The 57,671-nt window shown below is 44.2% G+C and carries 45 protein-coding genes and 1 pseudogene (2 of these 46 cut by a window edge); 3 read left to right on the top strand and 43 right to left on the bottom strand.

Going from position 1 to position 57,671, the window contains the following annotated elements; genetic code table 11:
* On the top strand, positions 1-1,631 hold the 3' portion of the coding sequence (gene tkt, locus HXT58_RS02095; RefSeq protein WP_415706255.1) for a transketolase. It extends 469 nt beyond the left edge of the window; the window shows 1,631 of its 2,100 coding nt (coding positions 470-2,100); the start codon falls outside the window, past its left edge; it ends in the stop codon at positions 1,629-1,631.
* Positions 1,632-1,835: 204 nt separating this feature from the next.
* On the top strand, positions 1,836-2,939 hold the full coding sequence (tal, locus tag HXT58_RS02090; RefSeq protein ID WP_004119072.1) for a transaldolase: 1,104 nt from the start codon (positions 1,836-1,838) through the stop codon (positions 2,937-2,939).
* A gap of 181 nt (positions 2,940-3,120) precedes the next feature.
* Here tal and HXT58_RS02085 read toward each other — a convergent pair whose 3' ends face one another.
* The 24 genes from HXT58_RS02085 to HXT58_RS01970 form a co-directional block, all read right to left on the bottom strand.
* Positions 3,121-4,107: a hypothetical protein gene (locus HXT58_RS02085; protein WP_415706253.1), complete on the bottom strand. Its 987-nt coding sequence runs from the start codon at positions 4,105-4,107 to the stop codon at positions 3,121-3,123.
* Entirely contained in the window at positions 4,108-4,275 is a 168-nt protein-coding gene (locus tag HXT58_RS02080; protein ID WP_415706251.1) for a hypothetical protein, read from the bottom strand.
* 390 nt (positions 4,276-4,665) lie between these two features.
* Positions 4,666-6,093 (bottom strand): ATP-binding protein, encoded by a 1,428-nt coding sequence (locus HXT58_RS02075; protein ID WP_415706249.1) that lies wholly within the window; start codon positions 6,091-6,093, stop codon positions 4,666-4,668.
* Positions 6,094-6,771: 678 nt separating this feature from the next.
* Positions 6,772-7,296, bottom strand: coding sequence for a hypothetical protein (locus tag HXT58_RS02070; protein ID WP_415706247.1), 525 nt, complete (start codon positions 7,294-7,296; stop codon positions 6,772-6,774).
* A 37-nt stretch (positions 7,297-7,333) separates the two neighbouring features.
* On the bottom strand, positions 7,334-7,927 hold the full coding sequence (locus HXT58_RS02065) for a hypothetical protein (RefSeq protein ID WP_112928682.1): 594 nt from the start codon (positions 7,925-7,927) through the stop codon (positions 7,334-7,336).
* Between the two features lie 84 nt (positions 7,928-8,011).
* Entirely contained in the window at positions 8,012-8,530 is a 519-nt protein-coding gene (locus HXT58_RS02060; protein ID WP_415706245.1) for a hypothetical protein, read from the bottom strand.
* A gap of 131 nt (positions 8,531-8,661) precedes the next feature.
* Positions 8,662-9,186, bottom strand: coding sequence for a hypothetical protein (locus tag HXT58_RS02055; RefSeq protein ID WP_415706244.1), 525 nt, complete (start codon positions 9,184-9,186; stop codon positions 8,662-8,664).
* 291 nt (positions 9,187-9,477) lie between these two features.
* On the bottom strand, positions 9,478-10,314 hold the full coding sequence (locus HXT58_RS02050) for an HAD family hydrolase (protein WP_415706242.1): 837 nt from the start codon (positions 10,312-10,314) through the stop codon (positions 9,478-9,480).
* 139 nt (positions 10,315-10,453) lie between these two features.
* Positions 10,454-10,702, bottom strand: coding sequence for a preprotein translocase subunit SecG (gene secG, locus HXT58_RS02045; RefSeq protein ID WP_004119067.1), 249 nt, complete (start codon positions 10,700-10,702; stop codon positions 10,454-10,456).
* A 61-nt stretch (positions 10,703-10,763) separates the two neighbouring features.
* Positions 10,764-11,570, bottom strand: coding sequence for a triose-phosphate isomerase (tpiA, locus tag HXT58_RS02040; RefSeq protein ID WP_415706240.1), 807 nt, complete (start codon positions 11,568-11,570; stop codon positions 10,764-10,766).
* 163 nt (positions 11,571-11,733) lie between these two features.
* A complete protein-coding gene (locus tag HXT58_RS02035) occupies positions 11,734-12,939 on the bottom strand; it encodes a phosphoglycerate kinase (RefSeq protein WP_415706238.1) in 1,206 nt (401 codons plus the stop codon).
* 758 nt (positions 12,940-13,697) lie between these two features.
* Positions 13,698-14,645, bottom strand: a complete 948-nt coding sequence (whiA, locus tag HXT58_RS02030) for a DNA-binding protein WhiA (protein WP_004119060.1) — start codon at positions 14,643-14,645, stop codon at positions 13,698-13,700.
* Between the two features lie 256 nt (positions 14,646-14,901).
* Positions 14,902-15,750, bottom strand: coding sequence for an RNase adapter RapZ (rapZ, locus tag HXT58_RS02025; RefSeq protein ID WP_116442868.1), 849 nt, complete (start codon positions 15,748-15,750; stop codon positions 14,902-14,904).
* 107 nt (positions 15,751-15,857) lie between these two features.
* Positions 15,858-17,051, bottom strand: a complete 1,194-nt coding sequence (locus tag HXT58_RS02020; protein WP_415706237.1) for a shikimate dehydrogenase family protein — start codon at positions 17,049-17,051, stop codon at positions 15,858-15,860.
* A gap of 22 nt (positions 17,052-17,073) precedes the next feature.
* The gene (locus HXT58_RS02015; protein WP_421775650.1) at positions 17,074-19,485 is read right to left on the bottom strand and encodes a primosomal protein N'; all 2,412 of its coding nucleotides are present in this window, start codon (positions 19,483-19,485) and stop codon (positions 17,074-17,076) included.
* A gap of 72 nt (positions 19,486-19,557) precedes the next feature.
* Positions 19,558-20,775, bottom strand: a complete 1,218-nt coding sequence (metK, locus tag HXT58_RS02010) for a methionine adenosyltransferase (RefSeq protein ID WP_415706233.1) — start codon at positions 20,773-20,775, stop codon at positions 19,558-19,560.
* A gap of 139 nt (positions 20,776-20,914) precedes the next feature.
* A complete protein-coding gene (rpoZ, locus tag HXT58_RS02005; RefSeq protein ID WP_004106383.1) occupies positions 20,915-21,199 on the bottom strand; it encodes a DNA-directed RNA polymerase subunit omega in 285 nt (94 codons plus the stop codon).
* Between the two features lie 82 nt (positions 21,200-21,281).
* Positions 21,282-21,890, bottom strand: a complete 609-nt coding sequence (gmk, locus tag HXT58_RS02000) for a guanylate kinase (RefSeq protein WP_004106385.1) — start codon at positions 21,888-21,890, stop codon at positions 21,282-21,284.
* A gap of 15 nt (positions 21,891-21,905) precedes the next feature.
* Positions 21,906-22,817 (bottom strand): orotidine-5'-phosphate decarboxylase, encoded by a 912-nt coding sequence (gene pyrF / locus HXT58_RS01995; RefSeq protein WP_004106386.1) that lies wholly within the window; start codon positions 22,815-22,817, stop codon positions 21,906-21,908.
* A gap of 3 nt (positions 22,818-22,820) precedes the next feature.
* The gene (gene carB / locus HXT58_RS01990) at positions 22,821-26,216 is read right to left on the bottom strand and encodes a carbamoyl-phosphate synthase large subunit (RefSeq protein ID WP_004119051.1); all 3,396 of its coding nucleotides are present in this window, start codon (positions 26,214-26,216) and stop codon (positions 22,821-22,823) included.
* A gap of 51 nt (positions 26,217-26,267) precedes the next feature.
* Positions 26,268-27,479, bottom strand: coding sequence for a glutamine-hydrolyzing carbamoyl-phosphate synthase small subunit (gene carA / locus HXT58_RS01985; RefSeq protein WP_064340539.1), 1,212 nt, complete (start codon positions 27,477-27,479; stop codon positions 26,268-26,270).
* 86 nt (positions 27,480-27,565) lie between these two features.
* On the bottom strand, positions 27,566-28,051 hold the full coding sequence (gene nusB / locus HXT58_RS01980; RefSeq protein WP_064340544.1) for a transcription antitermination factor NusB: 486 nt from the start codon (positions 28,049-28,051) through the stop codon (positions 27,566-27,568).
* 167 nt (positions 28,052-28,218) lie between these two features.
* A complete protein-coding gene (gene efp / locus HXT58_RS01975) occupies positions 28,219-28,782 on the bottom strand; it encodes an elongation factor P (protein WP_004111770.1) in 564 nt (187 codons plus the stop codon).
* A gap of 92 nt (positions 28,783-28,874) precedes the next feature.
* Positions 28,875-30,071, bottom strand: coding sequence for a zinc-ribbon domain-containing protein (locus HXT58_RS01970; protein ID WP_004106400.1), 1,197 nt, complete (start codon positions 30,069-30,071; stop codon positions 28,875-28,877).
* A gap of 117 nt (positions 30,072-30,188) precedes the next feature.
* On the opposite strand from HXT58_RS01970, the gene HXT58_RS01965 reads away from it, so the two are divergent.
* Positions 30,189-30,578, top strand: a complete 390-nt coding sequence (locus HXT58_RS01965) for a YccF domain-containing protein (protein WP_004106402.1) — start codon at positions 30,189-30,191, stop codon at positions 30,576-30,578.
* Here the strand turns inward: HXT58_RS01965 and pyrE are convergent.
* From pyrE to holA, 19 genes and pseudogenes are all read right to left on the bottom strand, one after another.
* A complete protein-coding gene (pyrE, locus tag HXT58_RS01960) occupies positions 30,554-31,246 on the bottom strand; it encodes an orotate phosphoribosyltransferase (RefSeq protein WP_004106403.1) in 693 nt (230 codons plus the stop codon). The genes HXT58_RS01965 and pyrE overlap by 25 nt on opposite strands.
* Before the next feature lie 73 nt (positions 31,247-31,319).
* Positions 31,320-32,345, bottom strand: a complete 1,026-nt coding sequence (locus HXT58_RS01955; protein ID WP_116442756.1) for a dihydroorotate dehydrogenase — start codon at positions 32,343-32,345, stop codon at positions 31,320-31,322.
* 5 nt (positions 32,346-32,350) lie between these two features.
* The gene (locus HXT58_RS01950; protein ID WP_004106407.1) at positions 32,351-33,247 is read right to left on the bottom strand and encodes a dihydroorotate dehydrogenase electron transfer subunit; all 897 of its coding nucleotides are present in this window, start codon (positions 33,245-33,247) and stop codon (positions 32,351-32,353) included.
* A gap of 94 nt (positions 33,248-33,341) precedes the next feature.
* Positions 33,342-34,385 (bottom strand): orotidine-5'-phosphate decarboxylase, encoded by a 1,044-nt coding sequence (gene pyrF / locus HXT58_RS01945; protein WP_410294626.1) that lies wholly within the window; start codon positions 34,383-34,385, stop codon positions 33,342-33,344.
* Positions 34,386-34,419: 34 nt separating this feature from the next.
* Positions 34,420-35,832 carry a dihydroorotase gene (locus tag HXT58_RS01940; RefSeq protein WP_415696161.1) on the bottom strand — a complete coding sequence of 471 codons (1,413 nt, stop codon included), beginning with the start codon at positions 35,830-35,832 and terminating at the stop codon, positions 34,420-34,422.
* Positions 35,833-35,887: 55 nt separating this feature from the next.
* On the bottom strand, positions 35,888-37,123 hold the full coding sequence (pyrB, locus tag HXT58_RS01935; RefSeq protein ID WP_415706230.1) for an aspartate carbamoyltransferase: 1,236 nt from the start codon (positions 37,121-37,123) through the stop codon (positions 35,888-35,890).
* A gap of 141 nt (positions 37,124-37,264) precedes the next feature.
* Positions 37,265-37,597 carry a type II toxin-antitoxin system RelE/ParE family toxin gene (locus HXT58_RS01930; protein ID WP_308583203.1) on the bottom strand — a complete coding sequence of 111 codons (333 nt, stop codon included), beginning with the start codon at positions 37,595-37,597 and terminating at the stop codon, positions 37,265-37,267.
* The gene (locus HXT58_RS01925) at positions 37,597-37,830 is read right to left on the bottom strand and encodes a hypothetical protein (RefSeq protein WP_308583204.1); all 234 of its coding nucleotides are present in this window, start codon (positions 37,828-37,830) and stop codon (positions 37,597-37,599) included. The genes HXT58_RS01930 and HXT58_RS01925 overlap by 1 nt, the downstream gene beginning before the upstream one ends.
* An 81-nt stretch (positions 37,831-37,911) precedes the next feature.
* The gene (locus tag HXT58_RS01920) at positions 37,912-41,100 is read right to left on the bottom strand and encodes a bifunctional [glutamine synthetase] adenylyltransferase/[glutamine synthetase]-adenylyl-L-tyrosine phosphorylase (protein WP_415696160.1); all 3,189 of its coding nucleotides are present in this window, start codon (positions 41,098-41,100) and stop codon (positions 37,912-37,914) included.
* Positions 41,101-41,311: 211 nt separating this feature from the next.
* Positions 41,312-48,296, bottom strand: a pseudogene (locus tag HXT58_RS01915) (peptidase).
* A 502-nt stretch (positions 48,297-48,798) separates the two neighbouring features.
* On the bottom strand, positions 48,799-49,653 hold the full coding sequence (gene metF / locus HXT58_RS01910; RefSeq protein WP_421775649.1) for a methylenetetrahydrofolate reductase [NAD(P)H]: 855 nt from the start codon (positions 49,651-49,653) through the stop codon (positions 48,799-48,801).
* A 3-nt stretch (positions 49,654-49,656) separates the two neighbouring features.
* Positions 49,657-52,035 carry a 5-methyltetrahydropteroyltriglutamate--homocysteine S-methyltransferase gene (gene metE / locus HXT58_RS01905; protein ID WP_421775648.1) on the bottom strand — a complete coding sequence of 793 codons (2,379 nt, stop codon included), beginning with the start codon at positions 52,033-52,035 and terminating at the stop codon, positions 49,657-49,659.
* Between the two features lie 118 nt (positions 52,036-52,153).
* Positions 52,154-52,711, bottom strand: coding sequence for a SixA phosphatase family protein (locus HXT58_RS01900; RefSeq protein ID WP_004119025.1), 558 nt, complete (start codon positions 52,709-52,711; stop codon positions 52,154-52,156).
* A 9-nt stretch (positions 52,712-52,720) separates the two neighbouring features.
* Entirely contained in the window at positions 52,721-53,872 is a 1,152-nt protein-coding gene (locus HXT58_RS01895; RefSeq protein ID WP_101886072.1) for a tRNA (adenine-N1)-methyltransferase, read from the bottom strand.
* 44 nt (positions 53,873-53,916) lie between these two features.
* A complete protein-coding gene (tsaD, locus tag HXT58_RS01890) occupies positions 53,917-54,960 on the bottom strand; it encodes a tRNA (adenosine(37)-N6)-threonylcarbamoyltransferase complex transferase subunit TsaD (protein WP_004106430.1) in 1,044 nt (347 codons plus the stop codon).
* Positions 54,961-54,981: 21 nt separating this feature from the next.
* Complete coding sequence (gene rimI, locus HXT58_RS01885) at positions 54,982-55,512, bottom strand: ribosomal protein S18-alanine N-acetyltransferase (protein WP_415706052.1); 531 nt, start codon at positions 55,510-55,512, stop codon at positions 54,982-54,984.
* A gap of 25 nt (positions 55,513-55,537) precedes the next feature.
* Entirely contained in the window at positions 55,538-56,365 is an 828-nt protein-coding gene (tsaB, locus tag HXT58_RS01880) for a tRNA (adenosine(37)-N6)-threonylcarbamoyltransferase complex dimerization subunit type 1 TsaB (protein WP_415706050.1), read from the bottom strand.
* Between the two features lie 89 nt (positions 56,366-56,454).
* Positions 56,455-57,027 carry a tRNA (adenosine(37)-N6)-threonylcarbamoyltransferase complex ATPase subunit type 1 TsaE gene (gene tsaE, locus HXT58_RS01875; RefSeq protein ID WP_415706048.1) on the bottom strand — a complete coding sequence of 191 codons (573 nt, stop codon included), beginning with the start codon at positions 57,025-57,027 and terminating at the stop codon, positions 56,455-56,457.
* Positions 57,028-57,124: 97 nt separating this feature from the next.
* Positions 57,125-57,671: the 3' portion of a DNA polymerase III subunit delta gene (gene holA, locus HXT58_RS01870; protein ID WP_112928706.1), read on the bottom strand. 461 nt of this gene lie beyond the right edge of the window; 547 of the gene's 1,008 nt are visible here — the last part of the coding sequence; its start codon lies beyond the right edge, outside the window — the gene reads right to left on this strand; the stop codon is at positions 57,125-57,127.

Here is a 57,671-nt window from a genome sequence, read left to right as displayed (position 1 = left end):
ACAAGGTTTGGGTTATCTGCGGCGAAGGCGACGTTGAGGAAGGCGTTTCTTCTGAAGCTGCTTCCTTGGCTGGAAACCAGAAGCTTGGCAATTTGACTGTAATCTTCGATGCAAACCATATTCAGATTGAAGGCGACACTAAGCTCACCTTCTCTGAGGATATTCTTGCTCGTTACCGCGCATACGGTTGGTACACCGATGAAGTTAGCTTCATCCAGCCAGACGGCTCCTACAAGGAAGACGTTCAGGCTTTGGCTGCAGCTATTGAAAAGGCTCAGGAAGTTACCGATAAGCCTCACTTCATTAAGGTTAATACTTTGATTGCTTGGCCAACCCCAGGCAAGACTAACAACGAAGCTTCCCACGGCTCTAAGCTTGGCGAAGAAGCTGTGAAGGGCTTGAAGGAACTTTGCGGTTTCGACCCAGAAGTTCAATTCCCAATCGACGAAGAAGCTTTGGCTCACGCTCGCAAGGTTGCAGAGCGCGGCTTGGCTGCTCACAAGGCTTGGGATGAAGCTCTTGCAAAGTGGGCTGCCGCCAACCCAGATAAGGCTGCTCTCTACGAGCGCATTAAGGCTGGTAAGCTTCCTGAAGGCTTCGACAAGGCTATTGACGACTTGGTTGCTGGCTTCGAAGTTGGTTCTAAGGTCGCTACCCGTAAGGCTTCCGGCGCAGTTCTTAACGCAATTGCTGCCGTTATGCCAGAACTTTGGGGTGGTTCCGCTGATTTGGGCGGCTCCAACAACACCAACATTAAGGGTACTGACTCCTTCGGTCCATCCGAGGATGCAACTCGCACTTGGCCAAATGTTTCCGAGTACGGTCGTCAGCTTCACTTCGGTGTGCGTGAGTTCGCAATGGGTGCTATTACCAACGGTATTTTGCTTGGTTCTGACACTCGCCCATTCAACGGCACCTTCTTCCAGTTCTCTGACTACGAGCGCCCAGCAGTTCGCTTGGCTGCTTTGATGGAGATTCCAAACCTCTACGTTTGGACCCACGACTCCGTAGCTTTGGGCGAAGATGGTCCAACTCACCAGCCAATCGAACACTTGACTGCTTTCCGCGCTATTCCTCAGCTTGAGGTTGTACGCCCTGCAGATGAGTACGAAACTGCTGAAGCTTACCGTTACTTCTTCGAGAAGAAGAACAGCTACCCAACTGCCATGATTTTGACCCGCCAGGGCGTTCCAACCCTCGCTGAGACTGCTGAAAAGGCTCGCGAAGGCGTAAAGCACGGCGCTTACGTTTTGGTTGATTGCGAAGGCACTCCAGACGTAATCATCATGGCAACCGGTTCCGAAGTTCAGTGGGCTGTTGCTGGTGCCAAGACTTTGGCAGCTGAAGGCATTAAGGCTCGCGTTCTTTCCATGCCATCTCTCGAATGGTTCGAAGAGCAGGACGAAGAGTACAAGGAAGAAATCTTGCCAAAGTCCGTCAAGGCTCGCGTTTCCATCGAAGCTGGCTTGGCATTGCCTTGGTACAAGTATCTTGGCGATTGCGGCAAGGCTGTTTCTATCGAACAGTACGGCTTACAGGGTGACGGCGGTCAGAACATGATCGACTTGGGCATTACTGCTGAGCACGTAGTAGAAGCTGCTAAGGCTTCTATCGAAGAAGCTCGCGCTTAAGTAAATAAGCGAAATAAAGCTTGATGTATCAAAAGAAAATTGATATGTCACAAAACTAGAAGTGCTGACGAAACACTTCGCAAGAAACAGCGACGGCGTGTTGATGCCGAGCTACCGTTGGTTCGACATCAACCGCTGTTTCTTGTAAAAACGCCAAACTACCGACGTGCCCCAATTGGTGGAGCACAGTGTTAAGGAGATAACATGACTGAAGCAACGCAGCGCACCAGCGATTCCGGCGTTTCTATTTGGTTGGACGATTTGTCCCGTACCCGCATTGAGTCCGGCTCTTTGCAGGATTTGATTGCTAATAAGAATGTTGTTGGCGTTACCACCAACCCATCCATCTTCCAGAAGGCTTTGAGCCAGGTTGGCCCATACGATGCACAGCTTAAGGAACTCGGCAAGGTCGACGTTGAAACCGCTATCCGCGAGTTGACCACCACCGACGTTCGTAACGCAACCGATATCTTCCGCGAGATCGCTGAAAAGACCGACTTCGTTGACGGTCGCGTCTCCATCGAAGTTGATCCACGCTTGGCTCACGATACTGCTAACACTGAGAAGCAGGCTGAAGAGCTTTGGGCAAAGGTTGATCGTCCAAACGTTATGATCAAGATTCCAGCAACTTTGGAAGGTCTTCCAGCTATCACCGCTACCCTTGCTAAGGGTATTTCTGTGAATGTAACCTTGATCTTCTCCCTCGAGCGCTACGAGCAGGTTATCGACGCCTTCATCGAAGGTATCGCTCAGGCTGCCGCTAACGGCCACGACTTGAAGCACATTGGTTCCGTAGCTTCCTTCTTCGTCTCCCGCGTTGATACCGCTGTTGACAAGCTCCTCGAAGCTAACGGCTCTGCTGAAGCTAAGGCTCTTGAAGGCAAGGCTGCTGTTGCTAACGCTCGTTTGGCTTACGAACTCTTCGAGAAGAAGTTCGCAGCTGACCCACGTTGGGCTGAGCTTGAAGCCAAGGGTGCTAAGAAGCAGCGTCCACTTTGGGCTTCTACTGGCACCAAGAACGCAGCTTACTCCGATTGCAAGTATGTTGACGAGTTGGTTGCTGAGCATGTTGTTAACACCATGCCAGAAAAGACTTTGAACGCTCTTGCTGACCATGGCAACGGTGCTGCTTCCATTAAGGGCACTTACGAAGAGAGCCACGCTGTTATGAACAAGCTCGCTGAGCTTGGCATCAACATCAAGGACGTTACCGACAAGCTTGAGGCTGACGGTGTTGCCGCCTTCATCAAGTCTTGGGATTCCGTGATTGCTGACGTGCAGTCCGGCATCGATCGCGTAAACGCCTGATTTGATTAATCAGTAATAAACAAATATAAACCGCACATGTTCGTGGATTAATTCACACATGTGCGGTTTTTGTTTAACTTACAAAGTGTTCAAGCAGCTAATAACTTAATTATACAGTCACTTAATTAATACAGCTTAATCACTTAATAGACTATAGCTTCTTAGTACAGTTTAATATAACTTAATCATTGTCGTCATCGCTATACGACGAATCGCTGCTATCGTCCGATGAAGAACTATCGTCGTCCGATGAAGAGTCATAATCGTCAGAAGAGGAATCGTCGTCGGAGGAAGAATCATCGAAAGGATTCGGCAAATCTGAACCTATCTCACTTTGACTTTGCTCAGAAGTATCAACAGTATAAGTATGATCATTTCCATCTTTATCGGATATCGTGAAATGATAAACGCCAGAATAAACAAGCAAAGTGCACGAATCATCATATAATGAACAATTTGTAATAGTAAAGTTTTCACAGTTAACTTTTATATTTCCAATACTAGAAACATTGTTAACCTTAATCTCATCTGCTAAAGATCCAATATCAATAACATACTTTTTAAAAATTAAAAAGTCCGTCCCATTAGGTCTAAGCAATAAATTCTTATTTACTTTTTTGCCATTAACTTCATACGTTACGTTAACTTTGTAACAAGTATCCGTATTTACATTTAATCCTCTTGACCCAAAATTTCGGACTTCATAAACACTTTTGGACAATCCTGCAATACATTTATATTGGGACGTATAATTAACTACAAATCCTGAAGTCTTAGATTCATTAGCGTAATTATCATACAATAAACCATAACTACCGTTAGTTTGGAAACCACTTAATCCTAGAGATTTCTCATATTCAGAAGTAGCACTAGTATAGTGACCCGCAGAAATCATATCCATATACTTTTTAGCAACAGCTGTAGGAGAATAAACTAAATTATCAATAAGGATATACGCGCCACCAAGCAAAACAACAAGAGCAGCAAAGATACATGATGCTATTTTTATTTTTTTTACTCTCGACTTTTTAAGCATTGCATCATAGTCTTGAACTTCAAAAGCTTGAGAATAATCCTGCTGAGGCACAGCGCCTGCTTGATACGCATAATCAGAACCATATTGCTGATTTTCATAACCATATTCATATTGCGGAGTATTTTGATACACCTAAGTTGGAGAATACTGTGTAGTAATAGTCTGCGTTGGAACAGCCTGCGTATATTGCGTTTGTGTGTTTTCATATTGCTGATTATTTCCATCAATTAAACCACCGCAAGAATCACAAAAGATAGAATCATCCTTGTTACCCGCTCCACATAGGTTGCAATATTTCATAAGCTATTCCTCTACTCTTTTACTCATTTGCAATAAGAATTTGCAACATGATTAAGTTATATATATGCACTTATATTAATTATATTAAACCAATAAATTAGCAAAAACATAATAAAATTATTAATAAAAACTAACAGTAACGCTAGAAAACAAATGCCAAAGAAACTTACTGCAAATGTTCAACAGCAGCTCTCAGTCAGGTCGTCAGCGCACACAAAACACAACTAAATTCCCAATAAATTACCACACTAACCTGCCCTGCCTTCGTCTTTACCGACGAAGGCAGACCTCGCTTGCGTTGAAAGCACACCGCGCTTTCAACCCTAAGCAAGCTCGGCGCTCCGAATTGCTTTCGCGCGCGCTGTGCTGCGCTCAAGCAGGTCGTCGCGCTCACAGAAACTCAGCCATAACAATCGGCAAACATTCAATCGCACCAACGCGCTGATAGTCTTTAGTGTAAATCAGCAACTCGCGCGCAATACGCGAAGAAAACTTGCGCGAGAAAACATCAAGCGAAGCATGAGTTTTATAGCCAGAACTTTTCACTTCAATCGGCACAATTTTATTATTTTCCGCAATCAAAAAATCAATTTCGTAATTGCTCCTGCCACGCTTTTCCGTACTAATCGCAGCACCACCACTTGTGCCATCACTATTTGCGCAATCGCATTCGTCAATCAGATCCTCCGCAAAAGTGTGATAATACAACTCGTGCCCATGCGCACTCAACATTTGCGCAACCATATTCTCATAAACGTACCCAAGATTCGCCTGCAACTTACCGCTAAGCAATCGCGCGTAAATATCATTGCTCGTAAACGACTTATCTTTAAAAGCCAGCGTAACAAACAATCCAGTATCCGCAAGAAAAAGCTTAAATTTAGTCAAATCCTTATACTGAGCCATTCCTGCAGAAGGGTCAGAAGTATGATTCGCAATGAGAACGGTTCCGGAATCCTTTAACTGTGCGAGCTGCTCAAGAATATCATCCGCACCCTTACCAGCAAGAACGCTAGAAACGTGGTATCGCGACGTGTTAGACATAAGTTGTGCAGGAATAGCGTCGAAAATTGCGGAAATTTTACCAGTCGCGTCAATCTTCCTAAAATCATCCTCATACAGTGAAAGAATGTTGCGTTTCACTTGATCCACAGCACTAAAATCGTTAGTCTCAATATAACTTTCTACAGCTTGCGGCATCCCACCAACCAGCATATAAAGACGAAAATCTCTCAGAATCTTCCTGTACGCAGCCTGACCGATTGGCTTTTTAGAATCATATAGTTTACGCAGAAGCGGAATCGTAACTTCATCACCAAGCGCGCGAGTGAACTCCTCATAATCCATCGGATACATTTTCAACTTGTGTTCTTCGCTAGGAATAAGAATATCCTTAACATTTTTGTGAATCGAAATTAGCGAACCGGTTTCTATATAGTCGTATCTTCCGTCGCTTACTAAAGCTTTTATGGCTTGACGTGCTTTAGGGCAAAGCTGTACTTCGTCGAAGACAATGCAAGATTTGCGCTCTTTTAAGCTTGTTTTGTATGCTAGCTGCAGCTGCAAGAAAATATAGTTTACGTCCGAAAGGTCATCAAACAGCTCCTTTACTTCTTTCGATGCGGTATAAAAATCAACAAGAATGTAGCTTTCGTACTCATTTTGGACGAATTCTTTTACGATTGTCGATTTGCCTACGCGACGCGGACCTTCGATAAGCAGCGCTGTTTTGCCGTTGGACTCGCGCTTCCAGGCTAGCATTTCGGAGTAGATTTTGCGTGGGAATTTGAGGGTTGATTCATCACCTTCGTAAACCATTGTAATTCCACCTTTCTTCCCAAAATTGACAATTTTATTTTAGCGCATTACCCCAAAATCGACAATTTTATTTCGCAAATTTACCCCAAAATCAGCATTTTTAATACTCTAATATTCAATAAGCGCAGGTACATATACGCTGTACCTTCAAAAGTTACTAACGCAGAAAACATACTGTACCAGTAACAGCAATCACCCAAACACCGTTAAAAACTAAGTCAACAAGATGAGAAAATAACAGTAATAATAGCAATAGCAGCAATGAATCCAAACAAACTAATCGTGCATCAACAAATACTCTGCCTCAAAACAGGCGCATCTGTGTTTGCTTCAATGCTTAGCACATTAGGATTATCAATTGCAAGTTTTGTTCTAAAAAGAAGAAAACAAGCTAAAAAAATAGTTTACTCATAAAACTAGTAAACTCTAACTAGCCAAACCGCACATGCACGTGGATTAATTCCATCTCATGTGTGGCTTGTTTACATTTGCGTCCAAAAACAAGAAAACGTCCGTAAATTTTGCCAAAACGTCCGTATTTTGTAGAACGCGTCCGATTTACTGCTATTTGCGTCCGATTTTTCACTATTTTCCGTCCGATTTTGCCCGTTTTCAGACACGCGCGTAGTACGTGCCAGAAACAAAATAAGCACCACGCTACAGCCTAGTAACGCTTAATTAATTCTTTCGAGAGCTACCATATTGAATCATATCGTTAACACTATCTCTACTAATCAAGAGTATAACGCGACAATATTTAGATGCGTCGATGTGGGAATTAATGTTTGTAAACATACCTGGATTATATATTTCACCGCACTTATCGGAAGGGTTATATCTCATGAATACTCCATAGTCGCCATGGAAATAAACACTTACACCTTCCTTCTTATTCTCATAATCTTTTTTCAATTTTTTTAATTCATCTTTCAAGAAAGAATCATTCGGAGCAATAGAATTAGCTAAACAGCTTGCTTTATTAGCAAAGTCATCAAAAGACGAGAAATTATTCTTTATATAAATATCTTCTCTATTATATAAAGGCTCCTTAGAAAGCTCGGTTATACCACAATTATTAGCACCTAAACCAACAGCGCCATCGCTTTTACTTATAGCACTGACATCATTACTGTTAACACCACAACTGCACAAACACATTACAGCAGCAGCCATTGCAACAGACGCAACTATTCTCTTAAACATGCTAAAACAACTCCTTCGCAACAAATAAAAACTACTACTATCGTGTTCGATGATTCATCCTAGAATTTAACTTATTAAAATCGTCAACACTGAGAGCATGAAACTCAATACCTCTATAAGGGCGTGACGTTATTACATACGAACGTCCAACATAATTAATAAACGAGAGGTCATTTTCTTTAAAGTAGTCATTAAGATTATCAGGATTGTACTTGCTGAATGTTCTCTCAACTTTAGAAGCTAATTCTAAAGCTTTAGGATCATCAGGATTTAATTCTTTGATAACGCACGGAACAACTTTAGTCAAAGAATGCAAAAGACGACTACTATTTTCTCTAGAATACTCAGGTATAGTGCTATCATCAACGTAACCAGGATCTTCTACGTATTCTTGGTAAGAAAGTGCAGTATGTTCCAAATATCCAGATGAGACTTGCCATTCAGGGATATTGCATGCAATAGCTGCCTCTCTAATAGTTACCTTTTTAGAATGATTAGTGACATTGTTAACAGAACCCACAGCAGTGCCACTATTTTGAGCAGGCTCACCGCACGCGCTCAAACCACACATGCAACCAAGAGCCACAACTAAACAACCCGAAACAAGCCTACACTTACGTTTCACCTTCATACTCCTTATCACTACTTCGCGCTAGTTTGCGCAACTTCGCGCTACTTCGCGCTACCTTGCAATATTTAAAAAATTTCGCAATATTTATTTCTTTCGACCTAATTGATCAAGATTGAACTTGTTAAAATCTTCTTTCGTCATAATAAAAATATAATTATAACGATGTGCCTCATCGGAATTACCACTGAACTTTACTAAAGGAGATGCCCAGTAGTACACATTTGGATCTTCAGGCTCAGCATTGTATTGCGCAATTGCAACAACATCCGAATTTAAATATCTAAAAGAAGTTTCCCCGTCAGTTGTACCTGTCATGTACATATTATCTTTATTTGCAGTAGAAATATTAGACTTTAGCAAGCACAATTTAGTTTTATTAAAATCATTAATCGTTTTAAAACCATTAATAATTGCCATGTTGTATTTAGAATATACAGGATCCTTCATGACTTTTAATCCACACTCTGCAGCTAACGACTTAATAGGATCTCCCGACGGACTCGAAGAATTTATTTTATCATTATTCTCACCGCAACCAGATAAACCTGTTAAGGCTATTGATAAAGATACTACAAAATATATAAATTTTTTTGCTCTACTCATAACTACTAACAACTCCATTATTTATACATATAAAAATCTAATAATCAATGTCTGATGCCGATATTATGAAATACGAAACTAACTCAATAATATTTTTGACATCAAACGGATGATTTGCTAATAAAAAATGCTTATTTAAGTTTTACTATTTTTATACCCTCGTAAGTAGGGTATACGTAATAAGTGTTACCCAAATATGGTGGCATATATTTGTCATAGTTTTCAAGATTAACAGAAATAGAATTGATATCTGAAGATTCTAACTTATCGCTAAATTTTTCTGCAACTTGGTCTCCAGGATTAACATTTTTTATAGCACAAGCATAATCTTTCTTAAATTTTTCTCCAGAAGCATCTTGGTCTCCATCTATAAGAACTGCATCAAATAGATAATCATTTTCATCAGATTTCAATGGCTCGAAGTTGCATTTTTTGGCTACTTCTTTAAGAGATATAGTTTCTGATGAATTCTTACTACTAGCGTCATTAGAAACGGAAGAGCCACTTGCAGGATCCGAAGCATTAGTAGATTCAAAACCACCATTAGCAGGCATATCACTAGCAGAAGGCTCACCGCACGCGCTCAAACCACACATGCAGCCAAGAGCCACAACTAAACAACCAGAAACAAGCCTATACTTACGTTTCACCTTCATACTCCTTATCACTACTTCGCGCTAGTTAACGCAGCTTCGCGCTAGTTAACGCTACCTTGCAGTATTCGCTATATTTCGCAATATTTCTCAGCATTTCTCAGCATTTCGCAATATTTAAAAACATAGCAAAAGCAAAATTTTTCTCTCAACACTTACAAATATACTCCAACCACCAAAAAATGTTGCGCTCAAGCAGGTCCGTCGCGCTAACGCAGAAACAGTACTGCACTAGTAACGAAAAAACGACAGAGCTTGCGCGGGTAACGCGCTCGCTTACGAAAGGTGGGTTATTCACAATCTACTAAAAAGGTTTGAATTAAGCCAGTTGGCAACGCCGTCGTCATTGTTGGAATCGCAAACTTCGTCCGCAATCGCAAGCAAACGCGGATTACTATTCGACACCGCTACCCCATAACCACCGGCACGGAACATATCGATGTCAATAATGTCGTCGCCAAAAACAACAGTACGGCTAGGCTTCACGCCCAAACGATCGCAAATAACGTTCAGTGCATGTCCCTTGTTTGCAAGAGGATTCGTGAGCATCCACAAAACGTCTTCGCTAATATGCAGCGAAAAATCGTCCGGAAGAATGCGCTGAAGCTGCTCTTTCTCGCTATCTCGCGGAACAATAATTATTTTGTCTGCAGTTCCGCTCGGCACATTCGAAAAGTCGGTAATAACAAAATCCTGTTTGCTCCAAAGCATACGAACGTCAAAATTAGTGTAACGAACATCATTCATCACAACTCCAAGACGTAATGTAGGGATTTTATCAAGCAAACGCAAACACACATCGCAAGCATGCTTAGAATCAAAACCAAAACGTAATAACGTGCTTATTTCACGCTGAGAAGTAAGCTCCGAAATCGTGCTATTAGCGCAATCAAAATCGATGAGTGCACCATTGAGATACGCACAAACTTGAGCATTTAAATCGTGAATAAAATCAAAAGCACTTCCGACAGGACGAGCCGTAATAATCGCAAGAGGAATTCCGTTTTCGCGCAAACACTTAGCTGCTTTCACAGTTTCGTTGCTTAAAAAGCGCCCTTCAAAAGTATCGGCATCGTGAAGCATGGTGCCATCAAGATCCGCAATTACTAAAGAAGGAGAAAAACGCATCATAGAAAACACTTATATAAACAAAATGGGCGAATACAACGGGCAAATAAACAGTGAAGCAAGCTTCAGGCAAAGCCTGCAAACAAAGCATATAAACAAAAAGCGCACAATCTGAAGACCATGCGCTTTTCAAAAAGAATACTCAGATGAGCGAAAACTTAGTCATTAAGTTTAAAGCCACAATCACAGCAACCCAAATTAATGCAATAATAACCGTCCAACGATTTAAGTTCTTTTCTGCAACACCAGAGCTACCAGCGTTCTTCGTTAAACCGCCGCCGAACATGTCGGAAAGGCCGCCGCCCTTGCCCTTGTGCATCAAAATTAACAATGTGAGCAAAATGCTAGTGAGCACAAGCAACACCTGCAAAATAATCTTCACAGTGGACACAACCAACCTCCTGTTTTACAGTACTTGGTTAAGTCTAATAATAACCTTTGACCACTTAAGCTTATTTAGTTTCTAAACGTGTTTGTGCAGCCGTTAGTTGCACAATATTAGCAAGTTCTTGCGCATCAAGAGAAGCGCCACCAATTAAGAATCCATCGACATCTGGCTCCGCGATAAGACTTGAAGCATTAGAAGACGTTACAGATCCGCCGTAAAGAATACGGACAGTATCTGCAACATCGTCACCGAACGTAACAAGCAAGTCTTCACGAATAGCCAATGCAGCTTCCTGAGCTGAATTAGCCGTGGCAACCATACCCGTACCAATTGCCCAAACTGGTTCGTACGCAATAATTAAACGCTTAGCTTGCTTCGCATCCAAATCGCGCGTTACATCATGCACTTGCCCTACAGCAAAATCGAGCGCAACACCCTGTTGACGTTCTTTAAGACTTTCACCAATGCAAAGAATTGGCTGCATTCCTGCGGCAAGCACAGCTCGAACTTGATCAACTATATTTGCATCATCTTCAGGATGATACTTGCGTCTTTCAGAATGACCAACAATAACCATTGAGCATCCAAGACTTGCAAGCATATCTGCAGAAACATCACCAGTAAAAGCTCCTTGAGCAGTAACAGAAACAGCTTGAGCTCCGTACAATATTGGCAAATGGTCAGACTCAACAAGAACTTGCACGCTTCTTATTGAAGTAAAAGAAGGCATAAGTGCAATTTCACAATCGTGGTAGTCGTAATGCGCGTCACGCAGTAGCCACGCAAATTTTTGTATAAAATGCGTAGCTTCGCGGTGATTGAAATTCATTTTCCAATTACCAGCGACTAACGGCTTTCTTTTGGAAACCATAATCACCCTTAAAAGTTTACGATTGAGATTAATAGTATTGCGCAAATTAGTGTTATGCCGACCTCGATTTACAAAGCGGATTCATAAAATCGAAAGTCGGCATAAGCGGAAATATTTAGTTTATACTTGCTCGCGTAAATATTATTTACTCAAGCAATGTTACTTACTCAAGCACGCTCAAACCTGGAAGAGTCTTGCCTTCCAAGAACTCGAGAGAAGCGCCGCCGCCAGTAGAAATGTGCGAGAAGCCATCTTCTGGGAATCCAAGGTTGCGCACTGCAGAAGCAGAATCGCCACCACCGACGATAGTGAAAGTGCCGTTCTTAGTTGCATCAACCAAGCCCTGGGCTACAGCGCGAGTACCGGCTGCAAACTCTGGAACCTCGAACACACCCATAGGACCGTTCCAAACAACAGTCTTGGAGTCAACAATCTTGTCGTGGAAAAGCTTCTGAGAGTCAGGACCAATATCCAAGCCCATCTTGTCTGCAGGAATAGCGTCTGCTGGAACTACTTCTGGAACAACTGGAGTATCACCTGCTGGGAAGCCAGCATTCACAACAATATCGGTTGGAAGTACAAGCTCAACGCCGTTCTTCTTAGCGGTTTCAATGTAGCCCTTAACCTTCTCGAGTTGATCCTCTTCAAGCAAAGAAGTACCAACTTCGTGACCCAAAGCCTTGAGGAATGTGAACACCATACCGCCGCCAATAACAAGACGATCAGCCTTAGAAAGCAAGTTCTCAATAACGCCGAGCTTGTCGGAAACCTTGGAACCGCCGAGAACAACAGTCAAAGGACGCTCTGGATTTTCAGTTGCGCGAGAAAGTGCCTTAACTTCCTTCTCAACAAGCAAGCCTGCAGCTGATGGAAGATCGGCAGCAACATCGTAATTTGAACCCTGAGCGCGGTGCACAACACCAAAGCCGTCGGAAACAAATACTTCGCCAAGAGAAGCAATCTTCTTAGCGTAAGATGCGCGCTCGGAGGCATCCTTGCTGGTTTCTTCGGCGTTGAAGCGCACGTTTTCGAGCAAAACAACGTCGCCATTATTCATGGCAGCTACCTTAGCTTGAGCATCTTCGCCGTAAGTGTCTGCAGCCAAAACAACATTTGTGCCGAGCAATTCACCTAAACGCTGCGCAACTGGAGCCAAGGAAAGCTCTGGAACAACCTGACCCTTTGGACGACCAAGGTGAGCCATCAAAATCACCTTAGCACCCTGCTCACGCAAAGCCTTAATGGTTGGTAAAGCAGCACGAATACGACCATCATCAGTAATCGTCGTACCCTTGAGAGGAACGTTAAAATCAGCGCGAACCAATACACGCTTACCACTCAAATCTCCCAAATCTTTCAGTGTCTTCATCGGTATCCTTTCCAAACCATATTGGCTTACCATATTTGACTTACATACTGGCTTACCGTGCCGGCTTACTTCGTTCAACAAAACGCAAAATCAGCCTCAAACATCAACACATTGCCGGATGCAATTATACCGCACATCTTCAACAATCGTCCTCAGCTGAAACGACAAAAAGCCGGAGAAAAACTCCAGCAAATGTTCCATAAAGCGACATTTTCTTTACAGCCGCATAAAGGAAATGTCGGAATTAAGTCGAAAAGCGACAAAACTTTACACGCAAGTAAAGGAAATGTCGGTATCTCCTCAAACCTTTGGTAGCTTTGCAATTACGCTTCTGCGAACGTTGCTTCAGTAGCTTTGCAGTAATGCTTTGCAAACGTCGACTATATGTTGCTTAGTGAACTTTGACATTAATGCTCTGCAGACGTTGATTGCTTGTTGTCCAAAGGACATTAACGTCATTGCTGCCGCATACACCACGCCAAGCACTCCTACCACACCACAAAACAACTGCGATTGGAATTAACGAGTGAGGGGTGGGTGTTGCTTGGTCGAGCAATATAAAAGCGGAACGATAGTAATAATCTTGTTGACGAATACTATTTTTGAAAGAAAGTAAGTAAAAAACTAAACTTAACTACGCAACCGCTAAGTCCAAATAAGGTATAAGAGCGGAGCGCTGCGAGACAAGTAACACCCACCCTCACAGCCACGCAAGGAACACGCCAGCCAATACAGCTACAGACCGCTCAAAACCAGCATTAAAGCTGCTGCATACGCGACTTCTCAACCTTCGCCGAAAGCTGCAAAAGTCTACGAATTCGCCCTGCAATCGCATCCTTTGTAATAGGAGGATCAGCCAAGTGACCAAGCTCTTCCAAACTTGCGTCGCTATGCTCAAGACGAAGCTTTCCAGCCATTAACAAATTATCTGGAATATCGTCGCCCAAAATATCGAATGCGTGACGAACCTTTTCGCATGCCTCAGCAGCAGCCTTAGCGCTACGACGCATATTCGCATCGTCAAAATTAGCCAAACGGTTTGCTTTTCCGCGAGCTTCACCGTCCGAACGCTTACCGGTCCATTCGCGAGCAGAACGAGGAGCACCAATCAAAATCAACATTCGCTCAATTGCGTCAGAATCGCGCAACGTCACTCGCTCAGAACTACGAACCTGACGAGCCTTGGCGCTAATGCCAAGTCGCGCTGCCATAGTTTGCAAAGCATTTGCAGCCTCATGAGTTGGGCAAACAACTTCCAAATAGCTAGCTTTGCCAGGATCCGAAATAGCACCGTGAGCCAAGAAAGCACCACGCCAAGCTGCTTTGATTTGGGCGATACTTCCACCAACAATCTCAGGTGCAAGACCTGCAACAATTCTCATACGTCGATCAAGAAGACCAGATTGCAAAGCCAATGCTGCAGCACCACGCTCAACTACCACGTCATAGCGAACTACAGTGCCCGTAGGAGTTTGACGAGAAACTTGAGCAATTGTTGCTTCCCTCTGGAAATGAGTTTTCAATACCTCAACAAGCCACTGAGCTGCACGCTGAGAATCTAACTGAGCGCGAATAACAGCCTGATTATTTACTGGCCTTAAGCCGCCAGCAAAGCGCATCATTGCTGCAGCTTGAGCCATAATGACAGTCGGGAGCTCATTGTTGTTTGAAACGAGTTCATTTTTGACGTCGTCAAGAAGAGCCAAGGGACAACCTCCTACTTTTGTTCTTCTTAAAATATGAGTGCTGTTGGGTACTTGCATGATGCTGTGGCACACGACATGCCCGGCTTTCTGTGATACAGAATACGTTGGACATTTTACCGGTTTTTGCACATGCTTTACATGCTTTTAGTACAAGATTTTTATATTTTATATAATTTACGCAATTTTATTTAATTTTTTAATTAATTTTAATTGATTAGTTTCATAATCGCATTTCGCTACTTTACTTCTTCACTTACTACGATCTTCTCTGTAGCTCTCTTGCAGATACTGTAACTTGCAAACCGTGTAATCTCAAACGTCTAGCAAGCTCAATACTTACGGCAACAGAACGATGCTGACCGCCAGTACATCCTACAGCAATAGTCACGTAATGCTTGTCTTCTTTAGCGAATCCGTCGATAGCTGTAAGAAGCGCATTTTCATAAGAATCTAAAAATGCAATTGCCGCAGGATTCGATAAAACGTAATCTTGCACAGCTTGATCCTTACCTGTAAGCTCCCTTAATCCAGGAACCCAGAAAGGATTCGGCAAAAATCGCATATCGGCAACAAAATCAGCGTCCATTGGCATGCCGTATTTAAATCCAAAACTGAAAATATGCACAGAAACCGTAGAAGAGCCTTTTCCAAGCAATCCTTCGTAAAGCTTTGTAGAAAGTTGGTGAATACTAAGTGCAGAAGTATCGATAATAATATTTGCGCAATCTTTCAAATGACTGAGCAGCTCTCGCTCTTCTAGAATACCGTCAATAAGTCTGCCGCCGCGCTGCAAAGGATGCGGTCTGCGCACAGACTCATAACGCTTAATAAGCACAGCATCTGAAGCATCTAGAAACAGAATTCGCGTTTTTACACCAAGGTCATCAATATGCGCAAGAACTGCAAACAGGTCGTCGAAATATCCTCTAGAACGCACGTCAATAACAGCAGCAAGCTTATGCACTTTAGAACCGGATGAAGTCATCATATCTACTAGCGGTATGAGCAGTTTTGGCGGAAGATTATCGATAACATACCATCCCATATCTTCCAACGCGTTAGCAGCGTGCGATCGCCCAGCTCCACTCATGCCGGTAATTAGCATAACTTCAAATCCGTCAGCTAGTTGCACGCCAGTCGACGCGGAACGTTGCGTAGTATGTTGCGCATCACGTTGCGTATCACTTTGCGTAGTATGTTGCGTATTATCGCTCATAATGCCTCCTGTAAGGCTTTTCGCATGAGACTACTTAAGTCATCGTAATATCTAGCCTTGTCAGCACTAGGTTTATAACCAAGCTCAGAACCAGTCTCAGCACAATCCTCAGCGCCAGTCTCAGCACAATCCTCAAAATTTTCTTTAGATTGCCTGTAGTCAATCGTCATAAGACTTACTTGTGCTAAAGCTTGTTGCAAAAGCATTTCTTCTCCGCCAATAGCGCGACCATATTGTTGCCATACACTAAGTAGCATGCTTGGACGAGGATCGTAAACTACGTCAAGCAATGTTCCTAATTTCGTTTGATTATGCGCACTATCTTGACAGTATGCTTTCAACGCAAGCGCAATTGGATCTGCTACATGCGCTGGAACTGTGCTTACTACTATGTCTGCTTCTGCGATTGCACGAACAGCTTCTAGTGAATTTAAAGATTTCAAAATGAGAGATTTATCACATTCTGACAATTTTTCTGCGCTCAATTTTTCTGCGCTATAGTCTGCAAATTTTGAAAATACTTCTTCGCTTATTGTTGGAAACTCAATACCTTGCACAGGCTCATACATAGCGTCATTTTCTTCGCTTTTATTATTTTGACCTATGCTTATTTTATTTGGAAAATCAGCGCAATACTTTTGTATAAGATTATTAAAACGTTCAACGCCTTTTACACTACCGTCATCTTCAGTTCTAGCAACAACTTGCACTTGCTCAAGCTTTGCTACTTGCGCAATTTCAATTAAAGCTGCCAGTGCAGAGGATGCAGTGTTGCCGCTGCCAATAATAACAGCCTTTTTTACTTCGCATATGCGCTCATGTAATGCGTGCATAAATGTTATTAATATGCCACTTACATCAGTGTTGTATAGCTTTATTTGCGATTGCGAAGCGGTTGCTGGATTGCTAGCAAAAACTGCAGTATTTGCCACGTTAAGTGCGCGCGACCAGTAGTCGCAAGGTGTGCCGAGTTTCATTACGGTTTTTTTAAGCGGCATAGTAAGGCTTAAGCCTTTCCAAGAATCATCAAGATGCGTAATAAAATCGTGAAGATCCGTTTCGCTTACTTTTTCCTTACTATATTGCCAATTCGTAAGCCCCAAAGCCTTATAAGCCGTGTTGTGAAGCACAGGCGACAGCGAATGCAAAATAGGATCTCCCAAAACTGCGCAATGATATATTTTTACCATTTTTCTCTCCCCTATTAGTAAGTTAGTACGCTAATAAATCTTTTGGATCAACACAAAAACGCAACTCTCCTGCAGCACGTGTTGCTACGTGACGAGCTACTTCCTTGTGCAATCGGTTCACTAATTCTTGTCTTAAATAAAGCGGAACTCTTACTACAGCTTTTACACGGTCGTAAATATCGTCAAAATGCTGGTATTTGTCTGTAACAGGCGGATGCATTGGAACAATTCCTAATAATGGAGAAATTGCTGAAAAATCAGCATCTTGACTACTTTCGCACCCAAGATTTTCTTGCATTGCACCAATATTTTCAATCGCACGCATAACCGCATCATGAGCACCCCATACGCATGCTGCAGTTACGCAAGGCGGCAATATTGCTTGAGCTCTTTCTGAAAGCTCATTGCAAGAAAGTTGAGTCGTATCCCACAATGTAAGCGCGCGCGCAAGAACAGGATACGTTTCACCAATAAGAAGTACACTTCCTCCACGCGCTCTAGGAGCACATAAAGCAGAAGCTTTCATCCACGAATTAAGCGTATCTATTCGCGCATCAAGCCCTGAAGCGTACAAACTTACCCACGTATCAAGTATTGCTACAACACCATATTCTCCATTACAATTTGCGTCTTGCGTTTGTATGCGAGGCTCACATCCAGGAGTTGCAACAACAATTACAGGTTTTTCATCAATACACTGGATAATTCCGTTCGGTTGGTGTTGTGACGAAATAATAATAGGCACGTTACGAAATAGTTTAGATAATTCTTCCGCAACGCCAGCAGCACCAACTCGTATAACTCGCATATTGCTACTGCCACAATTAGAACAAGACCAATTTATTGCACTAGCACCACACCATGAGCAACGTGCTGTTTGCTGACTATTTGCAACATCGAGAGGCCCGGTGCATCGTCTACAGCGCGCTTGACGTTTGCACGAAGAGCATATAGCCGATTGCGTCACACCATCTTGCGCAATAGAAAGCAGCACAGGCTTACCATCCGAAAGAGCATCGTTAATAGCTCTTACTGCGCTATGCGGTATGCGAGCGCCAATGCTTGGGTCAGCTAATTTTAGTAAAGCTTCACGATTAAGCCAACGAACCCACGGAACTAACTTTTCGCGAGCAAGTTTACTCGCGCTTACAGGGATACTAAATCCGCTTATTGTTTCAGCAGTTTGAATAGCTTGTTCATCGTGCACACTTTGCGCAGATTGCACACTTTGCGCAGATTGCGCATTCGACATATAGCAGTCTACTTCACTTTGACTAAGCGCACTTCTGGAATACGACATTGACACAAATACGCCGCCATGCCTTTTCGCACGAAGCCGCATAACGCCACGCGCTTGAGCATACGGCATCATGCCATCAGCATATTGGTACGCGCAATCTTCAACAATCGCAAATAAAGCATCTCCCTCAACTGGAGCATACATTGCAGCTCTAGTGCCAAGAACGCAAGGAACTATTCCGGACGCGATTGCACGCCAAGCTCTATACCTATCAGCTGGAGGATCCGCAGCACAAAGTCGAGCGACATCGCCATCAAAACTTCCAGCAGAAAAACCACGATGATTCTCACTGACACGCTTATATGGCTTTAAGCCGTAAACCATTAGCGCGCGCATTACATCATTGACTTCTTTTAGCGTCGGCAAAACTACAACAGCTTGCTTACACGCACTTAAAGCAGTGACAATCATCCACGCTAAATCTTGTGCAAGTCGGCAAGAACCTGGTAAAGCGTCTACAATAAAAGATTGAGAAGAATTATTTTCTGCTTGCTTGACTAATTGATTTTCTGTTTTATTTTCACTAAAACTTGCGTCAATAGATTTTTTGATTAATGCATTGTATAAAATATTTGCATTTTCGTAATCATAAATCATGCGAGAAGTTGTAGCGTAACCTGGGTTTGTATTGTTATCGTTTTGCAAACGATTCCTAAGATTTTCACGCCACTGTTTTCTGCGTTGCAAGCGTATGTTGTCAAAAACTTCCTCATGCTCAACACGAGCTACGCGTTGAGGCACAGCAAGACGCAAAATATTTGAGCTAGTTCCACCATAAGCTTTAGCTATGGCGTCAATATCGTCTCGCAAAGATTTAGAAAGCAAAACATCTGAGGGAAACACGCGTTCTAAAAATCTTAAAGCAGCATAAGGGGTGTTAGTATGCGAAGAACGAGACCAAATAACTCCAGTGAGTTTTTGTGCTCCAAAACGAACGCGTACAAACGCCCCAGGCTGAGCAGATTCATCTTGATCTTGCGATATCAAGTAATCAAAAGTACGACCTAAATGTGAAGCTTGAACATCGAGCATCACATGCGCAATAGGGCATTCATTAGCAGGCACTAGAGAAACAGCATTACGCTTACGTCTTGTTTCACGCGCTAAGCCGTCTAGCGAAGGTTGCTCTGCCATAAATAACCCTTAGTTTTACTTGAATTACATCACATAATTACTGTTATTTTACAGCAAAATTTATCAATAAAACTACTTTTTTAGCGCATCTTTCAATTGCTCAATACGATTCGTTTCTTCCCAAGGGAATTTGACATCCGTACGACCAAAATGACCATAAGCTGCAGTTGGAGCATAAATTGGCTGAAGCAAGTTAAGCTCGTCAATAATCGCAGCTGGACGCAAATCAAATACTTCGCGCACAGCACGCGCAATATCTGCGCGCGTAATACCGTCAGCTTCAGTTCCGAAAGTTTCTACGTTTACGCTTACAGGATCAGCAATACCAATAGCATAAGCAACTTGAACTTCTGCCTTATGAGCTAAACCAGCTGCCACAATATTTTTTGCAACCCAGCGAGCTGCATAAGCTGCAGAACGGTCAACTTTACTAGGATCCTTACCGGAAAAAGCTCCACCACCATGATGAGCAGCACCACCATAAGTGTCAACAATAATTTTTCGACCAGTTAAGCCCGAATCAGCTGCAGGACCTCCCAAAACAAAGGAGCCAGTAGGATTTACAAGCATACGGTACGAATCGTACGCAACTTTTTGAGCAAGAACTTCATCCAACACAGGCTTAACAACATGCTCAACAAGCTGATCTTGTAACCAGTCTCTAGAAACTTCTGGATCATGCTGAGTAGAAATAAGCACAGTATCCAAACGTTTAGGCGTGCCTTTGGAATCATACTCAATCGTTACTTGAGTTTTCCCATCCGGACGCAAATGCGCAATAGTGCCATCTTTACGAACTTTAGCAAGCTTTTGAGCTAAACGATGAGCAAGATAAATCGGCAAAGGCATTAAAGTATCTGTTTCGTCGCTAGCGTAACCAAACATAACACCTTGATCGCCTGCACCTTGAGCAGCGTAGCGCTCCTCACGAGAAGATGCACTCTCACAAGAAGCATCCAACCTAGCAACACCTTGATTGATTTCCGCACTTTGCTCAGTTAAAGAAACCATAACACCACAAGAATCAGCATCAAGACCAATTGTGGAGCTCGTGTAGCCAACATTACGAACAACTTGACGTACAATTCCCGGAATATCGCTATAAACTTCACCACGCACTTCACCAAAAACCACGAACTGACCAACGGAAGCACAAACCTCTACAGCAACATGCGCATGAGAATCCTGACGAAGCATATCGTCCAATATAGCGTCAGCAATTTGATCGCATAACTTGTCAGGATGACCTTCAGTTACAGATTCTGCAGAAATTAATTTACGTTCTTCCACATTTCCCCCTTAAGTTCATAGTCGATAAAGGCTAAATATAGGCTAAATAAAGCGAAAAACGCAGCCGTGCATCCGCTTTATTGAGCACGGATGATACGCGACTGCGAATACCCATAAAGACGTTTATTAGCAAGGCTTATTAATTACCTTCGCTTAAATCGTCCTCACCAAGAGTCTCTTCAAGCAATCCAGCATTAATCTCGCGGAAAGCAATAGCTAAAGGCTTTTCTTGATTTTGATACTCAACTAGTGGGCCAACATTTTGAAGCAAACCTTCATTAAGCTGAGTAAAATAAGCATTAATTTGACGTGCTCGTTTTGCAGCAAATAAGGCAAGCGCATACTGGGAATCCGCATGTTGCATTAAATCATCAATCGGTGGATTCGCAAGACCAGTAGGTGTTGGCTGAGTGCCTAATGCCATAATATTCTCCAAATTCTATGGTGCTACAATAGTTCCAAAAGGCTTATTATATGCTATCGATTGGATATTGCGTAAGTTTTAACTATAAGTCGTATTCGCTTGCAATAACATTCCACAGTTCATCTGCAGCACGCTCAGCATTATCATTCACAATAACAACATCGAACTCTTTAGCTGCAGCAATCTCAACTTTAGCAGTTTCCAAACGTTTTGCTTGCTGCTCAGGAGTTTCAGTACCACGACCAATAAGACGACGCTTAAGCTCTTCAAAGCTCGGAGGCGCAATGAACACGTACACAACTTCTAATCCAAGACGAGCAGCCTCTTGTTTTACGCGCCTAGCTCCTTGCAAATCTATTTCCAGCAAAGTAGGAATATCTTGCGTAAGATGATCCAAAACAGGCTGAAGAAGGGTACCATAATGAGCCATGCCATGAACTAGCGCGGTTTCCAAGAATTCGCCATTACGCTTACGACGCTCAAATTCTTCTTCATCTAAGAACCAATAGTGAATACCATTAAATTCACCAGGTCTAGGCGCACGAGTGGTAGCAGAAACAGATAGCCAAATATGAGGATGCTTCTCACGAAGTATGCCTTCTACTGTGCCTTTACCAGCCGCAGTAGGACCCGTTAATACGATTAATCGACGTCTAGACTGCGAAACTGCAGCCTCATCCGTGGCACCCATTTGCTTACCCCTCGTTTACACACATTCGCCTGAATCAACAAGAGCCTGACGAATATCCAATGCTATGCGTTCAGTTGCAGCCGAAAGTTCACCAATATTTGGACCATGCGACGCAATCGAACGCGAAACAGTTACCAATACATTACCATGTGTACCAGCAAAAACACGCTTTAAATCGTCAGCTTCTGCACCTTGCCACCCGTAACCAGGAGAAAGAATTGGACCAGTAAAACTGGTTACGTCAATTCCACCACCGTTCATCCAGTCGCCAATAGTAGCTCCAACAATTAAACCAACAGAACCCATTCCTTTAGTTTTATTGTTAAAACTTTGAGCTGTTTGAGCAATTCCGTGAGCTACAGTAGTTCCGCGGTAAGTTCCGCTCTGCCTAATAGCAGTTTGCAAACTTGCGCCTTCGCGATTAGAAGTTAGAGACGCAATAAAAACACCGCGACCGTTATTAAGAGCTTCGTTAATTAAGCCGCCCATAGAACGTGCGCCATAATAGGGAAGCAAAGTAATAGCATCAGCAAGAAGCGGAGCTCCAGGCTTAAAATATGCGTCTGCAAGCGCAGAAATAGTAGTAGACAACCCTCCATGGCCGCAGTCAACGATAGTAATAATATCCATTTGACGAGCGGCATACAGCACACGCTCAAGCGCTGCGAAACCCTTAGAACCGTAGCGCTCAAACATGCTGGATTGGAATTTGACTGCCGCTGCCCTACCATTCATAGCTTGCAGCATTCGCATAGAAAAAAGTTCAGCTCCAAGAGCATCCATGTTGTATCCCCAATTAAGCAGCATTTTGCGATGAGGATCGATTCCAACACACAATGGTCCATATTTTGCCATAGCGTTCTTCAAACGCAAACCAAAATCGGATCGTTGCGCCTGCACTTCTTGATCACGAATGCTCTCGGTCATGTATTAAGCCCGACTTTCTTGACTTTCTGCCTGTTCAATTGCAAACAGCTGCTGAGCATGTTCTTGTATACTCATCACCTGATAATCGTTGTTCTTAACAGCTTCAATAGCCATTAATACTGGTGCAAATTCGGTAATAGTAGTGAATTGTGGAAGATCAGCTGCTACAGCTGCCGCACGAATGGCATAACCATCAGTGCGCGATCCCCTTGAATTCGGCGTATTTAATACCATGTCAATCTTACCATTTTCGATAAGCTCTACAACATTCTTACCGATTCTTTCGTTCGCTTTCTCACTATTTGGCATATCCTTCGCCGTGTCGCCCTGACTAGAAAGCTTATCGACAATAACAGAATCAATGCCATAACGACGAAGCACAGAAGCTGTACCTTCAGTAGCCCAAATCGTAAAACCAAGCTCCACTAATCGCACTGCAAGAAGTGGAAGTTGTCGCTTATCTGCATCGCTTACGGACACAAAAACGTTTCCACTGGTAGGCAAACCGCCCTTGTATGCTGCAAGCTGGCTCTTAGCAAAAGCGTGAGGGAAGTCGCGATCAAAACCCATAACTTCGCCAGTAGAGCGCATTTCTGGTCCAAGCAAAATATCAACCGTGCGACCAACAGGAGTGCGGAAACGCTTGAACGGCAGCACAGAAGCTTTAATAGCAACCTGCTGACCTGGGTGAATATCTCCGCCATCGCCTTGCGGGAGAAGAAGTCCACGCTTGCGCTGCTGTGCAATGGTTTCACCAGCCATAATTCGAGCAGCAGCTTTAGCAAGAGCAACGCCAGTAGCTTTAGAAGCAAACGGAACAGTACGAGACGCTCGAGGATTTGCTTCAATTACATACAAAGTGTTTGCCATAAAAGCGTACTGTACGTTGATAAGACCGCGAACTGAGCAGCCGCGAGCAATCGAAAGCGTACCCTCGCGAAGGCGTCGAATTTGATCGTCCGAAAGCGTGCTTGGAGGAAGAGTACAAGCAGCGTCACCAGAGTGCACGCCAGCTTCCTCAACATGCTCCATAATGCCGCCAATATAAAGCTCGTTGCCGTCGTAAAGTGCGTCAACGTCGATTTCAATAGCGTCCTGAAGGAACTTATCGATCAAAAGCGGCGAAGGCAAGCGGCCAGAAACAACCGTGTCTGCTCGAGCCTCATCCAATGCGCGATCAACATACTTTGCAAGTTGAGCGTCGTCGTATACAATTTCCATGCCACGACCGCCGAGCACGTAGCTTGGGCGCACAAGAACTGGGTAGCCAATTGCGTGAGCTGCATCTTTTGCTTCCTCAAGACTTAACGCTGTGCCGTATCGAGGAGCGTTCATGCCTTCTTGACGAAGAACTTCGCCGAAAAGCTCACGGTTTTCAGCCAAATCAATAGCCTCAGGAGTCGTTCCCAAAATTGGAACTCCTGCAGCTTTAAGACGAGCAGCAAGCGAAAGTGGCGTTTGACCACCAAGCTGCACAATCACGCCCTTAACAGGTCCAAGCTTCTTTTCTGCTTCGTAAATTTCAAGCACATCTTCGAAAGTAAGAGGCTCAAAGTAAAGGCGATCAGACATGTCGTAATCTGTAGAAACTGTTTCAGGATTGCAATTGACCATAATGGTGTCGTAATCCTTGCCCAATTCCTGAACAGCGTGAACACATGTGTAATCAAACTCAATACCCTGACCGATTCTGTTTGGACCAGAACCAAGGATAATCACAGCTTCGCGATCACGCTTCTTCAACTCGCTTTCGTCAGCGTAGCAAGAATAGTAGTACGGAGTTGCTGCGTCGAACTCAGCTGCGCAAGTGTCAACAGTCTTGTAAACAGGGCGCAAACCGTAAGCCCAACGAAGCTCACGAACCATGTTTTCGCCTTCGTCGCCAAGATTACGCAAATGCGCAATTTGAACGTCCGAAAGACCAGCGAGCTTAGCGCGCTTCAAAACTTTAGGAGTTAAGGTTTCAGCTTCACGAACTGCGAGCGCAGTCTCGTTAATTTGAGCCAGCTGCTCTACAAACCAAGGGTCGATTTTTGTTGCTGCAAAAATCTGCTCCGGCGTTGCCCCACCCCAAAGCGCGCGCTGAATTTGCAAGTAGCGATGCTCGGTTGGAGTATGCATTTCTTCAAGAAGCTTATTAACTTCTTCCTTGCTCGGGCGCTCACCATCCCAGCTAAAGCATGAGTGACGCTTGTCGATTGAGCGCATTGCTTTTCCAAGGGATTCCTGGAAGTTTCCAGCCAAAGCCATTGCTTCGCCGACAGACTTCATGGAAGTTGTAAGCGTGGTATCTGCTCCTGGGAACTTTTCGAAAGCAAAACGCGGAATCTTTGTTACAACGTAGTCGATTGTTGGCTCGAAGCTTGCAGGAGTTGAACGAGTAATATCGTTTTGAATTTCGTCCAAAGTGTAGCCGAGAGCAAGTTTCGTTGCGATTTTTGCGATTGGGAAGCCGGTTGCTTTAGATGCGAGCGCGGAAGAACGGGACACGCGCGGGTTCATTTCGATGACGATAATGCGACCAGTTTGAGGGTTGATTGCAAACTGAATATTGCAACCGCCAGTATCGACGCCAACGCCTCGAATAATAGCAATACCGATATCGCGCATCTTCTGATACTCGCGGTCTGTAAGCGTAAAGCAAGGAGCAACTGTAATCGAGTCGCCAGTGTGCACGCCTACAGGATCGACGTTTTCGATTGGGCAAACAACTACGACGTTATCTTTTGCGTCGCGCATAAGTTCAAGCTCAAACTCTTTCCAGCCTTCAATGCCTTCTTCAATAAGCACTTCGTTTGTTGGAGAATAGTGAATGCCAGCTCCTGCAATGCGGTGAAGCTCTTCTTCGTTATGAGCAATACCAGAGCCCAAGCCGCCCATTGTGAAGCTTGGACGTACTACTACCGGGTATCCTAAAGTTTCAACAATTTTGTCTACTTCTTCGATTGAGTGAGCAATAAAGGATTTTGCTGACTCAGCTCCGGCTTTTTCAACGACTTTTTTGAAAAGCTCTCGGTCTTCTCCGCGGTCGATTGCTTCCAAAGAAGCACCAATAAGCTCAACGTTATATTTTTCTAGGATTCCTGCACGACCCAAATCCATTGCAGCATTAAGCGCAGTTTGACCACCAAGCGTTGGAAGAAGCGCATCCGGACGCTCCTTCGCAATAATTCGCTCCAAAATCGAAGTGTCAATTGGCTCAATATACGTTGCGTCCGCAAGCTCCGGGTCGGTCATAATAGTAGCCGGGTTAGAGTTGACCAAAATTACGCGAATACCTTCTTCGCGAAGAACTCGGCAAGCCTGCGTTCCGGAATAATCAAATTCTGCAGCCTGACCAATAACAATCGGACCGGAACCAATTACCATAACCGACTTAATATCAGTACGTTTTGGCATAGTAAACTTCTCTTTCCGTAAATCTTAAAATCTTACTTGCTTTTTCGAGTATTACTTGCTTTTTCGAGCGTTTTCGCGCATCAATTGCACAAAACGGTCAAATAGATAGGAAGCGTCGTGCGGTCCTGCTGCAGCTTCCGGATGATATTGCACCGAGAACGCTGGAATATCAAGGCATTGCAAGCCTTCTACAACGTTGTCGTTCAAGTCAATATGCGAAACTAGCACGCGACCAAAGTGTCCGTTTTCGTAAGGAGATTGCACAGGACCGTCAAGAGGTGCGTCCACAGCAAAGCCGTGATTGTGAGCCGTAACTTCCACTTTTCCGGTTGTAACGTCTTTTACAGGCTGATTAATACCGCGGTGACCAAACTTCAACTTGTAAGTTCCAAAGCCGAGCGCGCGACCAAGTAACTGGTTTCCAAAGCAGATACCAAAGAACGGGTAACCTGCATCCAAAACTTTGCGCAAAAGCTCAACTTCGCGATTTGCTTGGCTAGGGTCTCCAGGACCATTCGAGAAGAATACGCCGTCTGCGTTAAGCGCTTGCAGCGATTCGAAGCTTATTGAGGAGCTTACAACGTGCACGCGGCAGCCGCGCTCAGCCAAACGGTGAGGAGTCATAGATTTAATACCAAAGTCGACTGCTACAACAGTGTAAAGTGGATCTTTTCCTTCAAAATCACCGCAAGGCTCAATCGTGTACGTTTCTTTAGTACTGACTTCATCCGTTAAACGCAAGCCCTGCATTTGAGGAGTTTGCTTAATTTCATCAACGAAAGAAGCGACGGTGCGAAAAGCCCCGGTTGACGGATCAACCAGGGCCTTATTAGAAAAAATGCCGGCACGCATAACGCCTACCGAGCGTAAATGACGTACCAGCTTTCGAGTATCAATACCACTAATGCCAACGATACCTTGCTTTTGTAAATCGTCTTCCAAGGAACCTTCAGCTCGCCAATTGCTAACTACTGGGCTTGGCTTCTTAACTACGTAACCAGCAACCCAAATGTGGGCAGATTCTGGATCTTCGTGATTTATTCCCGTATTACCTATGTGTGGGAATGTTTGAACTACGATTTGTTGATCATAACTTGGATCAGTTAATGTTTCTTGATAACCAGTCATGCCCGTGGAGAACACAATCTCAGCGCGCGTAGAACCTTGCGCACCAAAAGGCTTACCAACGTAAACCTGACCATCCTCCAACACCAATACTGCATCATCACTGCCGAATCCGGCAAAGGTGTCGCTGTAATCCACCTTAACCCCCTTATGGCTTTAGGATATTCGTGGTAAGTCTACTCAGGTTGGCGGACGGGCGACGCGCCGGCGATAGTTATTGCTTCTTACTCGGCAGCAGCAGCTTCTTCCGTAGACTCTTCCGTAGCAGCGTCTTCAGGAGAAGATTCGCCATTAAACTTTGCCAAGCAAGCGTCTTTATCTGCCATAATCGCGCTTAGTAAGCCGTGAATAAACGCAATAGCTTCGTCATCGCTATACATTTTTGCGAGCGCAATCGCCTCGTCAATAGCAACTTTATCTGGAATCTCATCATTAAGAAGCATTTCCCAAACTGCAATGCGCAAAATATTGCGATCGATAACAGCCATTCTGCCAACTTTCCAGCCAGTCGAATAGCGGTTTAGCGTCTTGTCAATTCTGTTACGTCGCTCTCCTACGCCTCGAACAATCTCAATAGCGTACTCTGGGAGCGGAGTTTGAGCGCCAGGCTCCTTAACTCGCTCCTCAAGCAAAGAAAGAATATGCTGATTCTTCTCATCCGCCTCATACAGCGTATTCAAAGCCCTTTTACGAGCGGTAGAACGTGCCATCGTAACGCCCTTCTGTGTAACGTATAAAAATTACTTAATAAAGTTGTATCAAAAATTACGCGACCCAGCAACGAATAATCGCCACCGGGTCACTCTATAAAAATTATTGAGAAATAAATAGCTAATTTAATTAGATAACTAATTATTTTAATTAGATAATTAATTCTTTAGTTTTCACGACCAAGGTAAGAGCCGTCACGAGTGTCGACCTTCACCTTTTCGCCTTCACCCACGAAGAGTGGAACCTGGATTTCAGCACCGGTTTCCACAGTTGCAGGCTTAGTACCAGCGTTAGAACGATTGCCTTGCAAGCCTGGCTCAGTGTGAGTAATAGTCAAAATCACGGAAGCTGGAAGCTCAACGCTCAAAGGAGTGCCATCATGGAAGCTTACGATGCAGTCGGTGCCTTCAAGCAAATACTTGCTCTGCTCGCCAACCAAAACCTTAGGAATATAAACCTGGTCGTAAGTGGTCATATCCATAAAGACGAAGTTGTCGCCATCTTCGTATGAATATTGCAACGTGCGGTTATCAACGGTCTCGAACTCCATCTTCATGCCGGCATTAAAAGTCTTGTCGACAATCTTGCCCGAGAGCACGTTCTTAATGGTGGTACGCACAAAAGCAGGACCCTTGCCTGGCTTCACGTGCTGGAACTTAACGACGGTCCAAAGCTGACCATCAAGGTTCAAAACCGATCCATTCTTAATATCATTGGTAGTCTGTGCCACGAGTTACCCGTTTCTTTCGCTAATAGGCTGCAAATTAAGCAGCTAAGAAATAAACCTTGCTTATTATGCCACAAAGCGTCAACTTAATATATTTAGAGATTATTTTTCAACAAATTCAACAGTTTTGAAACAAATTCAGCAACGTCATCTTTATCTGCACTTTTTGTTAAAACAGACACTCCGATCCTATTCTTGCCCTTCTTAAGAATCAAGAAATAGTTATAAACATTCTTAATTCCTTGACCACGATGAGCCATAACCTCTATGCCGTCTGGAACGTTCACGCCATCAGCAGAAATATCGTAACCCGTCGCATTGGCAATAGTCGAATTTTGCATAGCTTTTGAAAGCATCATCGCAGCATCATGAGAAGAAGTAAGATTTTCGTGACCATCGTTCGATGCATCAACATCACCATATTTGCGAGTAAAAGATGTATTTGCATAGCCATTATCTGACAGCCATTGATCTAATCCGTCTATGCCACCTTGATCATCTAAAAGCTCATTAGCGGAGTCATTACTCATTGCCTTAATAACATCTTCACACTTATCTTCATAATCATGCTGTGGATTATCCTTAGTATAAAGAACAACAGGGAAATAAAAACCTACAGCAGGGAATGTTTTACGAGAATTAGAAGACTCATACAATATGCCCTTCTTGCCAGAAATCGCTACAGATACGCTATTATTTGAAGCAAAATTGCTTACTAATTTATTGATTTTTTTGGTATTGAGCTTTTCACTCGCGCCAATAGCGTTATCCTTATCGCTGCTAGTATCACTATCTTCATCGTCTGAATCTAAATCATCATTGGTTAGAACATGCTGCTTAGATTTATTATTCTTTGATTTTGATGATTGTAATTCAGTTTTATTATTTGATTGAGCTGTTCGCGCACTATTTACATACCACCATGCACCAGCACCTATAACCAAAACACAAGCAATAATAGCGGTTATTAAAGTAATAATTACTTTCTTCTTGCGCTTATCATCCTCTGAATGAGAATAATTAGCCGGAGCTTCGCCTTGTACGTAAGGTGAATTATTCATAGAAGGCTGTTCACTCGAAGAACCCATAATAGGAGAACCTAAAACGTTTAGATTATCCGATAAAGCTTCCTGCGCAGGAAATACAGTAGTAGGCGCTTCGTTAGTAGGCAATTCGTATTGTTGACTTTGGATTGACGGCTCGACTGTTGACGTAACTTCTAAAAGCGCTCCGCAAGTATTGCAAAACTTGCTATTATCATCATTTTTATTACCACATTGCGTGCAGAACATATTCTTCCTTTAAACAAATGCATCTATTGCAACGCATTATTTTACAACCCGCTTACAATAAATCACTTATCAAAAATCATACTTCATTAAAACTGAAAAAACTTATATACTACTTTTATGAAACTTCTTGGCAATATTGTGTGGCTGATATTCGGCGGTCTTTTCATTGCTGCAAGCTGGTTATTTATAAGTTTCCTCCTTTGCATAACCGTTATTGGCATACCATTCGGTATTCAAGCATTCAAAATGGCAAAGCTCACGCTCACGCCATTTGGAAAACATGTTATTTACCAAGGCGGCACTAGCACAATTTGGAACATACTATGGATTGTATTTTTCATTGGGCCAATGCTTGCATTAGGCTATATCGTTTCAGGATTCATTTGCTGCTGCACAATTGTTGGCATCCCATTTGGCATACAATCTTTCAAAATGGCAAAACTTGCGTTGTGGCCGTTTGGTTCCGAAATTGTAGAGGATAATTACGCACCATACGTACGCAAGTAATCTGCAGCACGCGAAGCTAATTCCTCATCCATAACTGGCTTACCGTCAGCATTAACTAAGCGCTTTGCTGCAGCGAAAATTTCGCGCACGTTTGCAATTGGCAAAACTGGGAAGCCAAACTCCTGCTCTACTGCTTTTACTGCAGAAAGCTCGCTGTCTTTCGTGCGTTCCATTCTGTCTACTGCCAAAATCAAGCCAACAACTTGCACATTTGCTTCCGCTTTAAGCTTTGGCAAAGTTTCGCGAACTGCAGTTCCAGCAGTCATCACGTCGTCAACTAACAGAACTTTCATGCCGTCTTTTAACGGTTTTCCAACCATAATTCCGCCGTCGCCATGATCCTTTCGCTCTTTGCGATCGAAAGTAAAACCAACAGGCATATTGTGATTATTCGTCAAAGCCATTGCCGTAGAAACTGCCAACGGAATACCCTTATAAGCAGGGCCGAAAACAGTGTCGATATCTTGCGGAAGTTTGCCATCTTCGATTGCTGCAACAACGCGCTCAGCGTAGTATGCGCCTAGATTTGCGATTTTCATGCCGTCGTCAAAAGCACCAGCGTTAATAAAATAAGGTGATTGACGACCAGATTTCAGCGTAAAGTCACCAAATTTAAGCGCACCTGAATCAAGCAAAAACTTTGTAAAACGTTCGTCTAATTCTGCCATAATTAGCTCTCTTTCTTAAAATGATTTTAAATACTTTCTAAATACTTTTTAAATACTTTTTAAATACTTAATTTCAGCGCCAAGTTTTGCCTTCAGCGAGTAAAGACGCAAGCTTTGGACGAGAATCAAGCAAATCGTCAAGCTCGCGAGCAATGCGAATTGGAGCAGTAGGGTCCACCAAAGCGGCAGCACCAACTTCTACAGCATTCGCTCCAGCATACAAGTATTCCAAAGCTTTTTCGCCAGAATCAATGCCACCAATGCCAATAATTGGAATATCTGGCATAGCTTGACGCACTCGCCACACGAATCCAAGTCCAATCGGGAAAATAGCAGGACCGGAAACACCGCCCGTGCGGTTTGCAATAATCGGCTCGCCTGTTCGAATATCAATTCGCAAACCAACTAGCGTGTTAATCATGCTTAAAGCATCCGCTCCAGCATCAACTGCAGCTTTGCAAATCGAAACGATATCCGTCACATTTGGCGTCATTTTTACAATCATTGGCTTGCTTGTCATTGCGCGAAGACGCTTAATTAAGCGGTGCAATGCAACCGGATCCGTACCAACGCTCATTCCGCCGTGAGTCACGTTTGGGCAGCTTACGTTAATTTCGAGCATGTCGGCCGCAGAATCTGCAAGCTTTTCAACAACTTGCGCATAATCGTCGTCACTGTGCCCTGCAACATTAGTAATAACAAGTGCTCCCATGGATTTTAGTTTCGGCAACTCGTCTACTAAATAATGGTCGACACCAGGATTTTGCAATCCAACGGCGTTTACCATTCCAGAAGGAGACTCTGCAGTGCGCGGAGAAGGATTTCCTTCCCACGGAACAGGGGAAACACCTTTTGTGCAAATTGCGCCGAGTTGGCTTACGTCATAAAAGCGTCGGCAAGCTGCAAGCTGGAAAGTTCCAGAAGCAGTTCCAACCATGTTTTTCCACTTAACGCCTGCAACTTGAGTTGGATGCTTCCAAATGTGGCTAGTGTCAAAGCCAAAAGTTTCAGCGGAATTTTTTGCGGAACTTGTTGCACAATTTGTTGCAGAATTTGCGTTATTTACAGAATTATTTTCGGCATTATTTACAGCACTCATATTTTTTACTCCCAACCCAAACGATTCGCATCAAAAACAGGACCGTCGTTGCAAACTTTCAGCCTGCCTTCCAAAGTGTCAACAACGCAAGCAACGCAAGTTCCGTATCCGCATCCCATACGCGCTTCTAAACTGAGCTGACACTCAATATTTCTTTCATGTGCCCAGTGAGCTACAGCTTTCATCATAGGCAAAGGACCACAAGACAAAATAACCGTTGGTAAATCGTCGTCGAAATCAAAATGCTTAACTTTTTCAAGTTCGTCAAGAAGTGTAATAACAGTTCCTTCAGCATTTGTAATACTGTGTACGTCTGAAATATATTCTTTCGTTAAATCATCTGCAAAACGTTTGTTACGGTAGCCAAGCACTGCCGTTACGCTAGAATCTTCACGCTTTGAAAGCGCTTGAGCAGCACACAAAATAGGTGGCACGCCCAAGCCGCCACTAACCAACACATAATGTGCAGGTTTGGAAATATTAAAGCCAAGCCCTAAAGGACCAAGAGCGTCAATGCTATCTCCTGGCTTAAGCTCAGCAAACTTAGCAGTGCCTTTGCCAATCACAGCAAAAATCAAAGTAAAAGTATCACCTTCTACGCTTGCAACTCCAAAAGGACGCGGAAGCATAGCAGTTGGGTCAGGGGAATACAAGTTCACAAATTGCGCAGGAGCAGCTTTTTTAGCAATCTCAGAATCTCGCAAAGTTAAACGGTACACGCCTTCGTCTAGCTTCTCATTATTGAGTACTTCTACAGCTCTGCGCCCCCAAAGGCGTGAATATTTTGCATTATTGCTTTCGTCTGCAGAACTTGAGCCGGAAGAATCAAAAGCGTCTTCACGTAACGTAATTATGGCGTTTCCAGAGGCTTTTCGCGTTGGAATAAACATGCCATCACTCATGTGGTTTCCCCTACCCTTGTATGTGTTTTGTACCGTTGCGTTTTATTTTTAATTTTAATTATATTTTTAGTTATATTTATTTTAGTTATACATTCTAGCGATACACTGCATTACGCAAGTCGTCACGCATATTTTTCGCAGCAACAGCTGCAGAATCACGCACAATATCAAGAATGTCATCGAGAGACATATGACCTTGATTTTTAGCGTAATCTTCAGACTTTTTCCAAGCACCAATAATACCGCGCGAAGAATTTACAATAGCGCCTTCAGAATTTGCATCAAACATTCCAGCAACATCTTGAGCTGTACCGCCTTGAGCGCCATAGCCTGGAACAAGGAAGAAAGTGTGCGGCATAATCTCGCGCAAATGCTTGCCCTCCTGCGGATGCGTGGCACCTACAACTGCGCCAACTCTTGAATAACCGTGCTTACCAATGCTTGAAGCACCCCAGTTCTCAATCAAATCCGCCATATGCTCATACACTGGCTTGCCATCTTGCAAAATAAGCTCCTGTAGCTCCTTGCTAGAAGGATTCGAAGTGCGAAGCAGCACAAAAATGCTTTTATCGTGCGCTAATGCTTCATCGATAAAAGGCTTCACTCCATCCGAACCCATATAAGGGTTTACTGTAAGCGAATCTTCATGCCAAACGTCAAGATTTTTAGAGCTTTTTAGAAGATTTTTAAGAGATTGTGGTAGTGCGTTGCTATTAGTGGCGTCGTTTTCAAAATATGCAGAAAGATTAGCAAAACCGCTTAAATGAGCCGCATACTGACCAGCTGTAGAGCCAATATCTCCGCGCTTTGCGTCACCTATTACAACTAATCCTTGCGATTTTGCGTATTCGCAGGTCATTGCGTAAGTATCGATACCTGCAGGACCAAGCGCCTCGTACATAGCGATTTGCGGCTTTACTGCCGGCACAATATCCGAAACCGCGTCAATAATCGCACGATTAAACTCAAAATAAGCTGTAGCTAAAAGCGTTGGCAGCGCATCCTCGCCTTCTACTTCTTGCAAAACTTCGTCCGCAAGAGAGCTAATAATTTCGGCAGGAACAATTCCAGGCTTAGGATCCAAGCCCACTACGCTAGGATTTTGCTTGGTTGCAATCGCTTCAATAAGTTCGTCCATAATTTACTACCATTCCAAATTTATATTTAATCAATCACATTCTCGAGAAAGCAATTTCTGAACCAATAATCGTCGCAACAGGCCTGCCCGTAAGTTGCCATCCATCAAAAGGAGTGTTTCGAGCTTTTGAATGGAACGAATTTGCGTCAACCGCCCAATTTTCGCGCATATTAATCAGCACTAAATCAACGTTTTCAGGGTGCTCAGTAATACTTAAACGCAGCGTTCGCTTGTTTGCGCATCGCGAAGAAACGTTAAGCAAAGCCGCAATATCAGTAGGTCTTCTGCTCATCAATTGCATTGGATTTACTGCCATTAATTCGATTAAATGCTTATCGTCCGTATATCCTGCATCAACCAAAACTTTGCGGCACACGCCATACGCGCACTCAAGCCCAATAATTCCGTTAGGAGTGCTTGCAAAATCTCCTGACTTTTCTTCCGCAGTGTGAGGCGCGTGATCTGTTGCAATCATGTCAATTGTGCCATCCGCAATAGCAGCGAGCGTTGCTTGACGATCCGCTTTTGAACGAAGAGGAGGATTCATCTTAGCCATAGCACCATATCGCAAAACATCCTCATCACACAAAGCTAGATAGTGAGGCGCAGTTTCGCACGTAATCGGCAAATCCTCTTTCTTTGCCTTACGAATAGCTTCAAACGCAGCAGCAGTGCTCACATGCTGGAAATGCACATGTACGCCAGTTTCGCGGGAAGCATCAATATCTCGCTGAACAATTGCAAGCTCAGTAGAAGCTGGAATTCCACCAACACCAAGCATTTTTGCGACCGGACCCTCGTTCACAGCTCCCGTATCATGATGCTCACAATGCTCCACGAATGGCAAACCAGTTTGTTTTGCCATAGCTAACACATCTCGCAAAATCGGTTCAGGCACTGCAGCACCGTCGTCGCTTATAGCAGTAATCGGGTGCTTTTTCATAGGAGAAGTTTTTTCGTCGTCGTCGATTCCAGCAACATACTTTTTCCAAAGCTCAATATTGCTTGGCTTTAAGCCTTTACGATTCAATGATGCGCACACGCTCAAATCGTAGCGAACTGGCAATTTTACGCCGTAAATGCAGCCATAGCGCTGCAAATAGTCGACTACATTATCTACATCAAATGGAGCATCTTCCCAAGGCTCGCCGTCAAGAGCTGGAACAGTATTTGGCATAATCAAAACTTGCGTATAACCGCCAGCCGCAGCAGCCTCACTGCCGGTCATCATTGTTTCTTTTGCTGTTTGTCCTGGATCTCTAAAATGCACATGCGGATCTGCAAAACCAGGAGCAACAACCCAATCACTTGCGTCAATATCGCCAGTAACGCGCGCATTCTGCTCTATAAGGGCATCCTGACGAACGCCATCAACAATAAGATCAATACGTTCGCTAGTATCCCACACAGAGATATTGCGCAAAGTTAAGGTGCCTGATTCGTTCATTTCACTCCTGGTTTTGCGTAATTTTTACAGTTATATAATAATATTATTAAATTTTTTATTTAGTTTCTGCTTCTTCGTCGCAATACATGCAACGATACTCTTGCCTTACGGAATCAGCTTTGTAGAACTTACGTTTAAGAGTTAGTTCGCTGTTTGTTATGCAACGAGGATTCAGGCAAGTAAGATCTTCAGGCGCATTCACGTCTGTTACGTGCACGCGAGGATCCGTTAATGAAATTCCATGTGCGTCAACTGCTTGCAATTCGTCTTCTGGCACGTTTACAAAATCAGTTGGTTCGTAGCCGCAAAGCTCGTCTCCAAGAACGGAACTTTCCAAAGCCATACGCATAAGCATACCGTTTTTAACCTGCTCAAAATATGCTGCGCGAGGATCGTCATCAACGTCAACAGAAATCTCGTTAATTCGAGGAAGCGGATGCAGCACAGGCATATGCGACTTTGCTTTTTGCAATTTTTCTTCAGTCAAAATGTACGTGTCACGAAGTCGCAAGTATTGCTCGCGATCCGTAAAACGCTCTTCTTGCACGCGAGTCATGTAAAGCACGTCAAGCTTGCCAATAACTTCCATCAAGTCGCGAGTTTCTTCGTAAGTGCACGAAGGAGTGTCATTAATGCGGTCGATTACGTACTGCGGAGTTTTAAGCTCATCCGGGCTAATCAGCACAAAATGAACGTTTCCAAAGCGGCACAAAGTTTCAATAAGCGAGTGAACTGTGCGTCCATAAGTTAAGTCGCCGCACAAACCGACAGTGAGATTATTAAGGCGACCAAAACGCGCGAGAATAGTTGCCAAGTCTGCAAGAGTTTGAGTTGGGTGCATGTGGCCGCCGTCACCTGCGTTAATAATAGGCGTGCTCACAGCTTGCGTAGCAACGAAAGCAGCACCCTCCTTTGGGTGACGCATTGCAACAACATCAACATAATTAGACACGACTTTCAAAGTATCGTTTACAGTTTCACCCTTGCTTGCGCTGGAAAGTTGCGCACCTGCAAAACCGATTACCTTTCCGCCTAAACGCAGCATTGCTGTTTCGAAGCTTAAGCGAGTGCGCGTGCTCGGCTCATAAAAAAGAGTGGCCAACACTCTGCCATCGCAAGTGTGAGCCACTTCTTTACGGTGCGAATCAATGTATCGCGCTTTGTCTAAGAGCATTCGTATTTGCGCAGTTGAAATATCGTCTAATGTAACAACACTTTTGCCAGCTAGAGAATTTGCAATTGTGCTGCGAGAAAAAGTTTGATGCAAAGAACTAGAAATTGCGTTCGTCATAATAAGTACCGCTCACCTTCCGTCAATTGGCAAGACGGTCGCAACCACACGCGACCTACGCAATTTTACTGATTAGCGTTGACGAATCTATATACGGAGTGGCGTAGAATTATAACTTATAATGCAACATTTAATAAGTACTTAATCCAATAAATCTATTTGTTCCAATACAGTTTGTTGATTACGTCTACCATAAGTAACCTTCAAAATATAAACTGTATTTTCTTCTAAAACAACTCTGTAATAAACAAGAAAATTCTTTACAACTATACGACGCATGCCAAGTGAATTCCAAGGCTCATACTTGACTGCAGGCGCAAACTGAGGAAAAAGAGACAGTCTTTCAATACTAGATTTAATAAGATTAATAATTCTTACGGAAGTTTTCTTAGAGATATTAGATGCAATATAGTCTCTTATATTTTTTAAATCATTTTCTGCATCTTGAGTAACAAGAATATTAAAAGAACTCATTACAAGCCCTTTTCTAACTCAGCAAAAACATCCGCATATGGGCGTGCTAAACCAGAAACTGACTGCTTATAACTATGCATAAGTTTTGCAGCAAAATCAGTAGATAATAATTCGTCATTTTCTTCTAAATTTTCACTACTGACTGCTTGTCTTATAGTTGCAGAAGCATCAGCATAAAAAACTGAAGAGTTAGCTCTTTCTTTTACATCATTACTTATTACTGCATTTTTCATTAAAAATCACCTCCCGTCTTGTAATTATAACTTAAAACAAATAATGCAACAATAAATGTAAAGTGACTAAAGATGAAATGATTAGCGAGCGTAGAAAAGACGAGACATGATTTCGCGGCACTGACGCATGGTTGCTAAAAGATCGTTTTCAAAAACGCGGCCCTGATTCGGCTCATAGCCAAGGTAAGTTGCGATTCCGCCCAAAGAATACGAGTCAGTTGGAATAATATCTGCGCGAGCCATTGAGCCAGACCACAAGAAGTTTGCGTTGCGCACTGCAGAACACATATGCCAGCAGCGGCTTAAAACTTCAGCATCCTCGTCGCTTATAAAATGCTCAGATTGCAATGCTTTCAATGCTTGCATAGTTCCAACTACTCGTAAAGATTCATGCTTTGAAGCATATTGCAATTGCATCAATTGCACAGTCCACTCAACATCGCTTAAACCGCCACGACCAAGCTTCAAATGCCTATCCCTACTCACACCTCGAGGCAAACGCTCCGCTTCCATGCGCGCTTTAAGCTTACGAATTTCAGCAAGCTGAGAATCACTAAGAGGATTTGCAGCGTAGCGCAATTCGTTCACAACGCCATCAAGCAAAGCATCCGCCAATTCCTTAGAACCTGCAGCGAAACGCGCTCGCAACAACGCTTGATGCTCCCAAGTACTAGACCACTGACGATAATAATTTTCGCAAGATTCTAGCGAACGAACAAGCGGACCGTCTTTCCCTTCCGGACGCAAATCCAAATCGACCATGATTTTTGGTTCAAGCGTAAGAGGACCTTGCAAAATATTACGCAAAATATCTACAGTTTTTTGCGCAAAGCGGTGAGCTGCATTTAAATCGCAAACTTCACCAACCGGCTTGTAAATTACCATAATATCTGCATCAGAACAGAAGTTTACTTCTCTACCACCGTAGCGACCTAAAGCAATAATAGCAATTTCAGCTTGAGGAGCATTCAAATTCATAACTGACACAGCTTCACGCATAGACCATTGCAAAGTCGCATCTAAAATAGCATCAAACACGTCACTCATTGCAAGCATAGAAGTATCGTCATCAATAAGACCACACATCCAAGCTAAAGCTACTCGCTCAATTTCCTGCCGGCGAAGAGCGCGCAAAGACTGCGCAAAATCCGCAATATTACTTGCATAACGCGCAACCATTGCACTAGTTTGCATGTCAAGACTTGCCCTATCGCGCGCAGATAACGCTTCGTCGTCTCCAAGCCAAGTAATAGACTGCATAGACTGCATCATAGCGTCGCCAAGATAGCGCGAATCCGCCAAAACGTGGCAAAGACGCTGAGCTGCGGAAGGAGAATCACGCAAAAAACCAAGATACGTATTTTTTCCGCCAAAACGCTCCGCAAGACGCCGCCACGCAAGCAAACCCATATCCGGATTCTGCCCGTCGCCAAGCCACTTCAACACTGCCGGAAGCAAAATTCTATGAATTTTAGCAGCCCTAGAAAGCCCCTCTGTAAGCGCTTCAACATGCAACTGTGCTGCGCGAGCATCCGCAAAACCAATAGAAGCAAAGCGCGCGCGAGCAGCCTCCGGCGAAAGCACAATAGGATCCGCATCCGTTTGAGCGTTAATAGGAAGCATCGGACGGTAGTAAATATCCTTATGCAAGTGCCGAATTTCACGACGAGCTTTATCAAAACGCGCAACTAACTCTTCCGGACGAAGCCGCACAGCACGAGCAAGTCGGCAAATCTGCTCATTGTTGTTAAGCTGCTCTGTAGAAATTGTGCGCGCGCGATCCAAGCCGCCGTTTCCTTGCGCACCCAAATCTGGGAACAAATGCGTGCGATGCATACTCCACATTTGCTGACGATGCTCAAGAACACGCTCAAAACGGTAGTGTTCTGCCAATAGCGCCGCCTGAGACCTAGAGACGTAGCCACCTTGAGCCAACGCTTGCAAAGCGGAAATAGTATCCCTTACTCGAAGCGACTCATCCTCACTTCCGTGCACAAGCTGCAGCATTTGCACAGTAAACTCAACATCGCGCAAGCCGCCTTTACCAAGTTTCATATCCAAATCGCGTTGAGAAGCCGGAATAAGCGACTCCACACGCTGACGCATATGCTGGCAGTCAGCTACAAAATGCTCACGACCAGAAGCCTTCCAAATAAACGGCTCTACCATATCGCGATAAGCTTTTCCAAGATCCGTATCCCCTGCTGCAGGGCGCGACTTCAAAAGCGCCTGAAACTCCCAGCTACTCGCCCACTTTTCATAATATTCTCTATGAGAATCAAGCCTACGAACAAGAGGACCATCCTTACCTTCCGGGCGAAGCGCAGTATCAATCTGCCAAAGCGGAGGCTCCACAGAGCCCATAACCACCGACTGGCATACTTTTTGCAAAACCATTGCCATAGAAACACCAACGCGCAAAGCAGCATCCTGGTTCTGCTTGTTGCTTAAATCCGCAGGCTCCACAACATAAATCAAATCGATATCGGAAACGTAGTTAATTTCTTGCGCTCCAAGCTTGCCCATAGCAATAATCGCAAATCTGCATGCGGAAGAACCAGTAACCTGTCCTCGCGAAATAGACAACGCTGCCTCTAAAACAGCATCGGCAGCGTCGGAAAGCTTACGGCTAATATCTGGCTGCACTTCAACAGGGTCAGCGCTCGCTAAATCAGCCGCCATAATTGCAGCAACATGCTCACGGTAGCGCGCACGAAGCGCAGAAACTGCTTGTGCAAAGCCGAGTGATGTTAAGTAAATTGTGTTAGAATCGCTGCTTTCAGAAGAAACAACTGTTGCAGTGTAAGCTTGTATTGCTTCGAGTAAGTCTTTTACGCGTTCTTCCCTAGTCATTGCAAAAAGATGATTCGGGTCATTTGCTGCAGCTTTTATAAGATTAGGCCTTGTGCGCATAAGCATTGCCAACGCGTTAGACGCACCTAATACTTGCATTAGGCTTGTTAATGAGTCAGACACTTGCGAATTTGAAGTTGAAATATTATTTATTATTTCGGGGTATGCTTCACTTAAATCTTGCAATGAAAGCAATGCAGAATCTGGATCTTCAACTGTAAGCGCGCTTCTTAGTAGTGTTTCAAACGATATTTTATTGCAGTTTTTGCGTATTGCCATCATTGCGCAACGTGCGGCATCCGGGCGAGCAAAGCCCGCTTTAATAAGGCTTCTTGAGGTGAGTGCGGAAGAGTTTGTGCTGCTTTCGTTGCAGTTGGTTTCAGTAGTTGTACTATCTGTTCTGTTCGCACTTTCCATACCGCAACTTTACATTGTGGTGGTGTACAAGGCTGAGAAACTACCTGCTTTCGCGCTTGCTTAATGTGGCGCGCGTAACTTATCTCACGTTTGGAGCAATTAGCTTAGCGCAGCACTCCAAACACGAGAAACAAAAACACGAGAAACAAAAATCCCTCGCGGATTATCGGAAGATAACCTGCGAGGGAATTTGCTTAATTACGGCGCAAGACTACTCGTTAGAATGCTTGCGACGGCGAGAAGCCACGCCTGCAACACCAAGTCCGGAGAAGACCGCGGCAAGACTTGCAAACAAGCCAGTTGCAGCACCTGTCTTAGCAAGACCACTAGCATTACCGGAAGCATTACGCCACGCAGCCTTAGCGTTCTTAAGATTCCTCAAAGCCGCATCAACCTGAGCCTGAGTAGCATTAGTATCTGCAAGCACACGCTTAGCTTCAGCCAAAGCATTCACGTAAGCTCTAGCAGCAGCAGTATTTGCCTTAGATGCAGTAGAAGAATCTGCTTCAGAATTATTAACCTCAACTCTCAAAGCAGTCTTATCAACCGAAGCACTCTGAGAATCAGTAGTCTCGAAACCAGCAGCAGCACCAGAGCCAGAGCCGCTTCCAACACCACTACCAATACCAAACGGATGATTAATCTTATACTTAGCAGCCTGAAGCTTCCTCAAAGCCGCGTCAACCTCAGCCTGAGTAGCATTCGGATCTGCAAGCACACGCTTAGCCTCAGACAAAGCAGTGTTATAAGCGTCAATATCCTCAGTCATTCCAATCATAAATAATACAGAATCACGGAACTTAGCATCAGCATCCGCTTCAGACTGCAATCCAGACTTATCAGTCTTATAACCGTCCGAAAGCTTAGACTTAGCATCCTGAAGCTTCTTCAAAGCATCATCTACCTGCTTCTGCATAGCATTCTTATCACCAAGAACCTTATTCGCATCCTCAAGAGCCTTCTTGTAGTCGTCAAGAACCTGCTTAGACGCATCATCACCCTTAGCCTGAGCATTCTGATACTCAGGAGTCTTAGTGAAATCAGAATCCTTACCAGCCTCAGCAGTCAAATCAGACTTATCAGTCTTATAACCGTCCGAAAGCTTAGACTTAGCATCCTGAAGCTTCTTCAAAGCATCATCAACCTGCTTCTGCGTAGCATTCTTATCACCAAGAACCTTATTCGCATCCTCAAGAGCCTTCTTGTAGTCGTCAAGAGCCTGCTTAGACGCATCATCACCCTTAGCCTGAGCGTTTAGATACTCAGGAGTCTTAGTGAAATCAGAATCCTTACCAGCCTCAGCAGTCAAATCAGACTTATTAGTCTTATAACCGTCAGTAATCTTCTGCTTAGCGGCTTTCAAGGCATCTAGAGCATCGTCAAGTTGCTTTTGGGTTGGAGCCTGAGTCATGCCTTGAGGAAGAGGTGTTACTGGTTTGCCAGTAGTGCGATCAAAGGCAGCAAGAAGATTCCTGGCTGCTGTGAGCTTCTCGTTATAGTCGTCAAGAGCCTTCTTAGACGTATCATCAGCCTTAGCAGTCGCGTTCTTGAACTCTGGAGTGTTCTCGAACACGTCGGTGCTGGTGTCGTCCTTGCCGTCCTTAGACTTATCAACTTCTTCTTGCAAGTCGTGCGGGCTAGTGACGTAGTTCTTAGTAATCTTATCCTTAATTTCCTTCAGATTATTAAGAGCCTCGTCAACTTCTTGCTGAGTTGGAACATCCTTAGCACCAGGCTTTGGTTTACCGTCATCACCAAACTTTTCAAGCAAAGTCCTAGCTTTCTTCAACGCTTCTTTATAAGCAGTAACGTCAGCATTATCCTTGCCGTCATCAGTCTTCTTAGCAAGCGCATTCTGATACTCAGTAGTACTCTCAAATGACCCAGCAGTTGGCTTAGCAGTAGGATCTGTCGTATCGGCAGTAGACTTCGCAGCTTCAGTCTTCAAATCGTCAATCTTAGTACCGAAGCTGTCGTCGATTGCCTTTTTAGCATCTTGCAAAGCCTTAAGAGCATCATCAATCTGTTTCTGAGTTGGATGATCGCTGAGCGTATTGGATGTGTTATCTTGCGCCAACTTGCGTGCCTTTGCCAAAGCATCCTTGTACGCTTTCACATCATCATTGTCTACCTTCTTACCGTCAGCGCCATCCTTCTTCTTAGCATCAGCATTCTGGAACTCAGGCGTATTCTCGAAGTCGTCTTCAGTAACAGCAGCATGCTCTGGAGTAGACTTCTTAGTTTCTGTCTCAAGATCAGTAGTAACAGTCTTATACTTCTCAATCTCAGTACGAGCATCGTCGAGAGCCTTAAGTGCGGCGTTGATGTCTTTTTGAGTTGGCTTTGCGTCTTGCGGCGTGTCAGCGCTGTCATGCTTCTTCAAAAGCTCCTGAGCTTTTGTCAAAGCTTCATCATACGCCTTCTTGGCTTCCTTAGCAGCGTTGTTCCTCTCGGTATCTTCAACTAACTTAGTTGGGTCAGTTGCATCCGCCTTCATGAAGTGAGGATCAGACGCATTGCGATACGCATCAGAAGTTTGCGTTCCTTCTGTAGCTGCAGGGCCCTCTGTAGAGCCGTGCTTCTTTACGCTTTCCACAAGCTTGGCGGTGTCGGTGTTGTAAGCGTCGAGAGCCTTGCGTGCTTCATCAAGCTTCTTCAACGCATCATTGACTTCCTTCTGAGTTGCAGCAGGATTCTTGAGCAATTCCTTAGCTTCATTAAGAGCTTTGCCATAATCGTCTACAGCCTTTTTAGCTGCTTCTTTCTTAGTTGCATTCTCAGTGCCATCATCATTCTTGAAATCAGGCACAGAAGCATTCTTATACGCAGGAGTCTGCTTGGTTGCATCATCCTCGTTAACAGACTTAAGCAGCGCGTCAGTCTTGGTTGCAAACTTATTCAACTCAGCAGCTGCAGCGTTCATTTCCTTAAGGATAGCGTCAACATCCCTATCCAGAGGCTCGCCTTGTGCGTGTGCCTGAATATTCTTCAGGTAGTCTCCGCTGTCAGGGTTGCCATCCTTATCAGGAGTATTTGTATCAGGAATATCATTACCATCTGCTTGATCCTTAGGCATCTTTTTCTCAAGCGCCTGTTGTAGCTTCTTTACGGCATCGTCATACTTCTTCTTAGCAGCCTTTGCATCCGCGCTTGCATCAGCTTCAGATACATTCTTATACGCAGGGCTGAGCTTTATAGCAAGGTCATTAAACACAGCTGCCGAAAGCCTGCTGGTATTAGTTGCATACTTGTCGATGACTTTACGAGCATCTTCAAGAGCTTTCTTTGCATCGGCGATGTCTGTAGCAGTTGGCTGCTCAGCTGGATTAGTTTTAGCAAACTTTTCCTTCAGAGCCTTAGCTTTTTGATAAGCATCGTTGTAATCTTTGAATGCTTTCTTAGCATCAGTGTCTCCAGCTTGCGCCTTATCGAAAGCGTTGAAGTAGGCTGGCATCAGATATCCGCTAAAGTTGTCTGCAAGAGCTTTCGTAAGATCGTTAGCATCGGACTTATAATTCTCATGCAGAGCGTTTTCGGCCTTAGTTAATGCATCTTTAGCATCATTAACTTCTTTTTGAGTTGCATTATCTTTCTTAAGAACCTCACGAGCCTTAGCTAACGCAGTGTCATAGTTTTCAACAGCAGTTTTAGCAGCAGGGTCGGTGTCTTTCTTCGCAGCGGCATTCTTGTAGAAGGTACTCTGCTTGCTTGCATCATTATTAGGATTATCAAAGGTGAGCTTTTCGGCAGTTATAAGCTGCGACTTATCGGTTGCTTTAGCGTCAAGAGCTGCTTTGGCTTTTTGAAGCTCATCAATAGCTGCATTAACGTCCTTTTGAGAAGCGCTTGGATCCTTAGAAAGATCGTTTGCCTTCTTTACAGCGTTATCATAAGCTGTACGCTCTTTTTCAGTTGCGTTTTGATATGCTGGGTCAGCGGTCTTGAGCTTCTCCTCGCCTTGCTTAGACGTATCACCAGTCTTTACCTTACCATGCTGAGCGATTGCATTATTCAACTCATCCTTGTTGGTGCTGTACTTATCAAGCTCCTTACGCGCAGCATCAAGCTTTGCCTTAGCAGCGTCAACGTCTTTTTGCGTGGCGTTGTTGTTGTCCCTTGCAGCTTCAGCAGCTTGAAGTGCTTCATCGTAAGCTGTCTTTGCTTTCTTAGCAGCTTCGTTCCTGTCGGTGTCGGCAGAACCATCTGACTTCTTAAAGTCAGGATCGCTCACATTCTTGAACTGGTTTGTTGCTTGCGTGCCTGTAGCAGCTTGCTGACCTTCTGCAGCTTTACCGTTCTCATCGATGGATTTCTTAAGCTCCTCTTTCTTGGTAGCGTCACCATCAAGAGCTTTGCGAGCTTTTTCCAGCTTAATGGTTGCGTTATCAACCTCAGCCTTAAGCGCTTCGGTTAAATCAGCATCAGCTGTGTTACCAACTTTTTCAAGCGTTTGTTTAGCAACCTTCAACGCATCATCATAGTCGCTCTTTACCTTGTCCGAAGCGTTGTAGTATGCAGAATCAGTAGGAACTTCCTTACCCTCAACATGGGTAGTCTTGTGATCCTCAACCGACTTCTTCAAATCACTTGTCTTATGATTCGTCTGCGGCACAAAGATAACGTTAATCGCCTTAGGCGTATTCCCAGGGTTTTTGCCATTTTCGATGTAAATGTTTCTATACATCGTCAATCCATACGGCAAAACAAACAGGCGCGCTTTATATACCTTGTTTCCTTTAGCAGCAACTACTACCGGCTTAGCTTCTTCATCCCAGGAATACGATCCTGCATTCGATTCAGAATCGCCAAGATTTTCACCAGAATTAGAAACATTCTGACTATATTGCCAATAAGCACCGCTCATATTGCCGAGCGACAACTCAGTTGTAGGTTGGCCGTTCTTGTCGATCACGTAGCCCACATGCGACTTCTGCGCGTTTTCTTTATCGCCTTCATGAGCAAGAGCTTCGCCACCAGTAAGCTCCGCGCAAACCAGCGTTGCCATCCTTCGGCGTAGCTTTCAACAAATTAAGAATCTTATTTGTATCAAACCCTTCTGCTTTAGTTGGGTCGTAGCGGTAAATGATGGTCTTGTGGTCTTCGCTCCACGAAAGGCCTTCGTCGGTGTCGCGGCCGGCAATTTTATTATTCTTCCACGAAACGTCGTAATCTTTGCGAATATCCGCCAAACGCGTGAGCTTGCCAGCCTTTACATCAGACTTAAACTCAGCAACCGCTTTATCGGTCTTAATCTTAACGGTAATAGTATTTTCTGCCTGACCATTCGAGATGCCCTGATTTGCATGACCAGCCGCAGTAAGATTGCCAGTAAGATACGAAAGCGTAATCTGCTTCTCGTAGTCGGTAGCGCTTAATCCAAGCTCTGTGTTGTCTTTATTAGCTTCGTAAATAGCCTTCTTAATGCTCTTAATCTCAGCATCAGAGTAAGCGAGTGGATTGTAGATAACAGTTGCGGTACTTTCTGCAGGAACCTTAATCTGATCTTCGGTAAACTTCTTCAACACAAGGTCACGCAGAGCAATCTTAGGAGCATCTTTTTCATCCACGCCGTCAAAATGGATTACAGCATTATCTCCATCAAACGAAATCTTATCTGCTGTAACGCCATTAATCTTGGCAAGCTTCGTCTTAATTTCTTCCTTAACTTCAGCCGAAAGATTAGTCGGATCTTCCACAATCGGCTTGTCAATGCGATCATCGTAGCGCGCAACGGTAAGCGGAATAGCCTCAGACTTAAAGCCCAAATCCGTAACCATATAGGTGTTAAGCGTCTTCGCGCCAACTACGTAAGTATTATCATCGCCAGCTTTTTTAGCATTAATAGCATCAAACGTAGTCTTGTCGTAAGCATCCGCAGACCTTACGTTAATATTTTGCGTAAACGTTCCAGAAAGCTGATCATTTACAGACTTCTTATCACTACGCGCCGTCTCAATATTGCCAGCTTCAGTAATTGCTGCTTGAACCTTTTCTGCCGTAAGAGGCTGATTATATTTCAGCACCACTGATCCAGAAGTTTTTGGCGGAACAAGCGTTACAGCACGGAATACATTCGTTTTATATGCAATAGTTTCTGTACTACTACCATCTTTAGTTACATACACGAAAATAGAGCGACTGGCTGTATACTTCTCAGCACCGCCATTAAGGTTACCATCCCTAAAAAGAGTGCTCATCGTAAGAGTTGCAGATCCATCGGAATTAGCAGTAAATATATATTCGCCAGAATAGGCTTTATGTTTGTTTGGATCTTTCGAGTAAAAATCAATACCTCTCTCACTTTTTGCATTATTGAAACCATTTGTCCTAGCAGGGAAAATAGCAATACTGGTAATCTTGCTACCATCTTTTGGAGCTGCAAAATGGAAAGTAACAGTGTGCTTTTCGCCATTTACGCTATACGTGTTGTCTGAGCTTCCCCAAGCATACGCATTTGGTACAGAGTCAGCATTATTATCGTTAATTTCAATCTTGGTGCTTCCATCTGCTTGAGCAGCTGGCGTAATTTTATTAGGATCTTGATTTGCTGTATCATTAGAAGCGCGATCCTGATTTTCAGGCTTAGTATCATCAAGTTGCTTATCTTCAACCGTTGCACGCTTTGAACGCTTCCTTGCGGAATTTGCTGTAGGAGTGCTATTTGCAGTCTTATCAGTAGCAGCAGTGCTATCTGTAGCCTTATTATCTACAGACTCAACACTCGCAGTCTTCTGTTCAGTCTCAGTAACACCAGCCTCACCGTCAACCTTTACTACAGACTGCGTAGAAGTTTTCGTTTTGTTAGCCAGTTTCTTTTCAAGATTAGTCTTGCCAGGTTTCTCTTCAGGCTGCTTCTTTTCTTCAGACTTTTGCTCAGAATCTTTATTAACATCAGTCTGATTCTTCTTAACCTCTTCCTTAGCTTTATCAGACTTAGCAGCATCCTTATTCTCAGCCTCAACACCAGGCTTCTTACCAGCCTCAACAGGAACCGAAGCCGCACCAGCCGCAGCACCATTCTCCGCCGCCATTGCCGGAGTTGCTCCAAAAGCGAACGCCGCACCAGCCAACACGCCAGCGGCTCCAACCGTAAATGCTGCCACCTTGCGTGCATCCACAGCCTTAGCAATCGCATTACTTACTGCAGCATCCAATGTAACCTTGCGTGCATGCCTTCCGGAATTTGAATTAGCCATTGTGTATCTCCTTGAATACCAGATTCTCTCTGAACAAGTCTTTATGAATTTATTAGTGAAGAGCTTTGTGCAGTAATCAAACGCTGATCGAACTACGGTCAAATACATATGAAACTTCTGCTCAGCTCTCAAAAGCGCAATCTCTTTTATTGAGATTTACATTCAATAATACCGAATATACGAATATTTTGCAACGTATTTGTTATAATGTATAGCCTATGAAGCCCCCCCCCCAGAGGCTTTATTCCAACATTTTTAGCAGATTTTTGGGGCGAAAACTTTCATAACAAATGTAAGCTAGATTACAGTTTTAATGGTAATTCTAAACACATGTTTAGTATAAAACGCAATTATTTTATGCATTTATACATAGATATACATTTATATTCAGTCGCACGCAGTCACGCAAATAAAAGTTATCTCGTAAGCGCACTTAACATGCACGCTCACGAGATAATGCTCAAAAAGTTACTGCAGAAAAATCAGCGATTCTTACTTCCAACTACCCAATTTTCGTAAAAAGCGGCTTCACATTCGCCCAAATCCTTCGAGCAATACCCGGATGATTCATCGTATACAAGTGAATGCCATCCACGCCTTCTGCAATTAAATCGTTAATCTGCTGGGAAGCAAAAATACTGCCAGCATCACGCAAGCAATCAGCATTACTCCCCCAACGATCCATCATTGCGGAAACTTGCGAAGTAATTCGAGACGCACACAAGCTCGTCATGCGCTTAACTTGCGAAGCGTTCGCAACAGGCATCACGCCAGCTTCAATCGGCACGTTAACGCCGGCAGCACGAGCTAAATCACAGAAGCGCAAAAAATCCTCATTATCGTAAAAAAGTTGCGAAATTAAATGCGTAACACCCGCATCAACCTTGCGCTTCAAATTATCAATATCCGCTTGCAAACTTTCCGCCTCCGGATGCTTCTCCGGGTAGCAAGCGCCCAAAATCGGCAAATCCGGGCGCTTTGAACGAATATAGGAAACCAAATCGCTGGCATGCTCAAAAACGCCTGCCGCCTCCTGGCCTGCAATCACGTCGCCACGCAAAGCCAAAACACCGGAAACGCCAGCATTATCAAACATTTCCAAAGCTTCATCAACAGCATCATAATCAAGGTAGCGAGCTGTTAAATGAGCAACTGCGTCAATGCCATATTCGGAGCGAATCGTATGAGCAATACGCGCAGTAGCAGTACGATCCTGCAGCTTTCCAGTGCCGTAAGTAACCGAAATAAAATCCGGGTCAAGACCCTTCAAGCCATCCAAAGTATCGTAAATCGTACCAATAGGAGATGTGCGCTTAGGTGGAAAAACTTCCAGCGAAAACTTTGGTTTATACGGCATAGCTCACCCCCTATTTAGATTGTTGCTTACATTGCCGCTTAGATTTCCGCTTTGCTTGTTGCTTTGCTGATTATTAGAAAGCTCCGCACGGACCTCTTTAGCAGCAGCGACAAGATTCTCCAAGCTTGGCCAAGTTTCAGCGTCGCCTCGAGTTTTAAGACCGCAATCCGGGTTAATCCAAAGCTTTTGAGCAGGCATCTTACGCAAAATCTCGTGAATACGCTCCACAAGCTCCGCCTTACCAGGAACGCGCGGAGAATGAATGTCGTAAACGCCAGGACCAGCCTCAGTCTCAAAATGCGCGTCGTGAATAGCGTCAAGCACAACCAAGTCGCCACGAGAAGCCTCAAAAGAAATCACATCCGCATCCATAGCATCAATGTCGCGAATAATGTCATTAAACTCCGAATAGCACATATGCGTGTGAATTTGCGTAGTCGCAGCAACTGCAGAATGAACAAGGCGGAAAGCAGCAATCGCCCAATCCAAATACTTCTTATGCCAATCAGAGCGGCGAAGTGGCAACTTTTCGCGCAAAGCAGCCTCATCAATCTGAATCACACGAATACCCGCACGCTCCAAATCCAACACTTCATCGCGAATAGCAAGAGCCAACTGCTGAGTCTGCTGCTCGTGAGTAATATCCTCGCGAGGCCAAGACCAGTTAAGAATCGTCACAGGTCCTGTAAGCATGCCCTTAACAATATGCTTCGTGCAGCTTTGGGCATAAGCGCTCCAAGCCACAGTAATCGCAGACTCGCGAGAAACATCCGACCACACGATTGGAGGCTTCACGCAGCGAGTACCATAAGACTGCACCCAAGCGTTTTTCGTAAATTTAAAGCCGCGCAAATGCTGGCCAAAATATTCAACCATGTCGTTGCGCTCAAACTCGCCGTGAACAAGCACATCCAAGCCAATTTGCTCCTGATGCTCAATGCACTTGGCAATGCGATTGCGCATAAACTCGTCGTAAGCTTCGCGCGAAATCTCGCCCTTACGAAGAGCAGCTCTAGCGTTACGAATATCCTTAGTTTGCGGGAAAGATCCAATAGTAGTCGTTGACAAATCCGGTAAGCCAAGAGCTTCCTTTTGCAAACGCTGACGTTCTGCCCTTTCCGGCAATCGCACAAAATCAGAATCTTTAAGATTAGCAAGACGATTAGCAACAGCAGAATCTGCTTTCACGCGCGAACCGTCGAACAAAGCCTGATTTTTAGCCAAAACGTTACTTGACTTGCGGCTTTCGTCACTTTCTGCAGCAAGATTTGCAATATCGCGAATCTCTTGCAACTTTTCAACAGCAAAAGCAAAATATTGCAAAACATCCGCACCCAAAGCATCCTCACCAGCAGTGCTAAAAGGCACGTGAAGAAGCGAGCAAGCAGTAGAAACAGCCACGCGATCCGTAACATTCTCACGCAAAGCGTCAACCAAACCAAGGCTCACAGCATAATCGTTACGCCAAATATTACGGCCATTCACAACGCCAGCAAAAAGCGTAGTTTTTTCGTTCACACCATAACGCTCAATGGCTGCAAGATTTTCTTCCTTGCCTTCCACCAAATCAACGCCAACACCGTCAAAACCAAGATTATTCACAGTTTCGTAAGCGTCAGCAATATTGCCAAAATACGTGTTAAGAAGAAGCTTAACTTCCGCGCCCCTAGCCTCAAGCAAAGGCTTATACAAAGCTTCAAAAAGCTCCAAATCGCCTTCCTCTTTATCAAGCGCCAAATAAGGCTCATCAAATTGCAGCCAAGTTGCGTGAAGTTCGCCAAAACGCTTAACAATACTCGCATAAGCAAAAGCCAGAGCTGAAATCACAGACTCAGTTACTTTCAACTCCTGCGCTTCAGGAGTACGAGCCAACTTCAAAAAAGTGTACGGGCCAATCAGCACAGGCTTCGTTTCCAAACCCTGCGCGCGAGCCTCCAAAAACTCGTCAAAAGGCTTAGTTCCAGCCAAATGCAAGCCTTCCGGATTCTCAACTTCCGGAACAATATAGTGGTAGTTCGTAGTAAACCACTTCTTCATTGGCAACGCCGTCACATCGCCGCGCTCACCCTGATAGCCGCGCGCAATAGCAAAAAGCGTATCCTCAGCATGCTCAAAATTCAATTTACGATAACGCTCAGGCACAGCACCCAGCAAAATAGCAGTATCGAGCATTTGATCATAGTAGCTAAAATCGTTACTTGGAATTAAATCAATCCCAGCTTCAGCTTGCAAACGCCAATGCTTAGCTCGCAAAGACTGAGCAACTTCACGCACTTCATCCAAAGAAGCATCCTGCTTCCAGTAACGTTCAATAATCTTCTTCAACTCACGATTAGCGCCAATACGTGGGAAACCGGAAACAGAAGTAAAAACCGCAGACATACATCCTCCAAAAAATTTCTTTGACTCGCTTTAGCCTAGCAAAGAAATGCTTGAATGCGGTCATTCAAGAACTTGGGGTGTCGTTATAAGCTTAATTTATATGCTTAATTTCGTGTGGTTATGCAAAGGATTTGGGGGTGAGGATTGCGAGGGCCGTGGCACCGCGCAAGCCGCAAGTTGCGAATGGACGATCAGACACAAGCACCACAACAGACGCATTAGCAAGCCCCAAACGCATCGCCCCAAGCACATCCGGATCCGAATCAGGCGAAGAAAGCCACTGCGCAGCCATAGACATCGTCGGCTCATGCCCAACAATCATCGTCGTATGAACATCGCCTCGAATCGCTTGCAACTCGTCCATAACAGATTGCATACCGCCATCGTAAAGACTCTTGCGCGACTCAACCACAGGAGAGTCGCCAAAACGCTTCAACATGCGTTTCAAAGTTTGCTCAGTGCGATTCGCACTAGAACACACAATATAATCCGGCACAAGCTTCAAAGATTCCAAGCCTTTTGCCATAATTTTCGCCTGCTTCAAGCCCTTATCTGTAAGACCACGACCCCAGTCGTCACCCATTTGAGGAGCCTCAGCTTTAGCATGACGCATCAGCAACAAAACGTACTTACTATGATGTGCTTTCTTCATAAGCTTTTTCATTGGTGATGCCATAATGCTCTCCTACTTAGCTTGATTAAGCGCTGATTGTTGTGCAGACTGCGAATCTTGCAAATCTTGCGACTGCGAATCTTCCGGCAATTGCGCAAGCTGCACGTCTAAATCACGTAAAACTTTACGCAATTTACGATCCGAAATATCACGCAAAGACAAGTCTTCCAACTGTTCAGCGCGCTCTTCTGCTGTCATATCGTCAATATCGCTCACAGTATCTTTAGTACCGTGCTCACGCTTTTTCAAAGCGCTAAAACCTTCAGCCATTGCGCGCGAAACAATCAAAAATCCAGTGTGGCCAATCATCGCATGATCCGGACGAACCGCCAAACCTTGAGCTTTCCAAGTGCGTTCCAATGTTTCCTGAATCTCCGGCTCAGTCCACATGCCACTTTCTCGCAAAGCTTCAGCCATGCGAGACATTTGCGTAGTAGTCGTAACGTACGCAACAAGCACGCCTCCAGGCACAATAACTCGATGAGCTTGCTCGAGGCGATTCCAAGGGTCAAGCATGTCTAGCATAATGCGATCCACGCTGTGCGCATCTAAGGTTTTTGCAACAGAATCAAAATCGCCAGTAAGCAAATTCCACCATTCTGGGCGCTTTCCGTAGTACAAAGTTGCGTTAGACTCGGCAATGCGCGCAAAATCCGGGCGAAGCTCAATCGTAGTAAGCTTTCCACACTCCCCAACTGCGTCCAAAAGACTTAAACTCATAGCACCAGAGCCAGCGCCCGACTCCAAAACGCGCATTCCAGAACGAATATCTCCTAAAGCGATTACTTGCGCAATATCTTTCGGATACATAATTTGCGCGCCTCTAGGCATAGAAAGCACGTAGTCAACCATGCGCGGTCGCATAACTACATAATCCCAGCCGCCAATAGCGCGAGCTGCTTTCCAAGGCTTATTGCCAGATTTTGAAAGGTCTTTAGATTCTTGATTTTCGCTATTTTGCTGAGATTCGCGCTTTGCACTAACAGTAGTAATTACAACGCCTTCGCTTTGGCCAATCACGTCGTCGTGACAAATAAGACCGTGCTCAGTTTGTGTAACCCCACCCACAACAAGCTGTGCAGTAATTCGCTTACCTTTACGATCGGTGAATTGAATCTTCTCACCTACTCGTAACACACCACTACGCGAATTAACTGACTGCACAAAACACCTCGCAACTTTAAAGCGACTTTTATTATTGCTACTTATTATAAGCTCACAGTGGTAAGAGGCATTGCAGAATCGATTGCAAAATCGGGAGCAGAAGGACGAACCCCTGCTTCTACCAAATTTACGCCAAGCATTGCAACCATCGCACCGTTATCCGTGCAAAGCTTAAGCTCTGGCAAACGCACTTCAATTCCATGCTCCTTGCCGCAAGCCAGCAAATGCTCACGAAGCTGCGAATTAGCAGAGAATCCGCCGCCAATCATCAACGTTTTAGAACCGTACTGCTCGCAGCCCATCATAGCTTTGCGTGAAAGCACTTCCGCCACAGAATTAGCCAAAGAAGCACACACGTCGTCAACTGGAATTTCAAGCCCTTGAGCCTCACGCGCTTCAACCCAGCGCGCAACAGCAGTTTTTACGCCCGAGAAGCTGAAATCGTACGGATGCTCTTTGCCGGAACGACCTTGCGTCAAACCTTGCGGCACTTTCAAAGTATCCGGATTGCCAAGCCTTCCATGCCTATCAATATGAGGGCCACCCGGGTATGGGAACCCAAGCAAACGCGCAACTTTGTCAAAGCACTCGCCTGCAGCATCGTCCAAAGTTGTGCCAACAACGTCAATACTTCTAGCAATATCGTTCACGTGAAGAAGCGAAGTGTGACCGCCGGAAACAATTAAAGCCAGCACATCTTCCGGCACGTCGCCGAATTGCAATTGTGTTACTGCAATATGCCCAATTACGTGATTAATACCATAAATCGGCTTATTTGCAGCCCAAGCTAGTGCTTTAGCTCCCGAAACTCCCACAGCTAAGCAGCCAGCAAGACCAGGACCTGCGCTTACTGCAATCGCGTCAACATCGCTTAAATCCATGTTTGCGTCTGCCAATGCTTTAGAAACAACCGGCACGAAAGCTTCAGCGTGCGCACGAGAAGCAATTTCTGGAATTACGCCACCGTAGCGCGCATGCTCTTGCATTGAAGATGCCACCACATTCGACACCAGAGTGCGTCCGCGCACAATAGCTGCGGCAGTTTCGTCACAAGTTGATTCAATTCCCAATACGATTGCTTCGCTCATTTTATTCCTCTTTATTCCTCGTTATTCCTCAGTTCCGTTATTTTTTGCGGTTAGATCAGCACACATTGTGTACGCATCCACGCCTTCCGGCTGATAGTAACGTTTTCGCAAACCCATTTTCTTAAAACCAAAACGTTCATACAACGCGAGCGCAGGAACATTGTCAACTCGAACTTCTAGCAACATGCGTTTAGCACCAATTTTTTCTGCGGTTTTGATCATAGTTGATAAAAGTTCCGACGCTAGGCCTTTTCTTTGATATTGTTTTGCAACGCCAATTGTCATTATTTGCGCGTCATCGCCGTCAAACCAGTAGCCGGCATACCCGCATAACGTATGCGTATTTTCGTCGATTTGAGCGTAATACGCGCGCATAGGAGCTTGTAATTCTTGCGAAATCATGCTCTCATTCCATGAGCCTTTGCCAAACAAATCGGCTTCAATAGGAGCTATTTTTTGCGCTAACTCATCGCACGTAAAATCGCATTTCGGCACTATATTGCAATCTTCAACTACTGCTGGAAATTTAGAACGCGTTATATCAACAATCATAATTACTCAAATCGTTAAAACGCTTCTATTTTTCTTTTGCCTTATTCACTTCGCCAGAGCCAAGCACATGCTTAAGCGGATTTGGCACAGACACGTCCGGACGGCGCAAATAAAGCGGTTCAACAGCTTTTACGCGCTCATCTTTATCGACGCAATTCTCAGCGCACTGCTCGAAAATTTGCAAGCCTTGCACGCCTAAGTCAAGCGCAGAAACTTCTGCAATAACGCCAATATTGGCAATATTTCGCCAATCTTCAACGTATTTTTTAGCACCGTGTCCGAGCACATCCACGCAATAATTTTCGTTAGTTTTGCTTGCTAAATACTCATTCACACGAGCAACAACATTTTGCGGATAGTCAATATCCATATTTATCAGTGCATTTCCTTCGTTGTCGTATAAGGACATGTACACTTGGCGACGACGCGCATCATTTAGTGAAAGCACGTAGTGACGAATATTAGAGTCGCAAGAATCCACAGAATTCGGAATATTTAGTAGCAAATCCTTGCAAATAACGCCATTTTTGCGAGCTTCTTCGAACGCGCCGGAACGCATCATCAAACTTTGAGGAAGTAGACTATCACACCCCAAAATTTCAGCATTATTTGCAAACGCAATCGCTTTTGCTGCAACTAATCCTGCGCGAAGTCCTGTAAAAGGAGCAGGACCTACTCCCACAACCACGCATTTAATATCGGAAGACTTAAGCCCAGCGTCCTCCACAACTTTTGCAATATTTACTTGTAAACGCTCCACGTGAGTGCGAGAGTCGGTTTCAACAATCGGCTCATGGCCCACAATTCCAACAGTAGAGCCAAATGATGTGTCAATAATCAGCGTATTACTCATGTTCATTCCTCGAAGTCACGTACCAGACTAGCTTACTCGCTTAGCACAACTTGATTTATTTGTTGCGATATTTACTCGCGTATTTCTAATTACAATTTTGCAAGTCGATTAAGCCAATCCTTGCCAACAGCTTTCAAAGTTACGATTCGCTCGCCATCGCTAGTAAAATCGTCTACTTGCGAAGAGTCAATAGGTCTTGCAATATGAACTTCTAAGCGCTCAGCAGCAAGCACTCCTGCCATTTGCTCACCCCACTCCATAAGCACAACAGTGCCGTCTCCTGGCTCTTCCAAAGCTTCGTCAAGCCCCAAAGATTCAAGCTCGTCAAGCAAACGCGAAACAGTATCTTGCCCCGGAGCAAAATCTTCGCCACCCAAACGGTAAGCATCAACGTGAATTAGTGTCGCCGGCTTACCATCCGCAAAAGTGCCATGCAATTCGCGCGCAATCGTAAAAGTTGGAGACACAATCGGCTCACTAATTGAAAGCCCCGCACCAAAACCTTGAGCGAACGTTGTTTTACCAGCCCCAAGAGGACCAGAAAGCAGCAAAACGTCGCCTTCTTTAACTAGTTTTGCCACAGCTTTACCAAGCTCGCGCATATCAGTAACTGTAGGCACAGTACACACTTTTTGCTGTTCTGACACCGTTTCTTCTTTCATACTTAACACAATCTTTCTAATTTGCAGTTCTTAATTTACGTTTCTTATTTACGATTCTTATTTACGATTCTTAATTACGATTCTTAATTTACGCTTTCTAATTTCCTCGAGACGCAATGAGCATAATACATTTTTCAAGCGCATAATTCGCATCACTAGATCCGCCTTTGCACTGCTCATCCGCCCAAGCTAAAGATTGCAAACATTTAGAAACACCTGCACTATTCCATCCAGCAAGCTGACGCATTGCCATTTTAAGAGCCCACGGGTTTACTTTCGCTTCAGCACTAGAAATCGTGCCGTTGCGAATTGCCATTGCGAGCGCAATTACGCGTACTTTTGCAGCCAAAGCACCTATTAATGCTATGGCGTCAACTCCTTGAGCAATTGCAGTTCTTGCTGCAAGCACAGCAGAACCTGCATGACCTGCAACAGCTTTATCTGCAACAAAAAAGCCGGTAACTTGCGGATCTGCAATCAAGTATCGGTCGACAATATCAAGCGTTATTGGATTATCGTCATAGTCGAAGCATAATTGCGAGCATAATGCTGCAAGCTCCCCTGTTTTACTTCCCAAAACTGACACAAGACGTTGTGCTGCTTGAGGCTCAACGCTTCGATTGTGACGCTCAAATATGCTCATA

The organism is Gardnerella sp. KA01000 (assembly GCF_049244035.1).
GTDB classification, from domain to species: domain Bacteria; phylum Actinomycetota; class Actinomycetes; order Actinomycetales; family Bifidobacteriaceae; genus Bifidobacterium; species Bifidobacterium leopoldii.
The sequence above is the reverse complement of the archived record's forward strand: the minus strand, read 5'-3'. Positions and strand labels throughout refer to the sequence as shown.

Bases quoted from the DNA above. Each gene is read 5' to 3' on its own strand.
- HXT58_RS02020 (WP_415706237.1), bottom strand. From the start codon at position 17,051: ATGGTAAAAATATATCATTGCGCAGTTTTGGGAGATCCTATTTTGCAT.
- gmk (WP_004106385.1), bottom strand. From the start codon at position 21,890: ATGGGTGCCACGGATGAGGCTGCAGTTTCGCAGTCTAGACGTCGATTA.
- HXT58_RS01900 (WP_004119025.1), bottom strand. From the start codon at position 52,711: ATGGCATCACCAATGAAAAAGCTTATGAAGAAAGCACATCATAGTAAG.
- HXT58_RS02055 (WP_415706244.1), bottom strand. From the start codon at position 9,186: ATGAAGGTGAAACGTAAGTATAGGCTTGTTTCTGGTTGTTTAGTTGTG.
- HXT58_RS02035 (WP_415706238.1), bottom strand. From the start codon at position 12,939: ATGAAGACACTGAAAGATTTGGGAGATTTGAGTGGTAAGCGTGTATTG.
- HXT58_RS02015 (WP_421775650.1), bottom strand. From the start codon at position 19,485: ATGGCAGAGCAACCTTCGCTAGACGGCTTAGCGCGTGAAACAAGACGT.
- HXT58_RS02050 (WP_415706242.1), bottom strand. From the start codon at position 10,314: ATGATGCGTTTTTCTCCTTCTTTAGTAATTGCGGATCTTGATGGCACC.
- rimI (WP_415706052.1), bottom strand. From the start codon at position 55,512: ATGATTGTTGATATAACGCGTTCTAAATTTCCAGCAGTAGTTGAAGAT.
- tal (WP_004119072.1), top strand. From the start codon at position 1,836: ATGACTGAAGCAACGCAGCGCACCAGCGATTCCGGCGTTTCTATTTGG.
- nusB (WP_064340544.1), bottom strand. From the start codon at position 28,051: ATGGCACGTTCTACCGCTCGTAAAAGGGCTTTGAATACGCTGTATGAG.
- tsaE (WP_415706048.1), bottom strand. From the start codon at position 57,027: ATGAAAGAAGAAACGGTGTCAGAACAGCAAAAAGTGTGTACTGTGCCT.
- HXT58_RS01970 (WP_004106400.1), bottom strand. From the start codon at position 30,071: ATGTTCTGCACGCAATGTGGTAATAAAAATGATGATAATAGCAAGTTT.
- rapZ (WP_116442868.1), bottom strand. From the start codon at position 15,750: ATGCTAATTACCGGCATGAGTGGAGCTGGGCGATCGCACGCTGCTAAC.
- HXT58_RS01920 (WP_415696160.1), bottom strand. From the start codon at position 41,100: ATGGAAAGTGCGAACAGAACAGATAGTACAACTACTGAAACCAACTGC.
- tsaB (WP_415706050.1), bottom strand. From the start codon at position 56,365: ATGAGTAATACGCTGATTATTGACACATCATTTGGCTCTACTGTTGGA.
- tsaD (WP_004106430.1), bottom strand. From the start codon at position 54,960: ATGAGCGAAGCAATCGTATTGGGAATTGAATCAACTTGTGACGAAACT.
- pyrB (WP_415706230.1), bottom strand. From the start codon at position 37,123: ATGACGAACGCAATTTCTAGTTCTTTGCATCAAACTTTTTCTCGCAGC.
- HXT58_RS02075 (WP_415706249.1), bottom strand. From the start codon at position 6,093: ATGGTTTACGAAGGTGATGAATCAACCCTCAAATTCCCACGCAAAATC.
- HXT58_RS02060 (WP_415706245.1), bottom strand. From the start codon at position 8,530: ATGAGTAGAGCAAAAAAATTTATATATTTTGTAGTATCTTTATCAATA.
- HXT58_RS02065 (WP_112928682.1), bottom strand. From the start codon at position 7,927: ATGAAGGTGAAACGTAAGTGTAGGCTTGTTTCGGGTTGTTTAGTTGTG.
- metF (WP_421775649.1), bottom strand. From the start codon at position 49,653: ATGCCGTATAAACCAAAGTTTTCGCTGGAAGTTTTTCCACCTAAGCGC.
- HXT58_RS02070 (WP_415706247.1), bottom strand. From the start codon at position 7,296: ATGTTTAAGAGAATAGTTGCGTCTGTTGCAATGGCTGCTGCTGTAATG.
- metE (WP_421775648.1), bottom strand. From the start codon at position 52,035: ATGTCTGCGGTTTTTACTTCTGTTTCCGGTTTCCCACGTATTGGCGCT.
- HXT58_RS01950 (WP_004106407.1), bottom strand. From the start codon at position 33,247: ATGAGTGATGGCATGTTTATTCCAACGCGAAAAGCCTCTGGAAACGCC.
- carB (WP_004119051.1), bottom strand. From the start codon at position 26,216: ATGCCAAAACGTACTGATATTAAGTCGGTTATGGTAATTGGTTCCGGT.
- HXT58_RS01955 (WP_116442756.1), bottom strand. From the start codon at position 32,345: ATGAGTGCTGTAAATAATGCCGAAAATAATTCTGTAAATAACGCAAAT.
- HXT58_RS01940 (WP_415696161.1), bottom strand. From the start codon at position 35,832: ATGAACGAATCAGGCACCTTAACTTTGCGCAATATCTCTGTGTGGGAT.
- HXT58_RS01930 (WP_308583203.1), bottom strand. From the start codon at position 37,597: ATGAGTTCTTTTAATATTCTTGTTACTCAAGATGCAGAAAATGATTTA.
- rpoZ (WP_004106383.1), bottom strand. From the start codon at position 21,199: ATGGCATTAGGCACTCAGCCAACACCTACTGGTCTTGCGAATCCACCG.
- HXT58_RS01925 (WP_308583204.1), bottom strand. From the start codon at position 37,830: ATGAAAAATGCAGTAATAAGTAATGATGTAAAAGAAAGAGCTAACTCT.
- pyrF (WP_410294626.1), bottom strand. From the start codon at position 34,385: ATGGACGAACTTATTGAAGCGATTGCAACCAAGCAAAATCCTAGCGTA.
- pyrE (WP_004106403.1), bottom strand. From the start codon at position 31,246: ATGGCAGAATTAGACGAACGTTTTACAAAGTTTTTGCTTGATTCAGGT.
- HXT58_RS02080 (WP_415706251.1), bottom strand. From the start codon at position 4,275: ATGAAATATTGCAACCTATGTGGAGCGGGTAACAAGGATGATTCTATC.
- tpiA (WP_415706240.1), bottom strand. From the start codon at position 11,570: ATGGTTTCCAAAAGAAAGCCGTTAGTCGCTGGTAATTGGAAAATGAAT.
- HXT58_RS01965 (WP_004106402.1), top strand. From the start codon at position 30,189: ATGAAACTTCTTGGCAATATTGTGTGGCTGATATTCGGCGGTCTTTTC.
- pyrF (WP_004106386.1), bottom strand. From the start codon at position 22,817: ATGACCGAGAGCATTCGTGATCAAGAAGTGCAGGCGCAACGATCCGAT.